This is a genomic window from Streptomyces sp. NPDC051214, assembly GCF_040682375.1.
Taxonomy (GTDB): domain Bacteria; phylum Actinomycetota; class Actinomycetes; order Streptomycetales; family Streptomycetaceae; genus Streptomyces.
Genome location: NZ_JBFBAT010000009.1, coordinates 1 through 55,734, shown reverse-complemented (window position 1 = coordinate 55,734; position 55,734 = coordinate 1). Strand labels below are relative to the sequence as shown.

The following is a 55,734-nucleotide window of genomic DNA, read 5'->3' as shown; positions in this document are numbered from 1 at the left end:
AGGCTCGCCCCTAGGCGGTAACAGCTGAGAACTGCGGGCCCGTACCTCTTCGGAGGTGCGGGCCCGCAGTGCGTTCGCTCGCCGCCGTCGTGCACTCGGCCTGGGACTCGTCCTGTGACTCGTCCTGTGAACTCGGCCGTCCCCCACGGGGGTTCGCCGTGACGCAAGAAGCCGCCGTGAAGAGGCGGCGGAGGGAATGCGCGCGTCGCCGCGGGCGTTCTGGTGTACGAGTCACGACGAAGAGGGCGAGGAGCGGTCACAGTGCTTGATCCGCAGGATTTGTACGCATGGGAGCCGAAGGGCCTTGCCGTCGTCGACATGGCGCTCGCCCAGGAGTCGGCCGGACTGGTCATGCTCTACCACTTCGACGGCTACATCGACGCGGGCGAGACCGGCGACCAGATCGTCGAGCGGCTCACGGACAGCCTGCCGGGACAGGTGGTCGCACGCTTCGACCACGACCGTCTCGTCGACTACCGCGCGCGCCGCCCGCTGCTCACGTTCCGGCGCGACCGCTGGACGGACTACGAGGTGCCCGCGCTCGAGGTGCGGCTGCTCCAGGACGCCACGGGAGCGCCCTTCCTGCTGCTCTCCGGGCCCGAGCCGGACATCGAGTGGGAGCGCTTCGCGGCGGCCGTCGAGCAGATCGTGGAGCGGCTCGGCGTGCGCCTCGCGGTGAACTTCCACGGCATCCCCATGGGCGTGCCGCACACCCGCCCCGTCGGCCTCACGCCGCACGGCAACCGCACCGACCTGGTGCCGGGGCACCGCAGCCCCTTCGACGAGGCGCAGGTGCCCGGCAGCGCCGCCTCGCTCGTCGAGTACCGCCTCCTGGAGGCGGGCCACGACGTGCTCGGTGTCGCCGCGCACGTCCCGCACTACATCGCGCGCTCCGCGTACCCGGACGCCGCCCTCACGGTCCTCGAGGCGATCACCGCCGCGACGGGCCTGGTGCTGCCGAGCGTCGCGCACGGCCTGCGTACGGAGGCGCACCGCACCCAGACCGAGATCGACCGGCAGATCCAGGAGGGCGACGAGGAACTGGTCGCCCTCGTGCAGGGACTCGAGCACCAGTACGACGCGGCGGCGGGCGGCGACGCGCGCGGGAACATGCTCGCGGAGCCCATGGACATTCCGTCGGCCGACGAGATCGGCCAGGAATTCGAGCGCTTCCTCGCCGAGCGGGAGGGCGACGCATAGCCAAGGGGGCCACCCCCTAAGCTGCCGGTCATGCTGAAGGTGGGCCTGACCGGCGGTATCGGCGCCGGCAAGAGTGAAGTATCGCGTCTCCTCGTCGCGTCGGGAGCCGTGCTGATCGACGCCGACAAGATCGCGCGGGAAGTCGTGGAGCCCGGAACTGCGGGCCTGGCCAAGGTCCTTGAGGCCTTCGGCGAAGAGATTCTCGCTCCGGACGGCACCCTCGACCGGCCGAAGCTCGGTTCCATCGTCTTCGCCGACCCCGAGAAGCTCACCGCGCTGAACGCGATCGTGCACCCCCTGGTCGGCGCCCGCTCGGCCGAGCTGGAGGAGGCCGCTCCCGAGGACGCCGTGGTCATCCATGACGTGCCGCTGCTCGCGGAGAACGGCCTGGCACGCCTGTACGACCTGGTGGTCGTCGTCGACGCGCGCCCCGAGACCCAGCTGGACCGCCTCGTGCGGCTGCGCGGCATGAGCGAGGAGGACGCCCGTGCGCGGATGGCCGCCCAGGCCACGCGCGAGAAGCGCCTGGAGATCGCCGACCTCGTGATCGACAACGACGGCCCGCTGGAGGGCCTGGAGCAGCGGGTCGGCGACGTCTGGGCGGATCTCGCGCGCCGGGCGCGGGCCGCCTAGCCGACGCGGGGAGCGGCGGTGAAGCGGGCGGGAGTGGAATAGAGGGCGGTGTGCGGGGCGTTGACACAGTGCAGCGAGGGAAGGAATCACGCGTGCCCGAAATAACCCCGGAGACCCATGTCATCGACTTCCGTGCGGCGGAGCAGCTCCTTGCCGCGCGGGACCCCAGAGGCGCCGTGAAGCTGCTCGACACGGTCATCGCGGCCCACCCAGAGAACACGGCAGCGCGCCTGCTGCGGGCCCGCGCCTTCTTCGCCGCCGCCCAACTGCGCGCCGCCGAGCTGGAGTTCACCATCGTCCTGGAGCGGGAGCCGGACAACGCGTTCGCCCACTTCGCACTCGCCCGCACCTACGAACGCGAGGCGCGGCCCGACCAGGCGCGGCGCCACTTCCGCCTTGCCGCGGCGCTCGACCCGCAGCCGGAGTACGTGGCGGCGGCGCGCTTCGACGACGAGGGCTGACCGGGGCTGACCGGGGCTGACCCAGAGCTGACGAGGGCTAACCGGCCCTCGGAGGCTCGTACGGCGGGATGTCGCGGCCCGGCTGATAGTGCGGGCCCTGGTGGATGTGGCGCAGGATCATCGCCATGTCCGCGGTGACGATCAGCCAGAGCGCCCCGCACACCGCGGCCCACCCGGGGCGGCCGGTCAGGGCGAAGGCGACGGTGCCGAAGGTGGCCCAGATCAGGCCCCAGACGCTGAGCCAGAAGCGCATGCGCAGGGGACTGCGCGCGGTCACCGGTTCACTGCCTGTGCGCATCACGAGAGGTCATCTCCTCCCTGTCCGCCCTGCCCCCGGACGTCTCCACCTCCCAGCATCCACCCGTGGGCGGAGGACCGGAAGGGCCTGCGACTTCAAGATCGCGGATGCGACGATCGAGGGTATGGCTGTGCTGGACGTACTGAGGAATCGGGCCGCGACCGACGAGTGGCTCGCCGGGTGGCTGAAGGATCTTGAAGACGCGGCAGAGCCGCAGAGCGAGGCGGTGCTGCCCCCAGCCGACGAGCTGCCGGACGTGCTGCTCGACCTGGCCGTGCCGCATGAGGACATCAATGACCTGGTACGCCTGCGCGGGCGGCTGATGGGCGACCCGGAGGCGCGCCGGCTGCTGGACCGCAGCGTCGACGCGATGGTGCGGGACATGGGAAAGATCGGTGACGACCCCCAGTACCCGCCCTTGCCGGCGGAGCTGGGCGCGCTCGGGGCCCTCTTCCACGTGTTCGTGTTCGTGGCGACCGTGCCGCACGTACGCGCGTATCACCGCAGCCGCGGCATCCCGGACGACATCTCCCGGCGTACGCTCGCGGACCTCGGGCGGCACATGGCGGTGCACCGCCGGGCGCGCGGTGGTCCCGGGTTGCTGCACCCGGGCTGGAACGCCCTGCACTTTCGGGGCGAGCTCTACCAACTGGGGCGGCTGCAGTTCCAGCGCGCCGTGCTGGGGGAGCGGATGGGCGGGGCGGTGGCCGCGGCGGGGCACTCCGCGGGCCGGGGCGATCCCTGTCTGAACCTCCACATCGCCGACTTCCATGGGCCCCTGTCCCCGGAGTCCTGCGACCGTTCGATGGCGCTGGCGCGGGAGTTCTTCGCGCGGCACTATCCGGAGGAGCGTTATGAGACAGCCGTGTGCCACTCCTGGCTGCTCGATCCGCAACTGAGGCACTATCTGTCGGCCGACTCGAACATCGTCCGCTTCCAGGAGCGTTTCCGCCTCGCGGCCGGTTATGAGCGGGCGGCGGACGACGCGACCCCTGTCGCCTTCGTCTTCGGTGACCGCGACCTGCCCGCGGCCGAACTCCCCAGGCGGACAAGGGTGGAACGGGCCGTGGGCGACCATCTGCGGGCAGGCGGGCACTGGTACGTGGAGCATGGCTGGTTCCCGCTGTAGACCGCGAGGCCTTCGGGTGAGGCGGGAACGGGCCTCCGGGGCGCTTCGTTGAGGTGGCATGACTGTTCAGATGCGTGAGGGATACGAGGGGACGGGACCCGGGGCGATCACGCCGGACGGCTGCGCGGTCGAGCTCTACACGCGCCTGTCCGTCGGGGACGAGCCCGAGGTCATCGCCGCCGCGGTGCCGGCCGGTGCGCACATCCTGGAGCTGGGCTGCGGCGCGGGGCGCGTGACGCGTCCCCTCCTCGAGCGGGGGTTCCGGATCACGGCGGTGGACGAGTCCGCCGAGATGCTGGAGAAGGTCGCCGCGCTCGACGGGCGGGTGCGCACGGTCCGGAGCCCGATCGAGGAACTCGACCTGGGGGAGCGGTTCGAGGTGGTGATGCTCGCCTCGTTCCTCGTGCACGACGGCGACACGGCGGTCCGGCGCGGGATGCTGCGGGCCTGCCGCAGCCATGTGACGGACGACGGCTGCGTGCTGATCCAGCGGGAGGGCGCGGACTATCATACCAACCTGCCGAGGGAGCGGGTCGACCCCGCGGGCTACACCGTACGGATCCTGTCGGCGGAACCGATCGGCGACGGCGTGAACGAGGTGCGCGCGGAGTATGTCTTCCCGGACGCCGTGTGGACCCAGACGTTCCGCGCCCGTCCGCTCACGAAGGAAGAGTTCGAGCAGGCGCTGGAGGAGGCGGGACTGAGGGTCGACACGTACCTGACGGAGGACGGGATCTGGGTCCGGGCGGTGCCGATCCGGTAGTGCGGCGCGGATCGTAGATGGTGTGCCGACGGGCGATGAGTTCTGTGGGGCGGGCCGGTCTATCCAGGTGACAGCAAGCACAACACCCCCTGCTCACCGAGGAGATCACCATGACCACGGCAGCCGCCTCCGCCACTGCCGCCTCCGCCCCGACCGTCGCGGGCCGCCGCTCCGTGCGCATCACGCTGCGCACGGTCCAGGTGGTGCTCGGCCTGTTCTTCGCTCTCGCCAGCGGCGTGCCCAAGCTGATCGCGCACTCCACGGCCGTCGAGACCTTCGAGAGACTCGGGTGGGGCGACCCGGGGATGTACACGATCGGCGCCCTTGAGGTGCTCGGCGGGATCGCGCTGCTGATTCCGGTGCTCGGTTCGGTCAGCGCGACGGCCCTGATCGGGCTGATGATCGGTGCGTTCGTCGCGAGCGTGTCCGCGCTCGGCGGGGAGAACGCCGCCACGCCGCTCATCCTGATCCTGCCGCTCGCGTGGATCGCGTGGGCGCGGCGCGGGCAGACGAGGGAGCTGGTGCGTCTCCTCGCGCGACGCGGGGAGTGAAGGTCGGGGCTCCGGGGCGGAATTCCGTCCCCGCGTCGTCAGCCCTCCAAGCCGCGCAGGCGTTCCAATTCGCGGCGGTCGCGCTTGGTGGGGCGGCCCGTTCCCCGGTCACGGATGCCTGCGGGGGCGACGGCCTCGCGGGGCGGCGGGGGAGGGCTGTTGTCGACGTAGCACTCGACGGCCACCGGGGCGCCGACGCGCTTGCGGATGAGGCGCTTGACGATGACGACGTGTTCGCGGCCGCCCGCGTGGCGCAGGCGCACCTCGTCACCGACGTGGACGCCGTAAGCGGGCTTCACGCGCTCGCCGTTGACCCGCACATGTCCGCCCTTGCAGGCCGCCGCGCCCGCGGAGCGGGTCTTGACCAGGCGTACGGACCAGATCCAGGCGTCGACACGCACCGAGCCCCCGGCCGCACCCGCGCCACCGCCCGGACCGCTGCCCGTGGCCGTGCCCGTCGGAGCTCCACCGGTCCCGTCACCGCTGCCCGCACCGCCTGAATTCTGCGAAGCCATGCCCCGACCTTAATGCCTGCCCGGCGGTTCAGGGCCGGGGTGCGGGCTGTGCGGCAGCAGTGCGGCATCCCCGCCCTTCCGGCGAGCCGCGCGGAAACCCCTCCCCTCGGAGTCCGATAATTCGGCCTATTCGCCGCAAAGCGGGACGTAGACCGAGGGGTGCCGCCCATGAAGCTCGAAGCCACTGTCGATGGCCTGATGGACACGTTGCGGGCCGACCTCGTGCGCCTCGCCGCCATCCCGTCGATCGCCTTCCCCGGCTTCCCGGCCGCACCGGTGCACGAGGCGCACGACCTGCTGGCCGAGCTGCTGCGGGAAGCGGGGGTGCCCCATGTCGAGCGCCTGGACCTGCCGGACACCGCGCCCGTGATCTACGGGGAGATCCCGCCGCCGACCCCCGAGGCGCCCACGGTCCTGCTCTACGGCCACTACGACGTCCAGCCGCCCGGCGACGAGAGCCTGTGGAGGTCGCCGCCCTTCGAGCCGACCGAGATCGAGGGCGGCCTGCGCGCCCGCGGCATCGCGGACGACAAGTCCAACGTCATCGCACACCTGGGAATGCTGCGGGCCTACGGCGGCCGCCCGCCCGTCGGGATCAAGATCGTCATCGAGGGCCAGGAGGAGTACGGCAGCGCCTTCGACGACTATCCGCCCACCGATCCGGAACGCTTCGCCTGTGATGCCATGGTCGTCGCGGACCTCGGCAACCTCCGGCCGGGCACCCCCACCCTCACCACCGCCCTGCGCGGCGCGTCCGAGGTCGTGGTGGAGGTACGCACCCTCGACGAGCCGCGCCACAGCGGGGAGTTCGGCGGCGCGGCGCCCGACGCGCTGCTCGTGCTGCTCAAGGCCTTGGCCACCCTTCACGACGTACACGGCGATGTGGCCGTGGAGGGGCTGCGGCGCGAGGACTGGAGCGGCACGGGCTACACCGACGAGGAGTTCCGCGAGCTCGCCGGGGTGGTGGACGGGGTGCCGCTCGTCGGTAGCGGCAGCCTCGGCGAACGCCTCTGGAGCGGCCCCGCGATCACCGTCGTCGGGCTGGACGCCCCCAGCGTCGAGCACGCGGCGTCGGCCGTCGTGCCGTACGCGCGCGCCAAGTTGAACCTCCGCTTCCACCCCCGTCAGGACGCACGGGACGCCCAGGCGAAGCTGGTCGACCACCTGCGTTCGCTCACCCCCTTCGGCGTCCCCCTCACCGTCACGCCCGGCGACACCGGCCCCGGCTACGAGGCGGCGACCGGCGGACCCGCCTACCGCGCCGCCCGCGCCGCGCTCAGGGAGGCCTGGGGCGAAGAGGCCTCCTTCGTGGCGACCGGCGGCTCCATTCCGCTGGTCAACGGCCTGGCGAAGGCGGCACCCGGCGCCGAGGTCCTGCTCTTCGGCGCCCAGGACAGCATGTGCAATCTGCACGCCCCGAACGAACGCGTCCTCCTCTCCGAGCTGCGCAACACCGTCGTCGCCATGGCGGCCTTCGTGCGTGAGTACGCCGCCGACTTCGCTGGCGTCACCGAAAACGGGAAGAGCGGCGCATGAGCACTACCGTCACCGACCCCGGCACCGAAGAGCCGCGGCACAAGCCGAAGTTCACCTTCCCCAGCGCCCTGACCATCCTCGCGATCGTCACCGTCGCCGTCTGGCTGCTCGCCTTCCTCATCCCGTCCGGCGCCTACGACCGCGACGACAAGGGCGCCCCCGTCCAGGGCAGCTACCACCGCGTCGACTCGGACCAGACCTTCGTCGACCGGCTCAACGACCTCTTCCTCGCCCCGGTCAACGGCCTGTACGGCATCCAGGACGAGAAGTCGGGCGTGGTCGGGCCCGACCTGGCCGGTGAGCTGTACGGCAGCGCGGGCGTCTTCCTGTTCGTGCTCGCCATCGGCGCGTTCATCACCGTCGTCTTCGCCACCGGCGCCCTCGACCGCGGCATCGGCCGCCTCGCCCACCGGCTGCGCGAGCGCGGCGCGATGCTGATCGCGGGGGTGATGCTCGTCTTCTCCGTCCTCGGCACCGTCGAGGGCTTCGCGGAGGAGACACTCGGCTTCTACGGCCTGATCGTGCCGCTGATGCTCGCCCTCGGCTACGACCGCATGGTCGCGGTCGGCGCGATCATCCTGGGCGCCGGGATCGGCGTGCTCTGCTCCACGGTCAACCCGTTCGCGACCGGCGTCGCCTCGTCCGCCGCCGACATCTCGCTCGGCGACGGCATCATCCTGCGGTTCGCGATGTGGATCGTCCTGACCGCGGTCACCATCGCCTACGTCATCCGCTACGCGAAGCGCGTACGGAAGAACCCGGCCCGCTCCCTGTCCGGCTTCCTGCCCGGCGACCGGGAGCAGACCGCCGCCGACGCGGGCGAGGTGCCGGAGCTGACCCGTCTGCACAAGGCCGTGCTCGTCCTGGTCGCGCTCGTCTTCGCGTTCATGATCTTCTCGGTGGTGCCCTGGTCGAGCGCGCTGACGGGCGACGCGGACGCGAAGCCGTACGGCTTCGAACTGGGCTGGTCCTTCCCGCAGTTGGCGGCGCTCTTCCTCGTCGCGGCCGTACTCGTCGGGTGCGTGGCACGGATGGGCGAGCAGAAGCTCAGCTCGACCATCACCCAGGGCGCGGCCGACTTCATCTCGCCCGCGCTGGTCATCGTGCTCGCCCGCGGCGTCACGGTGATCATGAACAACTCGAAGGTCACGGACACCGTCCTGCACTCGATCGAGGGCGTGGTGAAGGGCACGTCCTCCGGCCTCTTCGCGATCATCGTCTTCGTCGTGAACCTGCCGCTCGCCTTCCTCATCCCGTCCACCTCGGGCCACGCGACCCTCGCCATGCCGATCCTCGCCCCGCTCGCCGACTTCGCCGGGGTCTCGCGCTCCGTCGTCGTCACGGCCTGGCAGGCGGCGAGCGGCTGGATGAACCTCTGGGTCCCGACCACGGCCGTGACCATCGGCGGCGTCGCACTCGCGAAGGTCGGTTACGACAAGTACCTGCGCTTCGTGTGGCCGCTGCTCGCCATCCTGTTCGTCCTGATCTGCGCCTTCGTGGCGCTTGGAGCGGCTCTCACATGACAACGAAAGCACCAGCCACCGCCACGCCCGCCGCGGCCCGCCCCTCGGCCGCGGCCTACCGCAACCTCCTCGTGGCCACCGTCGGGTTCACCCTCACCTTCTGGGCGTGGGACCTGATCGCACCGCTCGGCAGCGACTTCGGGGAGCGGCTCGGGCTCTCCTCCTTCGCGCAGTCCCTGCTGGTCGCCGTGCCGGTCATCGTCGGCTCGCTCGGCCGCGTCCCGGTCGGCGCGCTCACCGACCGCTACGGCGCCAAGCTGATGTTCCCGCTGGTCTCGGCGCTCACCATCGTGCCGGTGCTGCTGATCATCCCGGCCAAGGACAACTACGTCGCGATGCTCGCGGTCGGCTTCCTGCTCGGCCTCGGCGGGACGACGTTCGCGATCGGCATCCCGCTGGTCAACTCCTGGTTCCCGCCCGCGCACCGCGGCTTCGCGCTCGGCGTCTTCGGCATGGGCATGGGCGGTGTGGCGCTCTCCGGCTACTTCACGCCCCGTATCTCCAAGCACGGCGAGAACCTCCCGTTCCTGGTCGTGGCCATCGCCCTCGCGGCGTTCGCGGTGATCGCGGCGCTGCTCATCAGCGACCGCCCCGACCGGCCGGTGCCGACGAGCCCCCTCACCACCCGCCTCGGCGAGGCGGGGCGGCTGCGGGTGACGTGGGAGCTTTCCGCGCTGTACGCGATCGGCTTCGGTGGCATCGTCGCCTTCGGGGTCTATCTGCCCACGTACCTGAAGACCTGGTACGACCTCTCGCCGACCGACGCGGGCACCAAGGCGGCCGGGTTCGCGCTGGTCACGGTCATCTTCCGGCCCGTCGGCGGCTGGCTGTCCGACCGCATGCACCCTGCCTCCGTCACCTCGGTCGCGCTGGCCGTCGTCGCCGTCTTCGCCATCGCCCAGGCCTTCGAACCCTCGCTGAACCCGGGCGGCACGATCTGCTTCCTGGTCATGGCGGCTGGGCTCGGCACCGCGAGTGGCAGCGTCTTCGCACTCGTCTCCCAGGTGACACCACAGGCGCAGGTCGGCTCCGTGACCGGGATCGTGGGAGCGATGGGCGGCCTCGGAGGCTTCGTGCCACCGCTGGTCATGGGAGCGATCTACAGCGCCAAGGACTCGTACTCGATCGGGTTCATGCTGCTCTCGGACCTGGCGCTCGCGGGCTGCGTATACGCGTACGGGCGGATGCGGGGGCTGCGGGCCTCGTGACGGGGCGGGCCGGGCCGGGCTGGGAGTCCAGCCCGGCCGGCTGGGGTCCGAGGCGGAGTTCCGCGGAGGACTAGCCCTCTTCCTCTTCGCCGAAGAGATGCCGCACCGTGGAGCGGTAGTTGGTCCGCACGTGGGCCAGCGCCACGCCCCGCGCGCGCTCCGCGTCCCCGGACGCCACCGCCTCGTACAACTCCCGGTGTTCCGCGAGGAGATGCGTCCACTCCTCGTTGCGCCGCGTCATCCACCGGAGGCGCCCGTCCACCGGCTCCATGACCGAGGTCAGCAGGCCGTTGCCCGCCATCGCGAGCAGGCGGTCGTGGAAGCGCGTGTTGATGTCCGTGATCGACTCGGCGTCCGCCGTGCGCGTCGCCTCGGCCGCGCTGTCGAGGAGCGCGGAGAGCTCCGCGAGGCCCTCTTCGGTGGCACGCTCCGCCGCGCGCCCCGTCGCGAACACCTCCAACGCCTCGCGCAGCTCGAAGAGTTCGGCCACGTCGGTGCGGGTCAGCCGGCGGACCACGGTCCTGCGCGGGGTCTCGAAGGTGACGAAGCCCTCCGCGACCAGCGCCCGGATCGCCTCGCGGACCGGAACCCTGGACACCCCCAGGCGCTCCGCGAGCTCGCGTTCCACCAGGCGGTCGCCCGGTCCCAGGCGTCCGGCGATGATGTCCTGCCGCAGCTCGGCGAGCACTCGTTCGCGTACGGCGGCCAGCGGCTGTTCCACGGTCGTCATGGGGTCCATCATTGCCGAACCGCGCGTCGATTTACCGATTCGTAACCGCAGGGACATTGCCGGGCGCCTGCGGGAGCGGGAGCATGTCGGAATCTTTGGTATACCAAAACTTGGTATACCAAAGAGTGCCGCACCTCCGTCCCCCTCGAAGGAGGCCCCGTGTCCCTCACTCCCGTGACACCCACCCAGCGCGCCGACTCCCCGGGCGCCGCGACCGGCTTCGTCCCCGATCCCCGCCTCACCAACGAAGACCTCGCCCCCTCCGCCGAACGCAAGTGGAAGGTCTTCGACCTCTTCGCCCTGTGGATGTCGGACGTCCACAACCTGGGCAACTACACGTTCGCGGCGGGCCTGTTGGTCCTCGGTCTGAACGTCTGGCAGATCTTCACCTCCCTGCTCGTCGGCTTCGTGCTCATCTACGTCGGAATGAACATGATGGGGCGCATCGGTCAGCGCCACGGCGTGCCGTTCCCTGTCGTCAGCCGCATCAGCTTCGGCGTCTGGGGCGCCAACATCCCCGCCCTGATCCGGGCCGTGATCGCCATCATGTGGTACGGAATCCAGACCTATCTGGCGTCCATCGCGGTCAACGTCATGCTGATCGCCGCCTTCCCGGGTCTCGACGCGTGGACCGAACACTCCTTCCTCGGGCTGCACGCCCTCGGCTGGTGTTCGTTCGTCGCCCTCTGGCTCGTGCAGGGGCTGATCATGACCCAAGGCATGGAATCCGTACGGAAGTTCCAGGACTTCTGCGGGCCCGCCATCTGGGTCGTGATGATCGCCCTCGCGGTGTGGATCCTCTGGAAGGCCGGCTGGACCATCTCGCTCACCAACACCCCCCACCCGGTCTCCACCGGTGAGCAGGTGCGGCAGTGGTTCGGCGCCATCGGTCTCATCCTCGCCACCTACGGCACGCTGATGCTCAACTTCTGCGACTTCTCGCGCTTCGCCCCCGACTACCGCACCGTCAAGCGCGGCAACTTCTGGGGCCTTCCCATCAACTCCACGGCCTTCGTGATCCTCTCCGTCATCGTCACCGCGGGCAGCCTGGAGGTCTTCGGCAAGGCCATCACCGACCCCGCCGAACTGGTCGCCGAGATCGGCAACACCTGGGTGCTGATCTTCGGGGCCCTCACCTTCGCCGTCGCCACGATGGGCGTGAACATCGTGGCCAACTTCGTTTCGCCTGCCTACGACCTGGCCAACGTCTGGCCGCAGAAGATCACCTTCAAGATCGGCGGCATCATCTCGACGGTCGCCGCGCTGCTGGTCACCCCGTGGAACCTCTACTCCAACCCGACCGTCGTGAACTACTTCCTCGGCGGGCTCGGCGCCTTCCTCGGACCGCTGTTCGGGATCATCGCGGTCGACTACTTCTGGGTGAAGCGTGGCCGCATCGACGCCGATGCGCTCTTCAAGGCCGAGCCCGGATCGCCCTATTACTACAAGCGGGGCGTCAACCCGAAGGCGCTGGGGGCCTTCGTGCCGACGGCCGGCGTCGCCGCGGTGTGCGCGCTCGTGCCGTTCTTCGACTACGTCGCGCCGTACTCCTGGTTCATCGGGACCGCCACGGCCGCACTGCTGTACGCGGCGCTGTGCCGCGCCGAGCGGGCCGCGGGGGGTGCGGGAGCGGCGGGGGCTGCGGGGATTGCGGGGCCTGCGGGGCCTTCCACCGAATCCGTCGCCGGCGACGAGGAGGCCTAGTGCACATCGTCGTCACCAACTGCAACACCACGCGGGCGATGACCGAGGAGATCGTGCGGGGTGCCGCGGCGGCGGCCGCCCCCGGCACCACGATCACGGGACTCACCCCCGCCTGGGGCCCCGAGTCCGCCGAGGGGTGGCTCGACAGCTACCTCTCGGCGGCCGCCGTCCTGGACACCCTGCGCGGCTACGAAGAACCCTGCGACGCCGTGGTCATGGCCGGGTTCGGCGAGCACGGGCGCGAGGGCGCCCGGGAACTCCTCGACGTGCCCGTCGTCGACATCACCGAGGCCGCCGCGCATCTCGCCTGCCTGCTCGGGCGGCGGTACGGCGTCGTCACCACCCTCGACAGGACGCGCGGCCAGATCGAGGACAGCCTGCACGCGGCGGGCGTCGCGCAGAACTGCGCGGCGGTGATCGGGACCGGGCTCGGCGTCCTGGACCTCGGGGACTCCGAGGTCACCGCCCGAGCCTTCCTGACCGCCGCCGAACGGGCCCGCGACATGGGCGCCGAGGTCCTGGTCCTCGGCTGCGCGGGGATGACCGGCCTCCAGGAGAAGGTCGGCACGGCCCTCGACATGCCGGTGGTCGACGGAGTCGCGGCAGCGGTGAAACTAGCCGAGTCCCTGATCACCCTGAACCTGACCACAAGCCGAACGGGCGGCTACGCCAAACCCCTTCCCAAGGGGCGGACTTGGGGGCGGGGGTGGGGTGGTTCTTTGTAGGGGGCAAGTGCCGGGCTGGGGTTGGGCGGGTGTGGTTCGGTGGTCGTGGCAAGCGTTCGCGGGCAGCCGGTACTTGAGGGCCAGGTTCGGGGTGGGGGTGGAGCGGCCCTTCGTAGGTGGTCGGGCGTCGGGGCGGGGTTGGGCGGGCTCGGGTCGGCGGTCGTGCCAAGCGTGCGCGGGCGGCAGGTACTTGAGGCGCGGGCTTGAGGTGGGAGTGGAGCGGCTCCTCGTGGGTGGGTGGTTGTCGGGTCTGGGCTGGGGGGCGCGGGTCGGTGGTCAGGGCAAGCGTTCGCGGGTGGCGGGTACTTGGGGTGTGGGCCCGGGGTGGGTGCTCGGGCCGCCGTCGGAGTGATTCTTCCGGTGATCTGTCGCCCGTCCGGCGGTGCAGGGGGCATGGCGGCGCTGTGGCCGCCGCAGACTCCGGGGAACGCGCCGGGCCCGTCCGGCGCCGAGCAACTGGAGGTGCCCGGTGTCGCCGTCGCAGCCGCCCTTCCGATCACCCGGCCGAGCCCGCCCCCGCCTCGCCCGACTCCTCGCCGCCACGCTCCTGGTGAGCGCGGTGGTCTCCGGCGCCGCTCAGGCCGGCGCCGCTCAGGCCGACGGCGGCGGCCCGCGTGACGGGGACGGGCCCGCGGCCGTCCCGGCGGCTACCGACTTCTGGGTCGATCCGAACAGCGCCGCCGCCCGCCAGGTCACCGCCTGGCGAAGCCAGGGCCGGGTCGCCGACGCCCAGCTCATCCAGCGCATCGCGGGGCGCCCCCAGGCCGTCTGGCTGTACGGCGCCGACCCCGGGCCCACCGCCCGCGCGGTCACGCTGGCGGCCACCGAGGCGCGACGCACCCCCGTACTCGTCGCGTACTTCATCCCGCACCGCGACTGCGGTGACTACTCCAGCGGCGGGGCGACGACCGCGGCGGAGTACCGGACGTGGGCCGACGAACTCGCCGCGGGCATCGGCGACCGCGCCGCGTACGTCATCGTCGAACCGGACGCCGTCGCGCAGGAGATCGCGGGCTGCGCGAAGGCCGACGCCGACGAGCGGTACGGCCTGCTCGCCCACGTCGTCGACCGGCTCAAGGCCCGGCCGCACACCAAGGTCTACCTGGACGCGGGCAACACCGGCTGGATCCCCGACGAGCGGCGCCTGGTCGCCCCGCTGCGGCAGTCCGGGGTCGACAAAGCCGACGGCTTCGCCGTCAACACGTCCAACTATCATACGAACGCCGAGAGTTCGGAGTACGGGCACCGCATCGCCGCGGCACTCGGCGGCAACAGCCACTTCGTCGTGGACAGCAGCCGCAACGGAAACGGTCCCTACACCGACAGCACCGACGAACCCTGGTGCAACCCCCCGGGCCGCGCCCTCGGCACCCCGCCCACCACCGCCACCGGCGACCCCGCCCTCGACGCCTACCTGTGGATCAAGCGTCCCGGCGAGTCCGACGGGACGTGCCGGGGCGGGCCCAAGGCGGGGCAGTGGTGGCCGGAGTACGCGCTGGGGCTCGCGAGCAGGGCCCGGCAGGTCGGTTAGGGGCGCGGGCCCGGGACCACGGCCGTGGCGGTGATCTCGACCAGCTGGCCGGGGTAGCCGAGGCACGTCGTACCGAGCAGCGTCGAGGTGTGCGGGCCCTTCGCGAGCAGGTCGGAGGCGCGGATCACCTCCCATGCCTCGGTCAGCGGGCCGGGCTCGGAGCTCACGACGTACACCGTGCTGGCCACCACCTGCGTCAGATCGCTGCCGATCGCGCGCAGGGCCTCGTCGAGATTGGCGATGACCTGGCCGGTCTGGCGCGCCACGTCTCCTGGTCCGACGAGGTTTCCCTCGGGGTCCAGCGGCACGGACCCCGCCATGAAGGCAAGCGTGGTGCCGGCTTCGACGAGGGCGGCGTGGGCGTAACCGGGCGGCGGGAAGAGGGTGGGCACGACCGTGCGCTGCGTGGTGGTCATGGGGCCGATCCTGGGGGAGCGGGGTGCGGGGGCGCATCCGAATTCCGCCGGGGCGGGTGGCGTCGGCCGGGCCGCCCGGCGCCTGCTGCGGGGCGGCTGGCCTAGGCTGAGGTGCGGGAATGGCGCATGAGTGACTGAGGGTGAGCGAGGTGGTGCACGTGAGGGCGGGGAACGCCGCGAACACGGACGCCGCCGACGCCGGCCCTCCCGCCGACGCCGAGCGGCTGCTCGCGGAACTCGTGCGGTCGTGCGCCGCGGTGTTCCTACCGGCCGAGGTCCCGAGGGAGGGACGGATCGCGTTCTGGGCTCCGGAGGGTACGTCTGGACGGGCCCTGGCCGGGGTTCGTGGTGCTGTCGGGGGCGGGCTGGCTGGCTCAGCGGGGAGTGGGCCCGGAGCCGGGGAGGTGTTGGGGGCTGGTGCTGCCGGGGGTGAGGAGCTTGGAGCCGGGGAGGCGTTGGGGTCTGGTGCTGCCAGGGGCGGGGGGCCTGAATTCGGCGCGGCGAGGCTGTCTGGTGTTGCCGGGGGTGAGGAGCTTGGAGCCGGTGCGGCGAGGGGGTCTGGTGCTGCCGGGGGTGAGGGGCCTGAAGTCGGCGCGGCGAGGCTGTCTCGTGCTGCCGGGGGCGAGGAGCCTGCGGCCGGCGCGGCGAGGCCGTCTGGTGCTGCCGGGCGCGGTGCGCCTGGTGTTGGCAACGCCCGGTTTTCCGGTTCTGCCGGTGGCGGAGTAGCTGGTGCCGGTGTGACCGGTGTGACCGGTGTGACCGATGTGGCTGATGCGGTCGCTGTGGCCGGAGCCGCGGCTGAGGCCTCTCCCGCTGGTGGCGCCGTCAGGCGGGGCGTGCCGCCCGGCCGGGAGAATCCGCCGGTCCGTGGCGTCGACGAGGAGATCTCCGTCGTACGCCCCCACGGCAAGGGCGTCCGTACGCGCACCGTCCCCGCGTGGACCCTGCCCGTGGCGGAAGCCCTCCCGCTCCTACTGCGCGCCGCGTCCCCGCACCCCGCCGTGGCCTGCTGGGCCGCCGCCGCCCGGCACGCCCTGCACCTGGCCGCGCGGGGCAGGCTGCTGCCCGGACTGACCGGCGATGATCTCGACGCGTGGCGGGCGGGGCCGCTGGACGCCGCCGACGTCACGCAGCTGCGGGCCATCGCCGCGGCGATGCCGGCCGAGGCCCACGCCGTACCGCTGCCCGGCAGCAGGCCCCTCCTGCTTCCCGAGCCCTTCGCCCTGGTCAGGGCCTTCGTCGACGCCGTGGTGGACACCCTGCCGCGTACGCCCGCCGCCGCGCACGCGGTCGGCGCGCCCTTCGCCGCGCGCGAGCCGCAGCGGTTGCCGGGCGCGCGTGAGTGGGCCGCGGAGGTGGCTGCCGGGATGGACGCCGGCGTACGGGTGTCCCTGCGGCTCGACCTGCAGGCGCACGAGGTGTTCGACGGGGCGACGGATGACGGGCCCGGCGGCGTACCTGGGGGCGTACCTGAGGATGTTCCTCACGGCAGGCGGACGGAGGGTGCCGGCGAAAGCATGGCCAGCCCGGCCGCGGCCGTCGTGCAGGTGCACAGCCTCGCCGACCCCACCCTCGTGGCGGACGCGTCCCAACTCTGGTCCGGCGCCGACCACTTCGGCCCGCGGGCCCGCGTGGACACACTCCTCGCGGTGCGGCGCGCGGCCCGCGTATGGCCGCCGCTGAGCCGCCTCCTCGAACGGCCACTGCCCGACGTACTACCCCTGAGTGAAGGGGAGTTGTACGAGCTCCTCGGCACGGCGGCGACCAGGCTCGCTGCCGCCGGCGTGGCCGTGCACTGGCCCCGCGAGCTGACGCGCGGCCTGACGGCGACCGCGGTCGTACGCCCCGCACCCGGCACGGCGGCCGACAACTTCGACTTCTTCAAGACCGAGCAACTGCTGGAATTCAGATGGCAGTTGGCGCTCAGTCCGGAGGACGGCGACGGCGAGGGCGACGGCGCCGGGGGTCCCCTCACCGAGGCGGAGATGGACATCCTCGCGGAGGCGCACCGCCCCGTCGTACGCCTCCGTGACCAATGGGTCCTGGTCGACCCCGAACTCGTACGCAAGGCGCGCAAGCGGGATCTGGGTCTCCTGGACCCGGTGGACGCGCTGTCCGTCGCGCTGACGGGGACGGCGGAGGTGGAGGGCGAGCGCGTCGAGGCGGTGCCCATCGGCGCCCTGGCCCGCCTGCGGGAACGCCTGACCGACGACCTGCGCACCGTCACCCCGCCGCCCGCGCTCGCCGCCACCCTCCGCGACTACCAGCTCCGGGGCCTTGCCTGGCTGGACCGCATGACGTCCCTCGGCCTCGGCGGCTGCCTCGCCGACGACATGGGCCTCGGCAAGACGGTCACGCTGATCGCCCTCCACCTGCACCGGGCCAGGCCGGAGCCGACGCTGGTGGTCTGCCCGGCCTCGCTCCTCGGCAACTGGCAGCGGGAGATCGAGCGATTCGCGCCGGGCGTCCCCGTGCGCCGCTTCCACGGGGCGGGCCGCAGCCTGGACGGCGACCTGGACGGCGGCTTCGTCCTGACGACGTACGGAACGATGCGTACGAGCGCCTCCGAACTGGCCGCCCACACCTGGGGGTTGGTCGTGGCGGACGAGGCCCAGCACGTCAAGAACCCGCACGCGGCGACGGCGAAGGCGCTGCGCACGATCCCCTCGGCGGCACGCGTCGCCCTCACCGGCACCCCGGTCGAGAACAACCTCTCCGAGCTCTGGGCCCTCCTTGACTGGACGACGCCGGGCCTGCTCGGCCCGCTCAAGGCGTTCCGGGCCCGCCACGCCCGCCTGGCGGAGGGCGGCGAGTTCGCCGAGAACGACGAGGCGATGGCCCGCCTCGCCCGCCTGGTGCGGCCCTTCCTCCTGCGCCGCAAGAAGTCCGATCCGGGCATCGCCCCGGAGCTGCCTCCCAAGACGGAGACGGACCACCCGGTGACGCTCACCCGCGAGCAGGCGTCGCTTTACGAGGCGGTCGTACGCGAGACGCTCGCCCGCATCGAGGCGTCCGAGGGCATCGCGCGCAGGGGCCTGGTCATGAAACTGCTGATGGCGCTCAAGCAGATCTGCAACCACCCGGCGCAGTACCTGAAGGACGGCGCGATCGCCACGCGCGCGGGCCGCTCGCGCTCGGGGAAGCTGGAGCTCCTCGACGAACTCCTCGACACCATCCTGGCGGAGGACGGTTCCGTACTGATCTTCACGCAGTACGTGGAGATGGCCCGCCTCCTCGAGTCGCACCTGTCGGGGCGCGGCATCGGCACCCAGCTCCTGCACGGGGGTACGCCGGTCAAGCGGAGGGAGGAGATGGTGGACCGCTTCCAGTCGGGCGAGGTCCCCGTGTTCCTCCTCTCCCTCAAGGCCGCCGGCACCGGCCTCAACCTCACCCGTGCGGGCCACGTCATTCACTACGACCGCTGGTGGAACCCGGCGGTGGAGGAGCAGGCCACGGACCGCGCCTACCGCATCGGCCAGACCCAGCCGGTCCAGGTCCACCGCCTGATCACGGAGGGCACGGTGGAGGACCGCATCGCCGAACTCCTGGCGGCGAAGCAGGTGTTGGCGGACGCGGTACTCGGCGAGGGCGGCGAGTCGGCGCTCACGGAGCTGTCGGACGCGGACCTGGCGGACCTGGTGTCGTTGCGGAGGGTGTTGTGAGGGGCGGGCGTGCGGGCGGGCGCGTCTTTCCTCCGCTGCCCCAACACTCCGATCTGCAGGCGCCGTTCGCCACCTCCTGGTGGGGGAACGCGTGGATCGGCGCACTGGAGGGGACCTCGCTCGACGCGGGACGGCTCACCCGTGGCCGGGCCTACGCCCGCGAGGGGCACGTCGACACGATCACGGTGGCGCCGGGCCGCATCGTGGCGTACGTACACGGAAGCCGCCCGCGTCCTTACCGCGCCGAGATCCGTATGCGCACCCTCGCGCCCGAGGACTGGGACCGCTTCCTGGACGCGGTGGCCACGGAACCCGCGCACATCGCGGCGCTCCTGGACAAGGACATGCCGCACGCGCTGGTGGACGCGGCCGAACGCTCCGGGGTCCAACTCCTGCCGGGTCCGGGCGACTTGGTACCCTCCTGCACCTGCCCGGATCACGGCCGCCCCTGCAAGCACGCGGCTGCCCTCACTTACCAGACGGCCCGACTCCTCGACGCCGACCCCTTCGTGCTCCTGCTCCTGCGCGGCGGGGACGAACAGGAGCTGCTCGACGAGCTGGCCCAGCGCAACGCGCACCAGGCGGCGCGCGAGCAGGCCCCCGGCACGCGGGGTACGACCACCGCAGCGCTCCCCGGCACCCTGGCCCGGGACGTCCTTGCCACGCAGTACCGCCCCCCGCTCCCACCTCCGGCGGCGGCGCCCGCCCACCCGGGCGAACCCCCGCTGCTCCCGTCGGTCCCGGGCGCTCCCAGCCCCACCTCCCTGGAGTTCCTGGCCACGGACACGGCGAACCGGGCCCACGCGCACCTGACCACGGGCGCGGACCCCTTTCCCACCGCCGACCCCTGGCACGACGCGGTCCGCCTCGCGGCCTCCCACCCCGGCCTCACGGGCCGCCGCAGCTTCAGCCGCCAGTTCGCCGAGCTGGCCCAGTCGGTGGACCACACCCCGGCGGACCTCGCCCGCGCGGCGGCGGCCTGGCGCCAGGGCGGCGAGGAGGGCCTGGCGGTCCTGGAGTCCCCGTGGGACCCTCCGGCGGGCCCCTTCGACCGGGCGAGGGGCGCGTTGCTCGCGGCGGACCTCCCCCGCATGACGATCCACCGCAACCAACTCACGGACGCACAGGGCTCCTTGCAGCTCCGCTTCGGCCGTGACGCCCGCTGGTACCCGTACCGGAGCGAGCCGGGCCGTGACGACTGGTGGCCGGAGGGGGAGGCGGACGCGGATCCGGTGGGGGCTCTGACGGCGATGGTGGGACCGTAGGGCACAGTGGTCCGCGACTTGACGTCGTAACTGCTGTTGCTGACGAAACCGGGGGTGGGGGAGCTGTGGACTGGGGGACGCTGGTCGCCGCGGTGGGCGGTGGTTTCATCGCCATCACCGGCACGGTTCTGGCCGACCACTTGCGTCATCGCCACGAGGCGGACCGCGGCCTCAACGAGCGGCGGAGAGCGGTCTACATCGAGTTCATCAGCGCCGCGGAGGGGTGTCACTCGCGGCTGCGGCAGATCGCGCAGGGGCCTGGTGCGGCGGGAGGCGCCGGGGAAGACGCCGGGGAGGGCGGGGACCTCGACGCGGTCACGCGCGCGGCACTGACGGAAGCCAAGATCTACGAGGTGCGGGAAAGACTCTTCATCGACGCGAGCTCCGCGGTGGCCGGCGCGGGACAGGTGATGTTCGAGCGGCTCCGCGCACTGAGGAAGGCGGTCGCCACCGGCGCCACGCAGACATCACCCGCCTTCCACGCCGCCTACCACCCGTACATCGGCAGCGTCTGGGGCTATCGCGTCGCCGTACGCAAGGAACTCGACGGCCAGTCCCTCTCACCCGAGGAGTTCGGCTGGTCCAGCTGGGACGGCAGGGACCGCTGCCCGCTGTGCTCGGGGGAGCCACAGGGCGGCGGATGACGGCAACGCCTTGTCGCCTCGCGCAGGGTGCGCTGATACACGGAAACTCCCGGCCCAGAACTGCTCTGCTGCATGCCTCACCTTCGGCTCGGCAACCCGCGGATTTCATCACCCAGCTCCGGCACGGTGATCTCGTGGCCCCGGCTGAAGCTCTTGACCGTTGCGTGGCTTTCGCGCTTCGGGACGCGTGAGGCGTAGCAGGTCTCCGTCTGCCTGCATTGGGGGCAGAACGTATACGTGACGAAGGGGGAGAGGGGCACCCGGCCTTCCGGGGCGAGCAAGTAGAACGCGTCGCCGGCGACGGGCTCGTTCCACTCGTACGTCTGGCGTTCGAAGACAGGGTGGTCGCCGGTCGCGTTCCGCGCCACGACATGGAAGTTCCGCGTTCTCTGCCGGTAGTCACACGACGCGATGCACAGCCAGGGAATTTCTTCCAGGAACTGGGCTGCCCGCAGGGCGTGTTCCAGGAATTCTTTGCACTCCGCCACGCGCAGCGCGGACTCGGGCTGGCTGAGCGGCTTGTCGCCGTGGGCGGTGCGATTCCGTTCGGCCTTCAGAGCGCTGAGGTCGTCGACCATGTCCGCCACGCCTGAGGAGAATGGCGCGGGCAACAGCTGTGGGTGCTCCGTGGCCTCGTCGCAGACCCGGTGGAGACCGACTGTCCACGTGCCGAACATGGCACCCCGTCCGACATAAGCGTTCCTCAGCTCGGACAGGACACCAGACCCTGCGTCCCTGCCCGGTTGGTGCAACAGCGCGGCCGCCGTGACGCACACGGTGAGGGCGAGGTTCTCGGCGGCGTCGAGCATCGCCTCGTACTGGTCCTTGGGGGTGTCCGCCTGCTGGAGCGCGCGGACGGAGCGGGCGACCGGGTGCGGCAGGGTCTGCCTCGCGCGAGTCAGTACCCGGGACGTGTTCACCGGGTCGGAGTTGTCCCTGCGCGGAGGCGATACGGACGCGGGAGCGGGGTGGGACGGGGCTCGTACGTCCTTGGCCACGGGCTCCGCGGGGGCCTGCGTTCCCTGGACCGGTAGAGGTGCGAACGTGCGGTTCGGATGCGCGTTCGTTAATGCGCCGTGCGTACGCCATCTTCTCCGTCTGATCCAAAGCCGAATCCACGCCGGTAATACGCCGAACAAGGCGGTGAGCGTGATGGTGGCCAGCAAAGTGTCCAGCCATGCGGGCATGCCGCGCGGTTCGTCGCTCGTTCCGATGGCGAAAGCCGTCATCACCACCATGAAGGCGGTCGTCCAGGCCGCCCAGTCCCGGTACAGCGGGGCGTCGTAGAGCCTGAGCACCGTGTTGCGTCGCCTCACCGGCGGCAAGGGGGGAGGTGACGGTGGCATGAGTCCGAAGCCGCTGCTCATGTAGACAATGGTGCCGACGAATATGACGGACAACTAGGCTCTGGTGCCGTTTAGTTGAGATTCCGGGCGCAATTCGCGCGCGCCGCCGGGATGCCGCCGCCGGTGATTCCTCGCCCGTCTTCGTCCCTCTTCCTTCGCCCCTCTTCGCCCGTCGCGCGTTCGTTAACCGTCACATCGACGCAACGCGCCCGTTCCTCTTTCTCCAGAGTCGGCGTTTACGGTTGATCACGAGCCCAGGCCGATGTCGTCCGGCGGCGTCCATCCGTCCATGCACGCCCGATGACGACACAGGAGCACGGTGAGTCCGGTGATCCCGCCCGCAGTTTCCCTTCCGCCGTGGCTTGGACATGCCCTGCGTGCGCAGCGGGGGCCCGTGCCGTGGCATGCCGTGGTGCGGGGGGCGTTGGCGGCGGGGCCGTTGCTGGGTGCGGGGGTGCTCTGCGGGCGGGTTTCCGTGGGGGTCGTGGCCGCGCTCGGGGCCATGCTGGCCGGGATCAACGACCGGCCCGGGAGTCGGCGGGTCGCCGTGCGGCGGCTCGGCGTGCCCGCGGTTGCCGGTGCGGGTGGGCTTGTTTTCGGGGCCTGCGTCGTCGAGGCAGGGGGAGGGCCGTATCTGCTTCCCGTGGTGTTCGCCCTGCTGGGACTCCTCGCCGGTGCTTTCAGCGCTGTGGGGCCCGTTGCCTCCGCCAGTGGTACGCAGCTGCTTGTCGCCGCCGCCGTCGGAGCCGGGATGCCGTTGCCCGAACCCGGGTGGCAGCGGGCGTTGTTCTTCCTGGGCGGAGCCGCGTGGCTGATTGCCCTGCGGCTTCTGTTGCCCTCGCCCGGCAGCCGCAAGGGAATCGCCCGGCCCTACCGCCTCGACGGCGAACGCGCCGCCGTGTCCGCGGTCTACGAAGCCGTCGCCGCGCTTCTCGACTCCGCGGGCACCGCCGACTCCACCGCCCGCCGCGCAGCCCTCACCGCAGCGCTCGACCACGCCCAGGACGCCCTCTCCGGGCCGCGTCTGCGCAGGCGCGCCGCCTCGGCCGCCGAGCGGCGACTGCACGCGCAGTACTTCGCCGCGCTGCCCCTCGGCGAGGCGGCGACCGCGCTCGCCTGGGCCGGTGAACCGCTCCCGCCCCGCACGGGCGAGGGTCCGCGCCGCCTCGCCGCCGCCCTCCGCGACAGCGTCCCCAGCGGTCCGCTGCCCGCGCCCGCCCGCTCCGGCGCCGGGCTCCGCGCCCTCGACGACGCGCTGCTGCACGCCGCCGAAGCCTTCGACAGCGGCACCGCGCGGCCCCCGCACGGCAGGCGGCGCGGCCCCGTCGACGTACTGCGGACGGCGGCCGGGCCCGGTGGGCGCGAGTACGGCGTGCGGGTCGCGCTCTGCTTCGGGGCGAGCGCCGCGGTCGCGCAGGCCCTGCAGCACCCGCACTGGTACTGGCTGCCCGCCACCGCAGTCTTCCTGGTCAAGCCCGACCTCGGGCCGCTGGCGTCCCGCGTCCTGTGCCGCGCCCTCGGCACCGTCATCGGCGCCGTCCTCTTCGCGGCGCTCGCCGCCCTGCTGCCACGCCCGGCCGGACTCGTCGCCGTCGTCGCCGTGTGCGGTGCTCTGATCCCCGTGGCCACCCGGCACTTCGCCGCCCAGACCGCCGTCGTCACGGTCCTCGTCCTCGCCCTGGTCATGGTGGGCGGGGAGCCGCAGGCCGCCCGGGGGCGGATCGGCGAGACGCTGCTCGCCTGCGGCATCGTCCTGCTCGTCGGGCATCTGCGCCTGCCGTGGCCCGTGCGGCGCGGTGGTCGCGTACAGGACCGGCTCGCGGCAGCCCGTGCGTGCGCGACCGCTTACCTGCGCCACGTCCTGAGCGGCGCCCACACCGCCGGCCCGACGGGCGCGGATCACCGCGCACATCCCAACCACCGCACCGACCACCGCGCCACCCGCTGGGCCCTACGGCGCGAGGCCTACCGGACGCTGGCCGAGGCCCGCGCCGCGATCGACCTGGCGGCCGCCGAACTCCCCGCCCTGGCCCGGCACTCCCGGGGTTCGGAACAGGTGGCGGCCACCCTCGAACGCCTCGTCGACACCACGACCGCCTGCGCGGTGCACGTCGACGACACGGGACGCCTGCCGCGGCGGCACGCGGAGCGCATCGACGCGCTGCTCGCGGAACTGGAGCTCACGGCGGTGGCGTGACCCCCGAGCGCCGGGCCACGGACAGCGCGGGTCTCAGAAGTCCACCCGCACCCGGTCGTCGAGCCGCGCCACAGAGTCCTGCGCGTACTTCTTCACGTAGTCCTCGCGGATCTCCTCGATCAGACCGTCACGCTTGTGCGCCTGCGACGTCGGATACAGCAGGATCAGCTCGTACGAGCGCTCACGCTCGATCTTGCCGTTCGAGTCCCGCCACTGGCCGCGGCCGTCCTGCACCGTGAGCCCGTCGGGGAACGACGGCGTCACCTCGTCGTCGATGAACCTCATGAACTGCTTGTCGGTCACATCGGGGCCGCCGTCGGGGCGCTCGGTCCCGAAGAGGAGGCGCGTCTCGGTGTACGCGTCACCCCGGGAGATCTGCGACGTGGTGGTCGTGCCGGGCGAGCGCGTGCCGGTGTCGGTGCCGGTGTCGAACGACGCGTACGCGGCCGGGGCGCCGACCGCGAGGACCGTTGCGGCGGCCGCTGTCACGGCGAGACGGGTGCGGGAGACGCGGGAGAGGGTGCGGGACATGGCGGCTGATCCCTTTCGGCGGGGGCAGATCAGGGTCTACGGGCGGGTGGATCTCTGCGTACGTTGATCCATAACGGGCGCAGACGGTAGCCGACACGCCACGCTCCGCGCTCCCTCCCGTACGGCCGCACGGCTGGATATCTCTCCCCACCCGTAAGTCGCCGTCTTCCCCTGCGCCACTCAACCCCCATACGTTGCGGGGGACTTGACCGGAGCGGCGGAGGGGACGGCGGGAATGAGCGCACGAATCGGGATACCAACCGGGATACCTACCGGGACACGTACGAGGACGGGCCTCGCCATGGCCGTCGCGGCAGCCGGCGTACTGGCGTTCGGAACCGCGGGCTCCGCGAGCGGCACCGCCACCTCGGCCGCCGACGACCCCGCCCCGCAGTCGCCGTACGCGTCCACCACGGGCGTGGGCGTCCACAACGCCTACGAGAAGGCGAAGTACCCGTACTTCGCGGACGCGCTCGACTCCGGCGCGGGCATGCTCGAACTCGACGTGTGGACCAATGTGTTCGGCAGCGGCTGGCGGGTCTCGCACAGCAACCCGGTCGGCAACGACAACAACTGCGAGAACGCCGCGAGTCCGGCCGAATTGCGCACCCAGGCCCGCAACCAGAGCCTCGCCGGGTGCCTCACGGACATGAGGAGCTGGCACGACGCCCACCCCGGTCACCGGCCCATCCTCCTCAAAGTGGAGCTGAAGGACGGCTTCCAGGGGAGGAACGGACGCGGCCCCGCCGCCCTCGACACCCTCCTGAAGAGCAAGCTCGGCGACGCCGTCTACCGCCCCGGCCAGCTCATCGGAGGGCACGCCACCCTCGACGACGCCGTACGGAATGACGGCTGGCCCCGGCGTGGGGCTCTCGCGGGCAAGTTCATCGTCGAGCTGATCCCCGGCACCGTGGAGCAGGGCAACCCGGCGGACACCCTGTGGACCGACCGCGAGTACGCCACCCATCTGCGCGACCTCAAGGCCGCCGGACGCCTGGACGATGCCGCCGCCTTCCCCGCCGTGCTCGGCGCCCAGGCGGGCGACCCGCGCGGGCGGTACACGGACGCGACGATCCGCCCCTGGTTCGTGCTGTTCGACGGCGACGCGTCCACGTACGCGGGCGGCACCATCGACACCAAGTGGTACGCCGACCGGCGCTATCTGGTCGTCATGTCCGACGCCCACAACGTCGCCCCGGCCATCGACGCAGTGCACCCGACCGAAACCCAGGCCCGCGACCGCGTCACCCTCCTCGCGCGCGCCAACGCCAGCATCGTCTCGTCGGACTGGTACCCACTGCCGGGCGTCCTGTCGACGGTGCTCCCGCGCGGCTAGCGAGACCTACGGGGCCCGCAGCACCGTGTGCACCAGCGCGGTCCCCGGCGCCGTCCGGCCACCGGGACCCGGCGTGTGCGTCACCGTCTCCGGGGTCAGCTCCTCGCCGCAGTGTCCGCACGTCACGCGGGGGTCGGCGGGCCGGCCGCAGGTGTCGTGGACGGGGCGCAGGGGCGGCCCGGCGCCGTCGGAGCGGTGGCGGTCGCCCCAGGTCATCAGGGTCAGGACGGTGCCGTAGAGCTCCTGGCCCGCGGCGGTCAGGACGTACTCGTGGCGGACCGGCCGCTCCTGGTACGCCCGGCGTTCGACGATGCCCTCGGTGGCCAGGTGGTCCAGGCGGTCCGCCAGGATGTTCGTCGCGATGCCCAGGTCGGCACGCAGATCCTCGTAGCGGTTCAGGCCGAGGAACAGGTCGCGCAGGATCAGCACCGTCCACTGGTCCGCCGTCACGGCCGCCGCGCGCGCCACCGAGCAGTGCATCCGGGCAAAACGTTCGCCTCTCATGGCGCCAAGAGTACTCACTTGCGATGTGCAAGGGACCGCCCTACGGTGAGCGGTGCTGGTCACTTGCGTATGGCAAGCCACCCGGTCACCGGAGGTGCCCCGATGTATCACGCCATCGTCCGCAGGAAAGTCCGGGCCCTCTGGCGTGCCGCCGGCAGCGGCCGGGGCGACTCCGGCGCCGCCGCCGTCGCCATGGCCGCCCCCGACCTGAGGTTCCGCTTCGTCGGCGACGGAGTCCTCGGCGCCGATCTGCGCGGGCGCGACGCCTTCGCCGACTGGTTCGAGCGGGCGGGGCGGTGCATCCCCGGCATGCGGCTCAGCCTCACCGACGTGGTCGTCGCGGGCTGGCCCTGGAGCACCACCGTCGTCGTCCGGCTGCGCATCGAGGCAACCCTCGCCGACGGCAGCCCGTACGAGAACGAGGGCATCCAGTGGGCCAGGATCCGCTGGGGGCGGATGGTGGAGGACACCGTCCTCGAAGACACCCTGCGGCTCGAACAGGCCTGGCGGCGCCAGCAGTCGGCGACGGCCGCGACGGGCTGAGGCCGACGCCTGATCACCCCCACGGACCCCGTCGGAAGGTCCCCAAGGACCCCTAGCGTTCGATCCGTACCCACACCGGCGCGTGGTCCGAGCCCCTCGCGTCCCGGCGCTGCGCCGGATCCCCGTCCTCCACCGACGGCAGCGCGGTCGCCGCCGGACCCGGCACGCCCGTGCCCGCGCCCTTGACCAGATTCAGGAAGCCGCGGCTCACCAGGACGTGGTCGATCAGCTCGCGGCGGCCCGCGTGGACGCGGGAGTGGCGCTGCTCGGGCGGGATGAGCGGGGCCACGTTCCACAGCCGGTGCGCGTCGCCCTTGTCCGGCTTGTCGAAGCCGGGGGTGCCGATCTCGGAGCCGGGCGGGCCGAGCAGGATCTGTGTCGTCGCCGCCGACACCTCGTCGTTCAGGTCCCCGAGGACGACGACGTCGTGCTGACGCCCGTCGCCCTTCAGGAGGCGGTCGGACAGCGAGCGCACCAGCGTGGCCTCCGCCGCACGCCGGTAGAGCGCGTACGCCCCGAAGCGGGCCCGCTCGCCCTCGTCCCGCGGCTGGAACCGGCCGTTGCCGTACGAGAGCAGCTTCGACTTCAGGTGGCAGACGGCCACGTCGAAGAAGAACGCGCGCGTCGTCACCGTCACCGCGAGGACCCCGCGGCCCGCCCGTGTCACCGGCCTGCCCGCGTCGCCGGACTGCACCGGGCGCAACGGTTCGGGGAAGCGGACCTCGTCGGCCACGACGAACACCGGCAGCGTGCTGAGGAAGCCGACGCGGGTGCCGCGCTCGTCCGCGTGCTCCGAGAGCGTGGTGTGCCAGGTGCCCTCCAGCATCCCGGCCAGATCGGACAGGGCCTCCGGGTCGCCGACCTCCTGCACGCCGAGCACGCTCGGGTTCAGCGCCGTGATCGTCGCCGCGAGGGAGGCCAGCTTCGCCTCGTACGCGGCCTTGTCCGTGGGCCCGAACTTTCCGCCGGGCCGGTAGAGGTTCTCCAGGTTCCAGGTGCCGACGAGCATGGCGGGCTCCAACTGTTCGGCGTGGTCGGCGGGTTGACGTCAGCGTGCCCGCGAATCCGGCGACGCGACAGGGCACGGGATGCGCACTCCCCGTACCTTGAAGAGATGACGCCGCCTCCCGCGCACGGCCCCGCCGATCTCGTCATCACGGGCTGCACGGCCCTCGTCCACGACACGGAAGGCCGGATCGGGTTCCTCGACGACGCCGCCGTCGTCGTACGCGGCGGTCGCATCGACGCCGTCACCACTACCCCCGACGTCACCGGACTCCAGGCCGCGGAACGCATCGACGCCCGTGGTCAGGCGGCCCTGCCGGGTCTGATCAACTGCCACACGCACACGCCGATGGTGGCCCTGCGCGGCCTCGCCGAGGATCTGCCGGCGCACGAGTGGTTCAACGACTGGATCTGGCCCATCGAGTCCAACCTGACCGAGCGCGTCGTCGGGCTCGGCGCGCGCCTTGCCTGCGCGGAGATGATCCGGGGCGGCGTGACGACCTTCGCCGACCACTACTTCGCGATGGACACCGTCGCCGACGTCGTGGCGGAGAGCGGGCTGCGCGCCAACCTCGGCGCTGCGTTTTTCTCCTCGCAGGGGCCCGCGGGACGCGCCGCGTCCCTGGAGTTCGCGCTGCGGCAGCGCGGCGCGGCCGGCGGTCGCATCACCACCTCGCTCGCGCCGCACGCCCCGTACACCGTCGACGACGCGGATCTCGCGGCGACCGCGGAACTCGCCCGCGAGCACGGCCTCATGGTCCACCTGCACGCCGCCGAGAACCACGCCCAGACCGACAACAGCCTGGAGCGCCACGGCCGCACCCCCATCGAGGTCCTGCACCGCACCGGACTGCTCGACGTCGACGTCCTCATCGCCCACGGCACCGGCATCCTCGACCGCGACCTGCCCGTCCTCGAGCAGGGCACGGGGCGCATCGCCGTGGCCTCCGCGCCCCGCGGCTACCTGAAGTTCGGCTGGGACACCACGCCCGTGCGCGCCCTGAGCGACATAGGCATCCCCGTCGGACTCGCCACGGACGGCGCCGCGTCGAACAACACCCTGGACGTCTGGGAGTCCATGACGCTCACCGCCCTCGTCCAGAAGTCCACGCGGCGCGACCCGGCCTGGCTGACCGCGCGCCAGGCGCTCGGCCACGCCACACTGCAGAGCGCGCGAGCCGTCGGCCTGGGCGAGGAGATCGGCAGCCTCGCGCCGGGCCGCCGCGCCGACATCGTCCTCGTCGACCTCGCGGGACCGCACACCCAGCCCGTGCACGACCTCGCGGCCACGCTCGTACACAGCGCCCGCGCGTCGGACGTCACCACGACGATCGTCGACGGGCGCATCCTGATGCGCGACCGGCGGCTCCTGACCGTCGACGTGCCCGGGACCGTACGGGAGTTGGCCGCCGAACTGCCCGCCCTGATCGACCGCAGCCACGGGAAACGGATCCAGGAGTACGAGGGCTGAAGAATTCCCCGAAGTTTCTTCGCCGCGACCGATGAGTTCCGGTGAGCGCGCGGGTCACCCCTCGCAGAGGCACGGATCCGAGGGGCGGATCCGCAGGAGGGACTGACGGATCATGCGACTTCCCGACATCGTCACGCGCGAGGAGTGGCTCGCCGCGCGCCAGGAACTGCTCGTCAAGGAGAAGGCGCAGACACGGGCGCGTGACGCCCTCAACGCCGAGCGTCGGCGGCTCCCGATGGTCGAGATCGGCAAGGAGTACCTCTTCGACGGCTCCGACGGCAAGGCCACGCTGTTCGACCTCTTCGACGGCGACGCCCAACTGATCGTCTATCACTTCATGTTCGCTCCGGAGTGGGACGCGGGCTGCCGCAGCTGCTCGGCCTTCCTCGACCAGATCGGACACCTGGCCCATCTGCGGGCCCGCAGCACGAACTTCATCGCCGTCTCCCGCGCGCCCTTCACCAAGATCCTGCCCTTCAAGGCCCGGATGGGCTGGACGGTGCCGTGGTACTCCTCGCACGGCAGCGACTTCAACCACGACTTCGACGCCACCGTCGACGCGGGCGAGGAGTCCCACGAGCAGCCGGGCCTCAGCTGCTTCCTGCGGGACGGCGACCGCGTCTTCCACACGTACTCGACGTACGCCCGCGGCACCGACTGGATCGCCTCCTACTCCAGCCTGCTCGACCTCACCGCCCTCGGCCGGCAGGAGGAGTGGGAGGAGCCCAAGGGCCGGGCGACGGGGCTCGGGGCGCCCGCGGGCAGCGACCGGCTCAGGTATCACGACGAGTACGAGATGTGAGGAACCGGTACAACCAGGTGTCAGGTCCGTCACGTTGCGAGTCCTTTCCACCCCACAGCGCGTTCTTCTCCGAAAGAGTCCATGAGGACTGCCAACGGGGGAACAGAAGGACGATGATGAACAGCCGAGTCGTACTGGAACGCTTTCCGGCCGGTGGGCCGCGAGGATCGTGGCCCGCGGAGGACTTCGCGCGGGCCCGCCGCATGGAGGGACAGCGGGCGGAGGTCGTGATGGACCTCGCGTCCGACGCCTTCCTGGTGATCGTGCGCGAGCCCGTGACGGGCGAGTCCGCTGTCACCGACCTGCCGGAGATAGCCGCCGCGGCATAGAGCCGCCCGCGCCCCTCAGCGCTCGGCGTGCCCGTTCGGTGAGGGAACCTTCGCCGTGAACTGGTCGGCCTGCAGCGCGTACAGCTCCGCGTAGACACCGCCCGTCCTCAGGAGTTCGTCCGGGGTGCCCGACTCCACCAGGCGCCCGCCGTCCAGGACATGCACCAGGTCGGCGTGGCGCACCGACGCCAGGCGGTGGGTGATGAGGATGACGGTCTGGCCCGTGCCGGCGAGGGCCCGGATCTTCTCGAAGACCTCCAGCTCGGCGCGGGCGTCGAGCGCCGCCGTCGGCTCGTCCACGATGAGGATGCTGCCGCGCCGGTAGGCGGCGCGCGCGATGCCGAGCCGCTGCCACTGACCGCCCGACAGCTGGTGCCCGCCGGTGAACGCGCGGGCGAGGAGCGTGTCGAGCCCGCGCGGCAGATCGGCCACGACGTCATCGGCGCCGGCCTCCTCGACCGCGGCGCCGATCCGGTCGTCCGTCAGCGGCACCGACGACCGGCCGATCGCGATGTTCACGCGCGCCGTGAACGGCCAGCGCTTGAAGTCCTGCGCCACCATCGCGATGCGTTCCGCCAGTTGCTGCCGGTCCGCGCTCGCCGCGTCGACGTCGTCCCACATGATCCGGCCGCCCTTCGGCGCGTACAGACCGGCGAGCAGCTTCACCAGCGTGGTCTTGCCGGAGCCGTTCTCGCCCACGAGGGCGACGATCTTCCCGGTGGGCAGGGTGAGGGAGACATCGCTGAGCGCGTCCTTCTCCGAGGCACCCGGATATCGGAAGGTGACGTTCTCGAACCGTATCTCCCGTGGCTCCGGCGGAAGTTCGGCGCCGCCGACCGGGATCTCGCGCTGCGCCGCCTCCACGAAGAGCCGCTCCAGGTCGCCGACGAACAGGGCGTCCTCGTGCAGGGAGTTGATCTCCACGACGAGTGTGTCGAGATTGGACGCGCCGGTACGGATCGCGATGACGGCGGTGCCCGCGACGGACAGCGCCATCGCCCCGGCGAGCATCAGGCCGCCGAGCGTCGCGTACGTCGCCGCGGTGGCCAGGCCCGTCCAGGCCGCCGCGATCAGACCCGTCCGCGCGGCCAGGCGTGCCAGGCGCGCCTGCTCCTCCTCCGCGGCCTCCGACATGGACCGGAAGTGCCGCAGCAGGAAGGGACCCACGCCGTGCACCCGGATCTCCGGTGCCGCACGCTCCTCCGTGAGCAGACTGCCGATGAGGCGGCCCGCGCGGGCGTGCTGCACCCACGCGTGGAAGGAGACATAGCGGCGCCGGGCGATCGTCAGGGCGCTCCACGCGCTCGGCAGGGTCATCGTCACCAGGAGCGGAAGCAGCGCGGGGTGCAGGACGGTCAGCACGCTCGCCGCGGCGATCAGCGAGATCATCGCGTTCACCACGCGTGTCGCGATGCCGATCATGCGGCGGGCGGACGCGGCCCCGTACTGCGCCGTGTCGAGGAGTTTGTGGAACGCGTCGTCCTCGATGGCCGAGAGCTCCACGGAGGCCGCCCTCTCCAGGTACTGCTCGGTGGCGACGCGTTCGACCTTCGGTTCGAGACGCCCCGTCGCGTACGTCGACGCCGCGCGCAGCAGCGCGGCCACGAACAGCACGGACGCCACCGTCACCAGGGCGGGCGCCGCGCCGCGCAGCCGGTCGGCGATCGGGGCGTCGGTCAGCAGGCGCGCGAGCACGCTGTTGACCGCGAGGAGGCTCACCGCCTGGGCGAGGCCGCGGCCCACCTCGGCGGTGACGACGATGCGCGCCGCCGGGCGGTCGGCCTGCCACGCGAGCCGGAAGCTGGCGGCGAGCAGCGCGGGAAGCCGCTTCAGCATGGACCGGAACCCCAGCTGGAGGAACGCCTCCTCGTACTGGGCCCAGCCGGTGTCGTAGCGCAGAGGCCCGCCGAAGAGCAGCTTCTCCGATTCCGAAGTCCCGGTGCCTTTACGGGAGTTGTTCTGTTTGTGGTTCGTCTTCTTCTCCTTCTCCGTTTGCGCGTGTGGTGTGCGGGATCGCAACCCCGGGCAACGGTTGTCGCTTCACCCGGGCCGCAGTGCCATACCCCATGCAAGCGACTCCGCAACCGCGCAGGCAAAGGAGTTCTCCGTGACCGACACCGCTCCTGGACGCGCTCGGCATCGAGCGGTGACGCTGATCGCGCCCGCCGGATACGACCCGGATGGCGCAGCGGCACTGGATGTGCGTGCGCTGCTTCCGGCGGGCCTGCGGGATGAGCGAGCCGGCGTCCCGAGAAGGCCTAGGCCCGTACCGCCCGCGACCACCCCGGCGTGGTCCCCGTGGCCCTGCACCACGCCAGATACAGCGGAATCGGCGGCGTGTAGGGGACCTCGCCCCCGGACGGGCTGTGGATGAGTGAGGGAGCGCGCCGGGCGCCCGGCACCACGGCCCCCGCGGCGTAATAGGCGGGGGAAGGCCATTCGAGCGCGACATCGGAGTCCGCGGGGACGATCCACCACCACCGCGCGGCGGCGGCGTTCTCGGCGTCCCCCGCCTCCTCGTACACGCACCCCACGCGGGGGAGCCGTGCCATCAGCCGGGGCCCGAACCGAGCGGGCACCGAGACCGCGTCGCACCCCAGGGGCTGGGTCATCCCGGCCGGGACGGCGAGCCGTGTCGGCGCGGGTGGGGAGGCGGCGGCGGACCGCCTCCGTTCGAGGCGAACCAGCGTGTCAAGGTCCAACAGCCGCCGCACCGTCACCGCGCTCACACGCCCCCTGTCCACGTCGTCCTCACGCCCGCACCCTCTGTCACGTCACGCCCGCAGTTCCGCCCATACGGTGAGACTGGCGCCGGGGCCCTCGTCACGCACGCCCCACGCGTTGCTCACCGCCTCGACGAGAAGCAATCCCCTCCCGTGCTCCTCATCGGTGTCGGGCCCTTCCTGGGCGGGCCGCGGGACACCCGATCCGTATCCATCGTCACGCACAGCTATGCGCAGTGACCCGGGTTTGGTGCAGAGCTCGCAGACGATCCGGTGACTCGCCGTGTGCACGATCGCGTTGGTGACCAGCTCGGAGACCACGAGGGCCGCGGCGTCGCGGCAGTCCTCGCCTATGTCCCAGCCCAGAAGCTGGGCGTTCGCCATCCGTCTGGCCTGTGCGGCGGAGCCCGGCCGTGGCACCAGCGAGAAGCTGACGCAGAGCTCGGAGCCGCTTTCGGCCCACGCGTCGGCGGTCATGCCAACAGGGGCTTCGGCGGCAGCTGTGTGTAACGGCGCGGGCGGAGTCACGCCATCCACTATCGCCCCGCCGGGAACACCTTGGCAAGACCCACTCTGAAAAGTGCACAGTGGCGTGTTCCTTCGAGACGGCACATGGCACACTGCTGGCAACGGCTCCAGGTGCGGAGTGAATTGGCATGTCATGGAGTACGTGGAGGTAGGACGTGAGCGAACCGCGGTCCGCGCCGACCGTCGGCCAGGTCGTCCTAGGCCGTCGTTTGCAGGACCTGCGTGAGCGCGCGGGCCTCAAACGAGAGGAGGCCGCGCGGATTCTCCGCGTGGCCCCCGCCACGGTCCGCCGCATGGAGATGGCCGAGGTCGCGCTCAAGATCCCGTATCTCCAGCTCCTCCTGAAGTCCTACGGCGTCGGCGACGACGAGGCGGACGCCTTCGTGACGCTCGCCGAGGAGGCGAACAAGCCGGGCTGGTGGCAGCGGTTCCACGACATCCTGCCGGGCTGGTTCAGCATGTACGTCAGCCTGGAGGGGGCAGCCAGCCTCATCCGGTCCTACGAACCGCACTTCGTGCCCGGTCTGCTGCAGACCGAGGAGTACGCACGTGGTGTGATGCGCTCCGGAGCGATCGGCCAGACCAATCCCGAGGACATCGAGCGGTATGTGGCGCTGCGCATGGAGCGCCAGTCGCTGCTCACCCGCGAGGACGCGCCACGGCTCTGGGTCGTGATGGACGAGACCGCCCTGCTCAGACCCGTGGGCGGTCCCGAGGTGATGCGCGAGCAGATCGACAAGCTCCTCGAAGCCGTCGAACTTCCTCATGTGACCCTGCAGGTCGCGCCGTTCGCGGCGGGTCCGCACCCGGGCACGTACGGACCGTTCGTGCTCTTCCGCTTCGCCATGGCGGAACTGCCGGACATGGTCTACAGCGAGTACCTGACCGGCGCGGTCTATCTGGACGCGCGCACCGAGGTGGCGACCCACCTCGAGGTCATGGACCGCATGGCGGCGCAAGCCGCGACGGCACATCGCACAAAGGAGATCCTCCGGGATCTCCGCAAGGAGCTGTGAATGGATCGACACCGAGCCGGTACACGACCCGGGTCAAAACCCGGAGCCGGGACCCGTCCCGATTCCCGGGACGACTCCCGGATCTACAACGGCATGCCCGCCCGTGACCTCGGCAGCGAGGGCTGGCACAAGCCGTGGAGCGGTGGCAACGGCGGCAACTGCCTGGAGGCCATGAAGCTGGCCGACGGCCGGGTGGCGGTCCGCCAGTCGGCAGATCCGGACGGTCCGGCGCTGATCTACACGCACGGCGAGATCAACGCGTTCATCCAGGGGGCGAAGGCGGGGGAGGCCGACTTCCTGCTGTCGTGAGCCGTCTCCGGTCCTTCGCGGCCGGGCGGCGGTCTCAGGCGGTCATCGGCCGGTCGTACGGGCCGATCGGTGCCGCGAGCTGGGTCGTGCCGGTCAGCCACCGGTCGACCGCGGCGGCCGTCGCGCGGCCCTCGGCTATGGCCCATACGACCAGTGACTGGCCGCGGGCCGCGTCGCCGGTCGCGAAGACCCCCGGCACGTTGGTCGCGAAGTCCGCGCCGCGGGCGAGGGTGCCGCGGTCCCCGACGTCCAGGCCGAGCTGGTCGACCAGGCCGCCCGCGGTCCGCTCGGGCCCGGTGAAACCGAGCGCGAGCAGCACCAGGTCGGCGGGGAGTTCACGGGCGGTGCCGGGGCGAGGGCGGCGGTCCGCGTCGACCTCGGTCAGATGCAGCGCGCTCACCCGGCCCGCCGCGTCGCCGGTGAAGCGCAGGGTGGACGCGGCGAACAGCCGCGCGTCGGCGTCCGCGTCCGCAGCGGGGGCCGTGCGCAGCTCGCCCGCCTCCTCGTGCGCGGGGGAGAGGCGGTAGACCTTCGGGTACGTCGGCCAGGGCTCGGCCAGTTCGTCGCGTGCGTCGCCGGGCCGCCCGTAGATGTCCAACTGCGTGACGGACGCGGCCCCTTCGCGGATCGCGGTGCCCAGACAGTCCGCCCCGGTGTCCCCGCCGCCGACGATCACGACGTGCCTTCCGGCGGCGCTCAGCGGCGAGGCGTCGAGGTCTCCCTCACAGACGCGGTTGGCGAGCGGAAGATACTCCATGGCCTGATGGATGCCGCTCAACTCCCGCCCCGGGACGTCGAGGTCGCGCCAGGCGGTGGCGCCGGTGGCGAGCACCACCGCGTCGTGCCTGGCGCGCAGCTCGGCGGCACCGATGTCCTGCCCGATCGTGACGGACGTACGGAAGACCGTGCCCTCGTCCCGCAGTTGCGCGAGGCGCCGCTCCACGTGGTGCTTCTCCATCTTGAACGCGGGGATGCCGTACCGCAGGAGCCCGCCCGCGCGGTCGTCGCGCTCGTACACGACGACGGTGTGCCCGGCGCGCGTCAGCTGCTGTGCGGCGGCGAGCCCGGCCGGGCCCGATCCGACGACGGCGACCGTCCTGCCTGAGTGCCGGTGCGGGGGGCGGGGCGGATTGAGGCCGTCCTCCCACGAGCGGTCGGCGATGGCCACCTCGACGTTCTTGATGGTCACCGCGGGCTGGTTGATGGCGAGGACGCAGCCCGCCTCGCAGGGGGCGGGGCAGAGGCGGCCGGTGAACTCGGGGAAGTTGTTCGTGGCGTGCAGCCGGTCCGCCGCGGCACGCCAGTCGGCGCGTGAGACGAGGTCGTTCCAGTCGGGGATCAGATTGCCCAGCGGGCAGGCGTCGTGGCAGAAGGGGACGCCGCAGTCCATGCAGCGGTCGGCCTGCGGCTCGACGATGGGCAGCAGCGCGCCGGGGACGTACACCTCGTCCCAGTCCTTGACCCGCTCGCCGACGGGCCGGCGTGGCCATTCCTGACGGGGGGTGGTGAGGAAGCCCTTGGGGTCGGCCATGGCCGTCTCCCTCGCGTGCCTCTCGCGTGCCTTCTTGCGTGCCTTCTCGCGTGGTTCTGCGGGCTTTCGGCCACTGTACGACGGGAGGGCGGGGCGGGCATGTCCGCGGGGGCGGGCCCGGCGTGGGGGCGATCGGCCGGGGGCGATCGGCTCAGGTCAGGGCGAGGATGAACGATGCCGACGCGGCCAGGGAGGCGCCGACCCGGATGTGGTTCCACATGGTCCACTCCCGCACGTACGTACGCCAGCGGTCCGCGCTCTCCGGTGCCTGCGGGTCGAGCTTGGCGAGGGCGTCGTTGCGGGGGACGTTCGCGACGATGGTGACCCCGAACGAGCCGAACAGATACAGCGCGGCCCCCAGCAGCAACTCGACGGTGCCGTCGTCGGGCCAGAGCACGAAGGTGACCACGGCGACGACCGCGCTGAGGCCGGCGGCGCCCATGAACACGGTCATGAACCCGGCGGTGACCGCCTTGACGTTGATCGACTGCATGGCCGCGATGCCGTGCGCCGGGGGCAGGGCGGCGAGGCCCCGCATCACGAAGGTCGAGAACGCGACGAACGCGCCCGCGACGAGGCCGCAGGCGAGCGCGCCCAGCACCACGAGCACGAAATACGGTCCCTCGATCATGGCAACTCCCGCGTTGTGTAAGGCAGCCGACAGGTGAGCGAGCCGCAGTGATCCTCCATGGCGCGGCGCCGCATCACAAGTGAATTGCCTGGACGGGGTCCAGGGCCATACGCGGGGCTCGCGTCTGCATACGGGGGCGTCTGGCGGGGGCTTTCCGGGGGCCTCGGGAGGGGGGCGCCAGCGGGGAGGGGCCCCGTGGTGCTCAGACCGCCAGTTCATCCTGTCCCGGCCGCCAGGCCCGCAGCGTCGCCTCGACCGCAGGGGCGATCCGCCGACGCGCCTCGCCCCGGGGGACCCCGCTCATCAGGAGGCGGTCGTACGGCGTCTCCGTGTGCCGCACGGCGGCCACCACCGCGGCCGTCACCGCGGACGCGGACAAGGCCCGCCCCGCCGCACTCCGGCCCACCCGCCCGCTGCCCCGCACGGAGGCGTGCCCGGCGATCGCGAGGCACCGCTCCTCGGGGCACCCCGGGAAGAGCCGCCGTATCTCCTTCGCGAAGGCGGCGGTGAAGCGGACGTCCTCCAGGGCCCGGCGCGCCGCGTCCCGTGCCCGGCGCCGCGCCCGTGCCTCCGCGTCGGCGAGGCACCGCTCCTCGGCGCGCGCGAGCGCTGCCTCCTCGACGAGGACGCCCTGCCGCTCGTACCGTCCCTGGCGCCGGTTGAGGCGCACGACCACCGCCGAGAGCGCGCTCCCCTCGCGGGCCCGACGCGTCAGGGCGGTGTCGCCGCGGGGCAGGAAGACGAGATGGCCCAGGTCGGCGCAGTCCAGGCAGCGCGGCTCGGATTCCTGGACGACCAGCAGGGAGAGCGGCCCGCCACGGCACTCCGCACAGTGCCGGCGCTTGAGGGGCTGGATGGCGAGAAGTGCTTTCCGGGTGAGGGGAGTTGGTGCCATGCAGAAATGATTCCCCCGAACGGCCGGTGCTATCGCCGTCGAGCGAGGCCCGACGCCGCGGCAGGGCGCGCGGCATCATGGGACGAGTGCGACTCGAAGCGATCACCTGGGACCGGCTTACGGACATCCTCGCCGACCGGCTGCTCGACCTGAAGACGGCCGACGCGGGTTCCTGGCCCCGCATCGCCTTCGACGGGGCCCCGGCGGGCAGGCCGGGCGAGCTGGCCCAAGGCGTGGCCGAGGCGCTGCGGGTGCGCGGGCGGTCCGCGCTCGTCGTCGGCACGGAAGGCTTCCTGCGGCCCGCCTCGCTGCGCCTCGAGTACGGGCGGGAGGACGTGGAGGCGTACTACAGCGGCTGGTTCGACACCGGTGCCCTCTGGCGCGAGGTCTTCGGGCCGCTGGACCCGGGCGGCACGGGGCGCGTGCTGCCCGACCTGTGGGACCCGGAGTCGGACCGGGCGACGCGCAGCCCGTACGTGCAACTGCCGACCGGCGCACTGCTGTTGGTGCACGGCCCGCTCCTGCTCGGCCACTGGTTCCCCTTCGACCTGACGGTCCACACGAGCCTCTCGCCGGGCGCTCTGCGGCGGCGTACGGCACAGAGCGAGCGGTGGACCCTGCCCGCCTTCGAGCGGTACGCGGCGGAGACGGACCCCGAGGCGGTGGCCGACGTCGTCGTACGCGCGGACGATCCACGGCATCCGGCCTGGAGCGGTTGAGGGCGCGCGACGGCCCGCGGGGGATGTTCGGCGAAAACGCTTTTATATGCACGTGCATGTAGTTAGAGTCTGCGCATGGCCACCACAGCGCTCCACTTCAGCGAATCGGTCCGCTCCCTCCTCGACGGCAAGAACTTCGCCGGCGTCGCGACCCTCGGCCCCGGCGGTGCACCCCAGAACTCGGTGGTGTGGATCAAACGGGAGGGCGACACCGTGCTGTTCTCGTCCACCGCGCGGCGTCAGAAGGTCCGCAACCTCGAACGCGACCCACGCATCAGCATCTCGGTCTTCGACCTGGCCAACCCCTACACGTCGACCGAGATCCGTGGCGTCGCCGAGATCCTCCCCGATCCGCAGAAGCGGCTTCCGCGCGAGCTCTCGCACAAGTACCTGGGCATCGACCCGCCCGGCGAGAAGGACGAGGAGGCCCGGGTCATCATCAAGGTGACCCCGGAAAAGATCGTCGGCTTCTCGGCCTGAGATCCCAAGCCCATGCGCGGACCCGTCTCCCGCCTGGGGTGTCCGCCTCCGGAGTGCGGACCTCCGGGGGCCCGGCGAGAATGAGGGGCGCCGGGACTAGCGGTGCCTCCGCGCCGCGCCGGCCGTCCGGCACCGGGAGGTACCACATGACCACCGCCGGAGACATCATGCACCGGGGCGCCCAGTGGATCCCCGCACACGAGACCCTGGACCGCGCCGCACAACTGATGCGGCAGCTCGACGTGGGCGCGTTGCCTATCAGTGACGAGAACGAGCGCCTGTGCGGCATCCTTACCGACCGGGACATCGTGGTCGGCTGCGTGGCGATGGGCCACGACCCGTCCCGGGTGACCGCGGGCGACATGGCCAAGGGCACGCCGCGCTGGATCGACTCGGGCGCGGGCGTCGACGAGGTCCTCCAGGAGATGAAGGGCAGTCAGATCCGCAGGCTCCCGGTCATCGAGAACAAGCGCCTGGTCGGCATGATCAGCGAGGCCGACCTCGCCACGCACCTCGACGACACCCAGCTCGCGAGCTGGGTCGAAAGCGTGTACGCGAGGAGCTGACCACCGCAACTCGCGCTCGCTGCGCACCTATCGGCCGCCTCACCGTCCGGCGGCCACCGAGAACGTCCCCTCGTCCGTGACCTCGTAGAGCACGCCTAGAGCCAGCCGTTGCGGCGGAAGCCGCGGTAGAGCGCTACGCAGGTGGTGACGATGACGCCGATCACCAGGCCGTACCCGTACTTCCAGTGCAGTTCGGGCATGTGGTCGAAGTTCATTCCGTACACACCGCAGACCATTGTCGGCACGGCGATCACGGCGGCCCAGGCGGTGATCTTCCGCATGTCCTCGTTCTGCGCGACCGTCACCTGGGCGAGGTGGGCCTGGAGGATGGAGTTCAGGAGCTCGTCGAAGGCGGCGATCTGCTCCGTGACCCGCTTGAGGTGGTCGTCGACGTCCCGGAAGTAGGCCTGTATCTCCGGGGCGATCACCCGCAACGGCTGGGTGGAGAGGATCTGCAGGGGGCGGCCCAGCGGCACCACGGCCCGCTTCAGTTCGAGGAGTTCGCGCTTGAGCTGGTAGATCCGGCCGGGGTCCGCGCGCTCGCCCTCCTTGGAGAACACGTCCATCTCGACCTGGTCTATGTCCGCCTGCACCGCGTCCGTCACGACCAGATAGTCGTCCACGACGTGGTCGGCCAGCGCGTGCAGGACCGCCGCGGGGCCCTGGGCGAGCTGCTCGGGCGCCGCTTCGAGCTCCTCGCGCAGCGGGCCGAGCGAACCGTGGCGGCCGTGCCGCACGGTGATCACGAACTCCCGGCCCACGAAGACCATGATCTCGCCGGTGTCCACCACCTCGCTGGTCGCGGTGAGTTCGGCGTGCTCCACGTAACAGACGGTCTTGAACACGGCGAACAGCGTCTCGTCGTAACGCTCCACCTTCGGCCGCTGGTGGGCGTGGACCGCGTCCTCCACGGCGAGCGGGTGCAGGTCGAAGAGCTCGGCGATGCCCGCGAACTCGTCCTGGGTCGGTTCGTGCAGCCCGAGCCACACGAACCCGTCACCGCTCTTGCGGACCCGCTCGACCTCCTCGACGAGGTCGCGGCCGCCGTCCTGGCGCACGCCGTTGCGATACGTCACGCACTTCACCACTGCCGAGCCCAAGGGGGAGCGGGCGGGGTGACTCAGGTCGACTCTCTTGTGGCCCCGCACGAGCTGGGCGACCCGCGCGACTTTCCGCAGGCCGCCTACCTTGCGGAGGTTCCCTACCTTTCGCAGGTTGCCTGCCATCGACATGCGTGGCTCCTCGTTCTGGTGACTTGACGTGCCAGTGTGCCAGGGAGCTGCGACGGAGCGCCCGGAGCCTGTGGGAACGGAAGACTCCGCTCCGGGTGCTCGGAGCTGCCTCCCCGGGGCAAGCCGGGCAATCGCGATAATTGCCGCATGACGCTCATCGACGGCTATCTGACCGGTAATCGGAAACGGCACGCCGAGGGGGCGGGTGCGGGGCAGCGCTCCGACGCCTTCTCCGCGCTCTTCGACCCCACGACCTTCCGGCACATCGAGCGGCTCGGCATCGGGCCGGGGTGGCGCTGCTGGGAGGTCGGCGCGGGCGGGACCTCCGTCGTCTCCTGGCTCGCCAAGCGCGTCGGCCCCACCGGGCGGGTCCTCGCCACCGACGCGGACATCTCCTGGCACACGTCGGCCGCCCGGCCGCCGGTCGAGGTGCGCATCCACGACGTGGGGACGGAGGTGGCGCCGCCCGGCGGGGGCTTCGACCTTGTCCACGCGCGGCTCGTCCTCGCCCGGGTGCCGGACCGGGAGCGGGCCCTGCGCTCGATGATCCGGGCCCTGCGGCCGGGCGGGCGTCTGCTGGTCGAGGAGGTGGACCCGGCCCTGCAGCCCCTGTCCTGCCCGGACGAGCACGGGCCGGCGCAGCAGTTGGCGAACCGCATCCGGCACGCGCTGCTCACCCAGCGCGGCACCGACCTCGCGTACGGCCGCGGGTTGCCCCGTCTGCTGCGTACGGCGGGCCTGCGCCAGGTGGAGGCCGACGCGTACTTCCCGCTGACCTCGCCCGCCTGCGCGGCGCTGGAGACGGCCACGATCCAGCAGTCCCGGACGGCCCTGACGGCCGCGGGGCTCGCCACGGACGCGGACATCACCGACCACCTGACGAACATCACCACGGAACCCCTGGACCTGGCCACACCCCCACTGATCTCAGCCTGGGGCCGCAAACCGTAACCCCAACCCCCTCCGAGCCCCTCCGAGCCCCTCCGAGCCCCTCCCTGCGAAGCTCCCCCTCCCGCCCGTCCTCGGCACCCTGCCGCACCCGCCCTGAGGTACCAGCTCGACAGGAGGGGGTGGGGGGCGCCGTGCCACGGCGGAAAGGGCACGGGGTGCCCTGCCGGGAGCACCGCACCTTAAGGCGGTCCGTCCGTCGCCCACGCGCCCGTCAGCCCGCGCTCCCGGGCCGCCGGGAGAGGGACGGGGGGGCGTGCCCTGCCGGGAGCGGAGCACACCCCCAACCCCGCAAGCCGCTCTGCCGCCCGCCCGCCAGCACCGTGTGCCGCCCGCTTCGGAAGGGGGCACGGTGGGGGTCCTGCCATGAGCCGAGCAGAGCACCGCAGAGCAACACGCCCTGCCGCTCGCCCGCCCCGCGTGGCGGCCCTTCGGAAGTGGGCGGAGGAGCGCCCCGCCAAAAGCGCCGCACCCTCAAGCCGGTCTTCCGCCCACCCGTTCCACCGCCCTTGCTCCCGCCCTGCACCCCTCCGCCGTTGCCTCGGCGAGGGCCGCGCCCCTCAGGTGTGTCGTGAGGAACGCTCCCGTGAACGCGTCGCCCGCCCCCGTCGAGTCCACCGGGGTGGTCGGCAGTGCCGGGAGCTTGGCCGCCACCTCGCCACCCCGGGCGACCAGCGCCCCCGCGGCGCCCCGCTTGACCACCACCGTGTGGAAGCGGCGGCTCAGCTTCCTCGCTGCTTCCTCCAGGTCGCCCGCAGGCTCAAGCAGCCGTAGCTCTGACTCGCTCGGCAACAGCACGTCCACCCCGTCCACCGCCGCCAGAAACCGCTCCACCCCCAGCTCGGCGAGGAAGCCCGCCGACGCGGGGTCCACGCTGACCGGTACTCCACGCGCGCGTGCCGCCGCCAAAGCCGTCTCGGCCGCCCCTCTGCTCGGCCCGGCGAAGAACAGATACCCCGACAGGTGCAGCCACCCCACGCCGTCCAGGAGCCCCGGCGACCAGTCGGCGGCCGACAGGCGCAGCGACGCGCCGCTGTCCGTGAGGAACGTCCGTTCCGCCCCGGCACCCCCGTCGACCAGGCAGATCACCGTCCCCGTGGCCGCCTCGGGGTCGACCACGATCCGTGGGCGCACCCCCGCACGCGTGAGCGCCGCCTCGTGCCATGCCGCCGAGTCCGCGCCGGCCCGCCCAAAGAACCGTACGTCGCGGCACCCCCAAGAAGCCGCCCAGCACGCCACGTTGGCGCCCGCGCCACCCGGCACCGTACGGATCGCCGCCGCCGTGTCCGTGCCGGGAAGCGGCGGCGTGCGGTGCCGGGCGACGACATCGGTGATGACATCACCGACGATCAGTAAGGCGCCCTGCTCCGAACTCACCGTTCCGCCCAAGCCGCCGCGACCCGCCCCGCGAGGCGCACATTGCCCCGCACCGCCGCGAGATTGGCGCTCAGCGAGGCCCCCTCCGTACGCCGCACCAGCTGGTCCAGGAGGAAGGGCGTGACCGCCTGCCCGGTGATGCCCCGCTCGGCGCACGCCTCCAACGCTTCGGCGAGCACGCGCGCGTGGAGCGCCGGATCGAGCTGCTCCGCCTCCGGCACGGGGTTCGCCACCAGGAGCGCGGACTCCGGGCCGCCCACCGCGTCCTGGGCCCGCATCACCGCCGCGACCTCCTCCGGAGTCCGCAGGGTCCAGTCCACCGGATGACCGGAGTCGGTGAGATAGAACCCGGGGAAACGATCCGTCCCGTATCCCGCCACCGCCACACCCAGCGTCTCCAGACGCTGCAGCGTCGCCGCGACGTCCAGGATCGACTTCACCCCCGCGCACACCACCGTGATCCGCGTCCGGGCGAGCAGCCCCAGGTCGGCGGACTCGTCCTGGGTCACCGTCCACTCCCGGTGCACCCCGCCGAGCCCACCCGTGGCGAACACCCGTACGCCCGCCCGCGCCGCGAGCAGCGCCGTCGCGGACACCGTCGTCGCCCCGCTCGCACCCGCCGCCACCGCGAGGGCCAGGTCGCGGTGGCCCAGCTTGCGAATGCCGTCCTCGTTCGCGACTCGCTCCAACTGCTGCTTTTCCAGGCCGACATGGAGGCGCCCGTCGAGTACGGCGATCGTCGCGGGGACAGCGCCCTCCTCGCGTACGACCGCTTCGAGCTCACGCGCGACCTGGAGATTGCGCGGGCGCGGCAGCCCGTGCGCGATGATCGTGGACTCCAGGGCGACCACGGGCCGCCGGTCCGCCACAGCCGCCTGTACCTCGTCGGACACCACCAACACGGGCCTGCCTCCTGCCTGTCGGGTCTCCTCTCATCCCTGGCGATCGGCGCGCCGCGCCAAACCCTTGCGGCGCCGGGGACGGGACAGCAGCCTGGCGGCATGACGGACAACACGACACGTCTCGACCACGTCGTCCTGTGGGTGCGCGATCCCGCGGCGGCAGCCGGCTTCTACGAGAAGGTGCTGGGCCTGGAACCCCTGCGCGTCGCCGATTTCACGGCGGGCAAGGCCGCGTTCCCCTCCGTGCGGCTCAACGAGGAGACCATCTTCGACCTCGCCCCGCTCACGCTCGCCGAACGCATGGACGTCGTGCCGGACGCGGCCCAAAGCGCGGGCCACCCCGTCAACCACGTCTGCCTCGCCCTCGCGGAGACCGACTTCGAGGCACTGCGCGCCCGCCTGGAGGAGCACGGGACCCCGGTGTCGGACATCGCGCACAACGCCTTCGGGGCTCGCGGCATGGCCCGCCGCAGCTTCTACTTCCGCGACCCGGACGGGAACATCTTCGAGGCGCGGCATTACGGAGAGGAGTAGGAGTAGACGGGCGTGGGGAGGAGGGGTGACCCCCGCCGGAGCACCGTGACGAGCCCAGCTAAGGTGACCGGCCATGACCACGAATGATCAAGCCGTCGCTTCTTTTGCCGTGCACATTCCGGATGCCGAGCTGGAGGCCGAGCCCCTCGACCCCGAGCAGATCGTGTCCGGCACCCCGGAGGTCACCGGCAAGGTCCTGTGGGAGTCGGCCGACGGCAAGCAGCTGCGCGGCATCTGGCAGATCACGCCCGGCGTGGTCACCGACACCGAGGCGAACGAACTTTTCGTCGTCGTCAGCGGCCGCGCCACCATCGAGGTCGAGGGCGGCGACGTGCTGGAGATCGGCCCCGGCGACGCGGCCGTCCTGCGCGAGGGCGACCGTACGACGTGGACCGTGCACGAGACGCTGCGCAAGGCGTACCACATCACGCTGCCCTGAACTGCGGGCCCGACCGCTCCTGCTTCAGGCCTTCTTGACCGCCCTGCGGAGCGCGAGGGCGGCCATCGGCAGCAGTACGCAGACCCCGATGAGGTTGAGCCAGCCGTAGCTGGCCCGCGCGACGATCAGGCCGGCCGCCGCGCCGCCGATGCCCGCCGCCGTGTTCATGGTCAGGTCCGAGAGGCCCTGCACGGCGGCGCGCGCGGGCTGCGGGACCGAGTCGGTGAGCAGCGCGGAGCCCGACACCAGGCCCGCGGACCAGCCGAGGCCGAGCACGAAGAGACCGGCGGCGGTCTGGCCGTGGCTGGGCCCTGCCGTACCCGCGAGCAGCGCGGCACAGCACAGCAACCCGACCGCGAGTCCGATCACGGAGAGCCGACCGAACCGGTCGGAGAGCCAGCCCATCACAGGCGACAGCGCGTACATGCCCGCGATGTGGCCGCTGATGACCAGGCCGACCAGCTGCAGGCTCGCCCCGTGGTGCCCCAGGTCGACCGGGGTCATGACCATGATCGAGACCATCACCGTGTGCGAGGCGGCCACCGTCACCAGGGCGAGCCGGGCCATCGGCGACGCGGCCACCGCGGCGACACCGGCCCGCAGGGAGCGGCTCTGCGCGGAGTGGTTCTCCTGCGGGGCGAGCGCGCGGGCGGTGAGCAGCGGGTCGGGGCGCAGCAGGACCGCCACCACCAGACCGGCGACGGCGAAGATCCCGGCGGCGAAGAGGAAGGGCCCCGCCGCCTCGGGTATGGAGGTGCCGGCGAAGGCGCGGCTCGTGGGCGCCGCGATGTTCGGGCCGAGGACCGAGCCGATCGTGGTGGCCCAGATGACGAGGGAGATGGCCCGGCCGCGCCGGTCGGGCTCGGCGAGGTCGGCCGCCGCGAAGCGGGCCTGCAGGTTGGCCGACGAACCCGCGCCGAAGCCGGCCATGCCGAGCAGCAGCAGGGGGAAGCTCTCGATGACCGCGGCCAGGACCACGAGCCCCGCTCCCAGCGCGCCGATGAGATACGCGAGGACGAGGCCCGGCCGCCGTCCGCGCGACGTCATCAGGGCGGCGAGCGGCAGCGAGAGCAGTGCCGTGCCGGCCACGGACGCGGTGGGCGCGAGGCCGGACAGCGCCTCCGTCCCGCTCACCTCGGTCGCCAGCATCGGTGCGAGGGCGATGCCGATCGGTACCCCGAGCCCGCCCAGTATCTGACTGGCGACCAGCACCGCGGTGGTCCGGCGGCGCAGCGCGGGCAGCGCTTCCGGCGCGGGTATGTCAGGAGCGTCGAGGGTCGAAGTCACTGACGCAGTGTGCCAGGACGTTCGAACGCGGGAAACAGGGATTTCACGGCACGCCCCGCACGGTGCGGGAGCCTCGGAGCGGTGCGGGAGCCTCAGAACAGCGGCTGTGGCAGGACCCCCTCCAAAGCGAGAAGCCGGCGCTTGGTCTCGACGCCGCCGCCGAAACCGCCGATGCCGCCGTCGCTCTCGACCACCCGGTGGCACGGGACCACGACCGGCAGCGGGTTGGCGCCCATCGCCATGCCGACCGCCTGGGCCGCGCCGGGCTGGCCCACGCGGCGGGCGAGGTCCCCGTACCCCACGACGGCGCCGTACGGAACGGTGGTCAGCTCGCGCAGGACCTGGCGGTTGAAGCCGGAGATCAGCGACCAGTCGAGCGGCAGCTCGAAGTCGTGCCGCTCGCCCGCGAAGTACGCCGAGAGCTGGCGCACCGGCTCGGCGAGGAGCGGGGACCCGGGAGCCTCGACCGGCTCGGCCCCCAGCCGGGAGCCGAGCCGCTCGACCGCCTTGTCGCGTATCTCGTCCGTGGCGTGGAAGACGACGCTGACCAGGCCCTCGTCGGTCGCGGCGAGCAGCAGCGGTCCGATGTCGCTCGCGACGACGGCCCACACCACCTGCCGCGCCCCGTCCCGACCCGGCCGGCCCTGCCCGTGCTGCCCGTTGGCGTTCATGTGGACCACCGTACGACCGGGCACTGACAACGCCGTCCGCGCCGGGGCGGCGTCAGCCGGAGACGGCCTTGCGCACGACGTCGGGCGTGTTCGTGATGATGCCGTCCACCCCGAACCCGGCCACGCGCTTGGCGGCGGCCGCGTCGTTCACGGTCCACGTGAAGATCTCCAGGCGCTTGCGGTGCGGCCCCTTGAGCGCGTGGATCGCGGAGACGTACTCGGCGGAGATGGAGCCGTGCGTCGAGTTGATCTGGTCGGAGAACTTGGCGTACGCGGGCAGATCGGCGACCGCGGGCGTGCCGAGGAAGCCGGTCTTGACGTCGGGCCGCAGCTCGTGGACCTTCTTGACGCTGTCCGCGCTGAAGCTCTGGATGACCAGCTTGCTCCTGACGTGGTGCTTGTCCAGCCAGCCCGTCCTGCGCAGGACGTCGAGGCCCTGCTTCTCGATGCCCGGGTACAGCTCGGGCTTCTTGAACTCGAAGACGAGCTTCTGGTGGTTGCGCGAGACGCGGTTCATGTACTGCTTCAGCGTCGGCACCCGCTGGCCCGCGTACTTCGGGCTGAACCAGCTGCCCGCGTCCAGCCGGGCGATCTCCGCCGCGGTGAAGTCCGCGACCTTCCACGGCGCGCGGTCGGGGAAGAGCTCCTCGACGTTCGTCGTTCGCTTCAGGTTGTCGTCATGCATGATCACGAGCTCGCCGTCCTTGGTGCGCTGGACGTCGTTCTCGACCCACCGGAACCCCATGTCAGCCGCCTTGTCGATGGCTGCGAAAGTGTTCTCGGGCGCGTAGGCGGAAGCGCCCCGGTGCGCGACGACCAGGGGGGTGTCGTGCGAGGCGGACGTCCGCACGGACGTCTGGTCGGCGGCGTGAGCGGAGGCGGAAGGGAGAGCCAGTGCACCGGCTCCAAGAAGAGCGGCAGTGGTGGCAGCGGCAACGCGTGCGTACAACGGTGACTCCTCGCGATGTTCGGGCACGGACCGGATGAGAGTGACAGTCCACGGCCAACGCGAGACAGGTGCAGGATGGCCACAGGTTGAACGGAGACAGCCGGGATTCTTTCCCGGAAAATCGTTCGCAAGTTCCGGAGTGAGCTTTACTCTCTGCGTCAGCCCATGGCCTCTCAGTACGCGGTCGGCTGGGGCCACTTGGGGGCAATCCCGGGCATTCGGATACAACGGGCGGAAGGGCTACCGCGCATGCAGGGCACTGTCGACGGATTCAGCTATGGACTTGTCACGCCGGTGGCGGCGTACCTCATGGCCTGCCTCGGCGGAGCGCTCGGCCTTCGCTGCACCACCAGGTCGCTCCTGGTCGCCCACTCCTGGCGGCCCGGCTGGCTCGCTCTGGGGTCGGCGGCGATCGGGTCCGGCATCTGGACCATGCACTTCATCGCGATGATGGGCTTCACCGTCGACGAGGCCCCGATCCACTACGACAAGGCGCTGACCTTCGCGAGTCTCGCCGTGGCCATCGTCATGGTCGGCATCGGGATCTTCATCGTGGGGTATCGCGGCGCCACCGGAACGGCCCTGTTCACCGGCGGGACGATCACCGGTCTGGGCGTCGCCTCGATGCACTACCTGGGAATGGCCGGTATGCGTCTGCGCGGGACGCTGGAGTACAACACCCTCACGGTCTCCGCATCCGTCGTGATCGCCGTCGTGGCCGCCTCCGCGGCCCTCTGGGCGGCCGCGCAGGTCAGGGGTTTCCTCTGGAGCCTGGGCGCGAGCCTCGTCATGGGTCTCGCCGTCAGCGGCATGCACTACACCGGGATGGCCGCCCTCAAGGTCCATCTGCACGGCTCGTCCGCGGCGCCCACCGGGGGAGACTCGCCCGCCGAACTGCTCGCGCCCATGATGGTCGGCCCGCTCGCCTTCCTCCTTCTTGCGGGGGTGATCGTGATGTTCGACCCGCTGATGGTGATGGGGAAGGCCGAGCTCCAGAACGCCGCACAGGCGCAGCACGCCCCCTACCCCGTCCCCCGCTCGGGCGACCGCCACGCCCCGCGGGCGGGCCGCAGGCCCCCGCAGCGACCCGGCTCGAGGACCCCGCAGAGCTGGTGATCCGGCGCCGTTGTCAGTGGGGGGTCGTACGGTTGGTTCCATGCGGCCCGTATCCAAGATCGAACGCACGGTGGCACCTTTCGAGGTCGTCAGCAACTACCAGCCAAGCGGCGACCAGCCGGCGGCCATCGCCGACCTGGAGCGGCGCATCACCGCAGGTGAGAAGGACGTCGTCCTGCTCGGCGCGACCGGCACCGGCAAGTCGGCCACCACGGCGTGGATGATCGAGAAGCTCCAGCGCCCCACCCTCGTGATGGCGCCGAACAAGACACTGGCCGCCCAGCTGGCCAACGAGTTCCGAGAGCTCCTGCCGAACAACGCGGTCGAGTACTTCGTCTCGTACTACGACTACTACCAGCCCGAGGCGTACGTCCCGCAGTCGGACACGTACATCGAGAAGGACTCCTCGATCAACGAGGAGGTCGAGCGCCTGCGCCACTCCGCGACGAACTCGCTGCTCACCCGGCGTGACGTGATCGTGGTCGCCTCCGTCTCCTGCATCTACGGCCTCGGCACCCCGCAGGAGTACGTCGACCGGATGGTGTCGCTCAAGGTCGGCGACGAGATCGACCGCGACCAGCTCCTGCGCCGTTTCGTGGACATCCAGTACACACGGAACGACCTGGCCTTCGCCCGCGGCACCTTCCGGGTGCGCGGCGACACCATCGAGATCTTCCCGGTCTACGAAGAGCTGGCCGTGCGCATCGAGATGTTCGGCGACGAGATCGAGGCGCTCTCCACGCTGCACCCGCTCACCGGCGAGGTCATCAGCGACGACGACCATCTGTACGTCTTCCCGGCCTCGCACTATGTGGCGGGCCCGGAGCGCCTGGAGAAGGCCGTCACCGGCATCGAGAAGGAGCTCGCCGAGCGCCTCACCGAGCTGGAGAAGCAGGGCAAGATGCTGGAGGCCCAGCGCCTTCGCATGCGCACGACGTACGACCTGGAGATGCTCCGCCAGATCGGCTCCTGCTCCGGCGTCGAGAACTACTCGATGCACTTCGACGACCGCGAGCCCGGCTCCGCCCCGAACACCCTCATCGACTACTTCCCCGAGGACTTCCTCCTCGTCATCGACGAGTCGCACGTCACGGTCCCGCAGATCGGCGCGATGTACGAGGGGGACGCGTCCCGCAAGCGCACCCTGGTGGACCACGGCTTCCGGCTGCCGTCCGCGCTGGACAACCGCCCGCTCAAGTGGGAGGAGTTCCTCGGCCGCATCGGCCAGACGGTCTACCTCTCCGCGACTCCGGGGAAGTACGAGCTCTCGCGCGGCGACGGCTTCGTCGAGCAGATCATCCGCCCCACCGGCCTCATCGACCCGGAGGTCGTGGTCAAGCCCACCGAGGGGCAGATCGACGACCTGGTGCACGAGATCCGCACGCGCACCGAGAAGGACGAGCGCGTCCTGGTCACCACGCTCACCAAGAAGATGGCCGAGGACCTCACCGACTACTTCCTCGAGCTGGGCATCCAGGTCCGCTATCTGCACAGCGACGTCGACACCCTGCGCCGCGTCGAGCTCCTGCGCGAACTGCGCGCCGGTGAGTACGACGTCCTGGTCGGCATCAACCTCCTGCGCGAGGGACTCGACCTGCCCGAGGTCTCCCTGGTCTCGATCCTCGACGCCGACAAGCAGGGCTTCCTGCGCTCCGGCACCTCGCTGATCCAGACCATCGGCCGCGCGGCGCGCAACGTCTCCGGTCAGGTCCACATGTACGCGGACAAGGTCACCCCCGCGATGGAGCAGGCCATCGAGGAGACCAACCGCCGCCGCGAGAAGCAGATCGCGTACAACAAGGAGAAGGGGATCGACCCCCAGCCGCTGCGGAAGAAGATCAACGACATCGTGTCGGCGATCGCGCGCGAGGAGGTCGACACGGAGCAGCTCCTCGGCACCGACTACCGCAAGGCGAAGGGGGGCGACGCGGGCACGGCTACCAAGGCGCCGGTGCCCGCGCTCGGCGGGAAGGCGAACAAGGCGGGCAAGGCGGCCAAGGGCAAGGCCGCCGAGAAGGTGCCCACCGACCGCCCCGCGGCCGAACTGGCGGAGCAGATCGAGGAGATGACCGCCCGGATGCGCGCGGCCGCCGCGGACCTCCAGTTCGAGATCGCGGCACGGCTGCGTGACGAGGTGTCAGAGATGAAGAAGGAGCTCAGGCAGATGAGGGAGGCAGGGCAGGCGTAGGCGTACTGCCTGGTGTGTTGCAAGACCGACACAAAGTGCTGCCCGCGGTGCGGCACTGTCAGTGCCTCTGCATAAGGTGCTGGGCAACCGCACAGACCGGCGGTTGCCCAGGCAGTTCGAGAGGGGACAGCGCGTGACGGTCAACATGACCAAGGGTCAGGCCATCAGCCTGCAGAAGGACGACGGGGGCGCCCTGACCGCGGTGCGCATGGGGCTCGGCTGGCAAGCGGCCCCGAGGCGGGGCCTGTTCGGCACGCGCACGCGTGAGGTCGACCTGGACGCGTCGGCGGTCCTGTTCGCCGACAAGCAGCCGGTGGACGTCGTGTTCTTCCGTCACCTCGTCAGTGACGACGGCTCCGTGCGGCACACCGGCGACAACCTGGTGGGCGGTGTCGGCCAGGGCGGGGACGACGAGGCGATCCTCGTCGACCTGCAGCGCATCCCGGTCCACATCGACCAGATCGTCTTCACGGTGAACTCCTTCACGGGCCAGACGTTCCAGGAGGTGCAGAACGCGTTCTGCCGCCTGGTCGACGAGACCAACGGCCAGGAGCTCGCCCGGTACACACTCGACGGCGGCGGTCAGTACACCGCGCAGATCATGGCGAAGGTCCACCGCGCGGGCACGGGCTGGCAGATGACGGCCATCGGCAACCCCGCCAACGGCCGCACGTTCCAGGACCTGATGCCGTCGATCCTGCCGCACCTGTAAGCACGCGGCACGCCACGTGGCACGCCGCGCGGCACCAACAAGTTCAAAGGGCACGAGGGGGACGAAGGCGATGACGGCCGAGCTGGTCCGGGGGCAGAACCACCCGCTTCCCGAGACCCGTCTGGAGATCCGGGTCTCGATCGGCAAGCCGATCGTGGCGGGGGTCACGCTCAGCGACGAGCAGGGCAAGGTGCGCGGCACGGACTGGGTGGCCCACCCCGGCTCGCCCACGCTGCCCGGGCTCGAAGTGCCCAGGCAGGCGGCCGCCGACCACCGCCTCGCGGTGGACCTCGACGCCGTCCCGGAAGCGGTGCACCGGGTGAACGTCCTCCTCGCGCTGCCCGTCGGCGTCGGGGGCCCGGTCAGCTTCGGTTCCCTCGCCGCCCCCTTCGTCGCCGTCACCGCGCTGGACGGCTCCGAGGTCGCCAGCTACACCATCACCGACCTGGACGCCGAGTCCGCCGTCGTCGCCCTGGAGCTCTACCGCAGGCAGGACGCCTGGAAGGTGCGCGCCGTCGGCCAGGGGTACGCGGGCGGCCTCGCCGACATGCTCACCGACCAGGGCCTCCCGCAGGCCCGCGAACTGGCGGGCTCGATCAACGAAGCGGTGGCGCAGGGCCTGGCCCGTTCCGTGGCCGCGCCGCCGCCACGCTCCGCGGACGAGGCCCGGGTGCGGACGACGGGCCAGACCGCCGCACCCGGCCCGGCGGCGCCGGCCCCCGGCCCGGACAGCGCCGCGTCCCCGCAGCCCGCCCCGGCGCACCAGCCGGGCGACGCGAGCGCCACCACGGGCGGCCCGGTCAACTACACCCACCCCGGCCGCCAGACCAGCGCACCGCCACCGCCCTCACCGGCCGCGGCCCCGGCCGAACCGGGCAAGGCCGCCCAGCCCGTGGCGGGCGACGCGACGGGCTGGTCCATGGAGGAGCGCCTCTACAACCAGGTGTGGGGCATGTTCGAGGACCTGGCCCGCTCCACGGCCGCGTATCGCAGCGCCGTCGACTTCGCCGAGTCGCGCATGGAGCAGGAGCTCGACAAGGTCCTCTCCGACCCCCGCAGCCGCATCGGCAACACCGGGGACGTCGCGCGCGAGGCCGCCCGCGCCAAGCACGGCCTCCTCGTCGACCGGGCACGGGCGGCCCTCGACCGCGACCTGGGTCAGCTCGCCGCCGAGTCCGAGGTCGTCGAGCCCGCCCTGCCCCTGGCGTTCGCCGGCTGGGACAGCCCGGTCTGGCACGCCTACCGCACCCCGATGGAGATCCCCATGGCGCTGCGCCTCGGCGACCTCCATCTGCCCGAGCGCCCGGACCTGCACATTCCGCTGCTCGTCCGGTTGCCCCTGGAGCGCGGCCTGTGGATCGACAGCGGCCGCTCGTCGGGCACGGACTCCCTGGCCGACACGGACCAGTTGCGCCGCCTCGCCATGGACAGCGCGGTCGCGCACGCCGCGCGGCTCCTCGCGGTCTATCCCGCGGGCGAGTTCACGGTGCACGTCATCGACGCGGCGGGCTCCGCGGCCGGAGCGCTCTCCCCGCTGGTGGCGGCGGGCGTGCTCGACGGAGCCCCGGCCGCTGGTGCGGCGGGTGTCTCCGCCGTGCTCGCCAAGCTCACCCAGCGCGTGGACCTGGTGCAGATGGCCGTGCGCGCGGGCGCCGCCGACGCGCTGCCGCCGGACCTGGACACCGCCGAGCAGCTCCTGATCGTCAACGACTTCCCGCACGGCTTCGACGACCGCGCGGTGACCCAGCTCCGCTATCTCGCGGACGAGGGCCCCGCGGTGGGCGTGCACCTGATGCTGGTCGCCGACCGCGAGGACGCCGCGGAGTACGGCCCGCTGCTCGACCCCCTCTGGCGGGCCCTCATGCGCCTGACCCCGGTGGCCGACGACCACCTCGCCGACCCCTGGGTCGGTCACGCGTGGACGTACGAACCACCGATGGCGCCGCCCGGCAGTCGGGTGCTCGAGCAGGTCCTGAACCAGGTCGCGCACGCCCGGCGCACCGGCGGCCGCTGACGGTAAAGCGACTTTCGATCGGCCCTGACCTGCGCTCTTGGCTTCACTTTGGATTGCCCTTTACCAATCCTTGGTGTTTCGCGTACTCTTCTTGCAGCGGAGGGGAGTACTCCCGAACGCGACGTGCCCGTCAATACGGATCGCCATCGATCCCGGGGCGTCGGCCCGCGGGGCGGTGAGCCGCCTCGGGTGGAAGAGACCTCCGGCAGCGACGACGCTGATCAGTAGCCGTACGACGCCGGAGGCGCAGTGGACGTTTCAATGACCCTTTGGGTGCTGACCATTCTTGGTCTGATCGCCCTGATCGCGGTCGACTTCTTCATCGGACGCAAGCCGCACGACGTATCGATCAAGGAAGCCGGAATCTGGACGGTCGTCTGGATCGTGCTGGCCGCGCTCTTCGGAGTGGGCCTGCTGATCTGGGGCGGCGGTCAGCCGGCGGGCGAGTTCTTCGCGGGCTTCATCACCGAGAAGTCACTGAGTGTCGACAACCTCTTCGTCTTCATCCTGATCATGGCGAAGTTCTCGGTGCCCACCCACCTCCAGCAGCGCGTGCTGCTGTTCGGTGTGCTGATCGCCCTGGTCCTGCGAGCGATCTTCATCGCCGCCGGCGCCGCGGTCATCGCCAACTTCTCCTGGGTCTTCTACATCTTCGGCGCGTTCCTGATCTACACCGCCTGGAAGCTCATCCAGGAGGCGCGTGCCGATGACGACGAGGAGGAGTGGGAGGAGAACCGCCTCCTGAAGGCCGCCGAGAAGAGGTTCGGCGTCGCCGACCAGTACCACGGCACCAAGCTCTTCATCAAGAAGAACGGCAAGAAGATCATGACGCCGCTCATGATCGTCATGCTCGCCATCGGCACCACCGACATCCTCTTCGCGATGGACTCGATCCCCGCGATCTTCGGCCTCACCCAGGACCCGTACATCGTCTTCACGGCGAACGCCTTCGCCCTGATGGGTCTGCGTCAGCTGTACTTCCTCATCGGCGGACTGCTCAAGAAGCTGGTCCACCTCAGCTACGGCCTCTCGGTCATCCTGGGCTTCATCGGCGTGAAGCTGGTCCTGCACGCCCTGCATGAGAACGGCGTGCACGTCCCCGAGATCTCCATCCCGGTCTCGCTCGGCGTCATCTGCGGTGTCCTGGTCATCACCACGATCACCAGCCTCATCGCCTCCAAGAAGCAGGCCGAGAAGGACGCCGCCGAGAACAAGGAAGCGGCCGACGAGTCCCCGAAGGACAGCATCGAGGCCTGACGGCTTCGAAGAGCTTCGAAGAGCTTCAAAGAGTCACAAAGGGAGTGGCCCGCGGCGATGGGCGAATTCCAGGGGTCGTAGCAACACAGTGATCAACTGGCTGTCGCCAGGAGCTTAGCGAGGCGCTCGGCTGGGGTTTCCCAGCCGAGCGT

General features: G+C 71.5%; 55 protein-coding genes and 1 pseudogene (1 of these 56 only partly in view). 35 read left to right on the top strand and 21 right to left on the bottom strand.

Annotated elements, in window-relative coordinates; translation table 11 throughout:
* From rpsA to AB0M70_RS23925, 4 genes are all read left to right on the top strand, one after another.
* Window position 1 carries a 1-nt sliver of a 30S ribosomal protein S1 gene (rpsA, locus tag AB0M70_RS23940; protein ID WP_365822523.1) on the top strand. 1,520 nt of this gene lie to the left of the window's left edge, so just 1 of its 1,521 coding nucleotides falls inside the window; its start codon lies beyond the left edge, outside the window; only part of the stop codon is in view: it crosses the left edge, with 1 base visible at window position 1.
* 260 nt (window positions 2–261) lie between these two features.
* Window positions 262–1,200 (top strand): PAC2 family protein, encoded by a 939-nt coding sequence (locus AB0M70_RS23935; RefSeq protein WP_365822521.1) that lies wholly within the window; start codon window positions 262–264, stop codon window positions 1,198–1,200.
* A gap of 30 nt (window positions 1,201–1,230) precedes the next feature.
* The gene (coaE, locus tag AB0M70_RS23930) at window positions 1,231–1,833 is read left to right on the top strand and encodes a dephospho-CoA kinase (RefSeq protein ID WP_365822519.1); all 603 of its coding nucleotides are present in this window, start codon (window positions 1,231–1,233) and stop codon (window positions 1,831–1,833) included.
* Window positions 1,834–1,925: 92 nt separating this feature from the next.
* On the top strand, window positions 1,926–2,294 hold the full coding sequence (locus AB0M70_RS23925) for a tetratricopeptide repeat protein (RefSeq protein WP_365822517.1): 369 nt from the start codon (window positions 1,926–1,928) through the stop codon (window positions 2,292–2,294).
* 37 nt (window positions 2,295–2,331) lie between these two features.
* On the opposite strand, the gene AB0M70_RS23920 is transcribed toward AB0M70_RS23925, so the two are convergent.
* Complete coding sequence (locus AB0M70_RS23920; RefSeq protein ID WP_365822515.1) at window positions 2,332–2,592, bottom strand: DUF6343 family protein; 261 nt, start codon at window positions 2,590–2,592, stop codon at window positions 2,332–2,334.
* A 226-nt stretch (window positions 2,593–2,818) separates the two neighbouring features.
* Between AB0M70_RS23920 and AB0M70_RS23915 the strand changes: the two genes are divergently transcribed.
* From AB0M70_RS23915 to AB0M70_RS23905, 3 genes are all read left to right on the top strand, one after another.
* On the top strand, window positions 2,819–3,721 hold the full coding sequence (locus AB0M70_RS23915; RefSeq protein WP_365823169.1) for an acyltransferase domain-containing protein: 903 nt from the start codon (window positions 2,819–2,821) through the stop codon (window positions 3,719–3,721).
* Between the two features lie 58 nt (window positions 3,722–3,779).
* Complete coding sequence (locus AB0M70_RS23910) at window positions 3,780–4,484, top strand: class I SAM-dependent methyltransferase (protein ID WP_365822513.1); 705 nt, start codon at window positions 3,780–3,782, stop codon at window positions 4,482–4,484.
* 110 nt (window positions 4,485–4,594) lie between these two features.
* Complete coding sequence (locus tag AB0M70_RS23905) at window positions 4,595–5,035, top strand: DoxX family protein (RefSeq protein WP_365822511.1); 441 nt, start codon at window positions 4,595–4,597, stop codon at window positions 5,033–5,035.
* Between the two features lie 38 nt (window positions 5,036–5,073).
* Here AB0M70_RS23905 and AB0M70_RS23900 read toward each other — a convergent pair whose 3' ends face one another.
* Complete coding sequence (locus tag AB0M70_RS23900) at window positions 5,074–5,550, bottom strand: RNA-binding S4 domain-containing protein (RefSeq protein WP_365822509.1); 477 nt, start codon at window positions 5,548–5,550, stop codon at window positions 5,074–5,076.
* A gap of 168 nt (window positions 5,551–5,718) precedes the next feature.
* On the opposite strand from AB0M70_RS23900, the gene AB0M70_RS23895 reads away from it, so the two are divergent.
* From AB0M70_RS23895 to AB0M70_RS23885, 3 genes are read left to right on the top strand one after another with little or no spacing between them, the layout of a single operon-like run.
* Window positions 5,719–7,086, top strand: a complete 1,368-nt coding sequence (locus AB0M70_RS23895) for a M20/M25/M40 family metallo-hydrolase (RefSeq protein WP_365822507.1) — start codon at window positions 5,719–5,721, stop codon at window positions 7,084–7,086.
* On the top strand, window positions 7,083–8,609 hold the full coding sequence (locus AB0M70_RS23890) for a Na+/H+ antiporter NhaC family protein (RefSeq protein WP_365822505.1): 1,527 nt from the start codon (window positions 7,083–7,085) through the stop codon (window positions 8,607–8,609). Before AB0M70_RS23895 ends, AB0M70_RS23890 begins: the two co-directional genes overlap by 4 nt.
* Entirely contained in the window at window positions 8,606–9,817 is a 1,212-nt protein-coding gene (locus tag AB0M70_RS23885; protein ID WP_365822503.1) for an MFS transporter, read from the top strand. Before AB0M70_RS23890 ends, AB0M70_RS23885 begins: the two co-directional genes overlap by 4 nt.
* Window positions 9,818–9,887: 70 nt before the next feature.
* Here AB0M70_RS23885 and AB0M70_RS23880 read toward each other — a convergent pair whose 3' ends face one another.
* Complete coding sequence (locus AB0M70_RS23880) at window positions 9,888–10,547, bottom strand: GntR family transcriptional regulator (protein WP_365822501.1); 660 nt, start codon at window positions 10,545–10,547, stop codon at window positions 9,888–9,890.
* Between the two features lie 159 nt (window positions 10,548–10,706).
* On the opposite strand from AB0M70_RS23880, the gene AB0M70_RS23875 reads away from it, so the two are divergent.
* The 3 genes from AB0M70_RS23875 to AB0M70_RS23865 all read left to right on the top strand — a co-directional run bounded on the left by AB0M70_RS23875 (window position 10,707) and on the right by AB0M70_RS23865 (window position 14,507).
* Entirely contained in the window at window positions 10,707–12,251 is a 1,545-nt protein-coding gene (locus AB0M70_RS23875) for an NCS1 family nucleobase:cation symporter-1 (RefSeq protein WP_365822499.1), read from the top strand.
* Entirely contained in the window at window positions 12,251–12,976 is a 726-nt protein-coding gene (locus AB0M70_RS23870) for an aspartate/glutamate racemase family protein (protein WP_365822497.1), read from the top strand. The genes AB0M70_RS23875 and AB0M70_RS23870 overlap by 1 nt, the downstream gene beginning before the upstream one ends.
* Before the next feature lie 469 nt (window positions 12,977–13,445).
* Complete coding sequence (locus tag AB0M70_RS23865) at window positions 13,446–14,507, top strand: glycoside hydrolase family 6 protein (RefSeq protein ID WP_365822495.1); 1,062 nt, start codon at window positions 13,446–13,448, stop codon at window positions 14,505–14,507.
* Here AB0M70_RS23865 and AB0M70_RS23860 read toward each other — a convergent pair.
* Window positions 14,504–14,923, bottom strand: a complete 420-nt coding sequence (locus AB0M70_RS23860; protein WP_365822493.1) for a RidA family protein — start codon at window positions 14,921–14,923, stop codon at window positions 14,504–14,506. The genes AB0M70_RS23865 and AB0M70_RS23860 overlap by 4 nt on opposite strands.
* Window positions 14,924–15,660: 737 nt before the next feature.
* Between AB0M70_RS23860 and AB0M70_RS23855 the strand changes: the two genes are divergently transcribed.
* The 3 genes from AB0M70_RS23855 to AB0M70_RS23845 all read left to right on the top strand — a co-directional run bounded on the left by AB0M70_RS23855 (window position 15,661) and on the right by AB0M70_RS23845 (window position 20,494).
* A complete protein-coding gene (locus AB0M70_RS23855) occupies window positions 15,661–18,585 on the top strand; it encodes a DEAD/DEAH box helicase (RefSeq protein ID WP_365822491.1) in 2,925 nt (974 codons plus the stop codon).
* A complete protein-coding gene (locus AB0M70_RS23850; protein ID WP_365822489.1) occupies window positions 18,582–19,850 on the top strand; it encodes an SWIM zinc finger family protein in 1,269 nt (422 codons plus the stop codon). Before AB0M70_RS23855 ends, AB0M70_RS23850 begins: the two co-directional genes overlap by 4 nt.
* A gap of 65 nt (window positions 19,851–19,915) precedes the next feature.
* Complete coding sequence (locus AB0M70_RS23845) at window positions 19,916–20,494, top strand: CchlQ (protein WP_365822487.1); 579 nt, start codon at window positions 19,916–19,918, stop codon at window positions 20,492–20,494.
* Window positions 20,495–20,571: 77 nt separating this feature from the next.
* On the opposite strand, the gene AB0M70_RS23840 is transcribed toward AB0M70_RS23845, so the two are convergent.
* Complete coding sequence (locus AB0M70_RS23840) at window positions 20,572–21,810, bottom strand: hypothetical protein (protein ID WP_365822485.1); 1,239 nt, start codon at window positions 21,808–21,810, stop codon at window positions 20,572–20,574.
* Between the two features lie 514 nt (window positions 21,811–22,324).
* Here AB0M70_RS23840 and AB0M70_RS23835 point away from each other — a divergent pair.
* Entirely contained in the window at window positions 22,325–24,037 is a 1,713-nt protein-coding gene (locus tag AB0M70_RS23835) for an FUSC family protein (protein ID WP_365822483.1), read from the top strand.
* 33 nt (window positions 24,038–24,070) lie between these two features.
* Here AB0M70_RS23835 and AB0M70_RS23830 read toward each other — a convergent pair whose 3' ends face one another.
* Window positions 24,071–24,568 carry a DUF3574 domain-containing protein gene (locus tag AB0M70_RS23830; RefSeq protein ID WP_365822481.1) on the bottom strand — a complete coding sequence of 166 codons (498 nt, stop codon included), beginning with the start codon at window positions 24,566–24,568 and terminating at the stop codon, window positions 24,071–24,073.
* A gap of 301 nt (window positions 24,569–24,869) precedes the next feature.
* Between AB0M70_RS23830 and AB0M70_RS23825 the strand changes: the two genes are divergently transcribed.
* Window positions 24,870–25,904: a phosphatidylinositol-specific phospholipase C domain-containing protein gene (locus tag AB0M70_RS23825; RefSeq protein WP_365822479.1), complete on the top strand. Its 1,035-nt coding sequence runs from the start codon at window positions 24,870–24,872 to the stop codon at window positions 25,902–25,904.
* 6 nt (window positions 25,905–25,910) lie between these two features.
* Here AB0M70_RS23825 and AB0M70_RS23820 read toward each other — a convergent pair whose 3' ends face one another.
* Window positions 25,911–26,408, bottom strand: a complete 498-nt coding sequence (locus AB0M70_RS23820; protein ID WP_365822477.1) for a helix-turn-helix domain-containing protein — start codon at window positions 26,406–26,408, stop codon at window positions 25,911–25,913.
* A 102-nt stretch (window positions 26,409–26,510) separates the two neighbouring features.
* Between AB0M70_RS23820 and AB0M70_RS23815 the strand changes: the two genes are divergently transcribed.
* Complete coding sequence (locus tag AB0M70_RS23815; protein ID WP_365822475.1) at window positions 26,511–26,951, top strand: nuclear transport factor 2 family protein; 441 nt, start codon at window positions 26,511–26,513, stop codon at window positions 26,949–26,951.
* Window positions 26,952–27,003: 52 nt separating this feature from the next.
* On the opposite strand, the gene AB0M70_RS23810 is transcribed toward AB0M70_RS23815, so the two are convergent.
* A complete protein-coding gene (locus AB0M70_RS23810; RefSeq protein ID WP_365822473.1) occupies window positions 27,004–27,960 on the bottom strand; it encodes an endonuclease/exonuclease/phosphatase family protein in 957 nt (318 codons plus the stop codon).
* A gap of 105 nt (window positions 27,961–28,065) precedes the next feature.
* Here AB0M70_RS23810 and AB0M70_RS23805 point away from each other — a divergent pair, with 105 nt between their 5' ends.
* From AB0M70_RS23805 to AB0M70_RS23795, 3 genes are all read left to right on the top strand, one after another.
* Window positions 28,066–29,427, top strand: a complete 1,362-nt coding sequence (locus AB0M70_RS23805; protein WP_365822471.1) for an amidohydrolase — start codon at window positions 28,066–28,068, stop codon at window positions 29,425–29,427.
* 112 nt (window positions 29,428–29,539) lie between these two features.
* A complete protein-coding gene (locus tag AB0M70_RS23800) occupies window positions 29,540–30,229 on the top strand; it encodes a DUF899 domain-containing protein (RefSeq protein WP_365822469.1) in 690 nt (229 codons plus the stop codon).
* Window positions 30,230–30,345: 116 nt separating this feature from the next.
* The gene (locus tag AB0M70_RS23795; RefSeq protein ID WP_365823167.1) at window positions 30,346–30,558 is read left to right on the top strand and encodes a hypothetical protein; all 213 of its coding nucleotides are present in this window, start codon (window positions 30,346–30,348) and stop codon (window positions 30,556–30,558) included.
* Window positions 30,559–30,573: 15 nt separating this feature from the next.
* On the opposite strand, the gene AB0M70_RS23790 is transcribed toward AB0M70_RS23795, so the two are convergent.
* The 3 genes from AB0M70_RS23790 to AB0M70_RS23780 form a co-directional block, all read right to left on the bottom strand.
* The gene (locus AB0M70_RS23790) at window positions 30,574–32,475 is read right to left on the bottom strand and encodes an ABC transporter ATP-binding protein (protein WP_365823165.1); all 1,902 of its coding nucleotides are present in this window, start codon (window positions 32,473–32,475) and stop codon (window positions 30,574–30,576) included.
* Window positions 32,476–32,816: 341 nt separating this feature from the next.
* Window positions 32,817–33,287 carry a hypothetical protein gene (locus AB0M70_RS23785; protein ID WP_365823163.1) on the bottom strand — a complete coding sequence of 157 codons (471 nt, stop codon included), beginning with the start codon at window positions 33,285–33,287 and terminating at the stop codon, window positions 32,817–32,819.
* A gap of 45 nt (window positions 33,288–33,332) precedes the next feature.
* A complete protein-coding gene (locus AB0M70_RS23780; RefSeq protein WP_365822467.1) occupies window positions 33,333–33,758 on the bottom strand; it encodes an ATP-binding protein in 426 nt (141 codons plus the stop codon).
* A gap of 206 nt (window positions 33,759–33,964) precedes the next feature.
* On the opposite strand from AB0M70_RS23780, the gene AB0M70_RS23775 reads away from it, so the two are divergent.
* Both AB0M70_RS23775 and AB0M70_RS23770 read left to right on the top strand, forming a co-directional pair.
* Window positions 33,965–34,825: a helix-turn-helix transcriptional regulator gene (locus AB0M70_RS23775; protein ID WP_365822465.1), complete on the top strand. Its 861-nt coding sequence runs from the start codon at window positions 33,965–33,967 to the stop codon at window positions 34,823–34,825.
* Between the two features lie 93 nt (window positions 34,826–34,918).
* Entirely contained in the window at window positions 34,919–35,134 is a 216-nt protein-coding gene (locus tag AB0M70_RS23770; protein ID WP_365822463.1) for a DUF397 domain-containing protein, read from the top strand.
* A 34-nt stretch (window positions 35,135–35,168) separates the two neighbouring features.
* On the opposite strand, the gene AB0M70_RS23765 is transcribed toward AB0M70_RS23770, so the two are convergent.
* The 3 genes from AB0M70_RS23765 to AB0M70_RS23755 form a co-directional block, all read right to left on the bottom strand.
* Window positions 35,169–36,665, bottom strand: a complete 1,497-nt coding sequence (locus AB0M70_RS23765) for a glutamate synthase subunit beta (protein ID WP_365822461.1) — start codon at window positions 36,663–36,665, stop codon at window positions 35,169–35,171.
* A 151-nt stretch (window positions 36,666–36,816) separates the two neighbouring features.
* Complete coding sequence (locus tag AB0M70_RS23760; RefSeq protein ID WP_365822459.1) at window positions 36,817–37,296, bottom strand: anthrone oxygenase family protein; 480 nt, start codon at window positions 37,294–37,296, stop codon at window positions 36,817–36,819.
* A gap of 202 nt (window positions 37,297–37,498) precedes the next feature.
* On the bottom strand, window positions 37,499–38,191 hold the full coding sequence (locus AB0M70_RS23755) for a DUF2293 domain-containing protein (protein ID WP_365822457.1): 693 nt from the start codon (window positions 38,189–38,191) through the stop codon (window positions 37,499–37,501).
* Window positions 38,192–38,277: 86 nt separating this feature from the next.
* Between AB0M70_RS23755 and AB0M70_RS23750 the strand changes: the two genes are divergently transcribed.
* The 3 genes from AB0M70_RS23750 to AB0M70_RS23740 all read left to right on the top strand — a co-directional run bounded on the left by AB0M70_RS23750 (window position 38,278) and on the right by AB0M70_RS23740 (window position 39,956).
* Window positions 38,278–38,910: a uridine kinase gene (locus AB0M70_RS23750; protein ID WP_365822455.1), complete on the top strand. Its 633-nt coding sequence runs from the start codon at window positions 38,278–38,280 to the stop codon at window positions 38,908–38,910.
* 75 nt (window positions 38,911–38,985) lie between these two features.
* A complete protein-coding gene (locus AB0M70_RS23745) occupies window positions 38,986–39,390 on the top strand; it encodes a PPOX class F420-dependent oxidoreductase (protein ID WP_365822453.1) in 405 nt (134 codons plus the stop codon).
* A 146-nt stretch (window positions 39,391–39,536) separates the two neighbouring features.
* A complete protein-coding gene (locus AB0M70_RS23740; RefSeq protein ID WP_365822451.1) occupies window positions 39,537–39,956 on the top strand; it encodes a CBS domain-containing protein in 420 nt (139 codons plus the stop codon).
* A gap of 95 nt (window positions 39,957–40,051) precedes the next feature.
* On the opposite strand, the gene corA is transcribed toward AB0M70_RS23740, so the two are convergent.
* Window positions 40,052–41,188, bottom strand: a complete 1,137-nt coding sequence (gene corA / locus AB0M70_RS23735; protein WP_365822449.1) for a magnesium/cobalt transporter CorA — start codon at window positions 41,186–41,188, stop codon at window positions 40,052–40,054.
* A gap of 147 nt (window positions 41,189–41,335) precedes the next feature.
* Between corA and AB0M70_RS23730 the strand changes: the two genes are divergently transcribed.
* Window positions 41,336–42,139: a methyltransferase domain-containing protein gene (locus AB0M70_RS23730; protein WP_365822447.1), complete on the top strand. Its 804-nt coding sequence runs from the start codon at window positions 41,336–41,338 to the stop codon at window positions 42,137–42,139.
* Window positions 42,140–42,610: 471 nt separating this feature from the next.
* Here AB0M70_RS23730 and AB0M70_RS23725 read toward each other — a convergent pair whose 3' ends face one another.
* Window positions 42,611–43,513, bottom strand: coding sequence for a sugar kinase (locus AB0M70_RS23725; protein ID WP_365822445.1), 903 nt, complete (start codon window positions 43,511–43,513; stop codon window positions 42,611–42,613).
* Complete coding sequence (locus AB0M70_RS23720; RefSeq protein WP_365822443.1) at window positions 43,510–44,415, bottom strand: pseudouridine-5'-phosphate glycosidase; 906 nt, start codon at window positions 44,413–44,415, stop codon at window positions 43,510–43,512. Before AB0M70_RS23720 ends, AB0M70_RS23725 begins: the two co-directional genes overlap by 4 nt.
* Window positions 44,416–44,514: 99 nt before the next feature.
* Between AB0M70_RS23720 and AB0M70_RS23715 the strand changes: the two genes are divergently transcribed.
* Window positions 44,515–44,949: a VOC family protein gene (locus AB0M70_RS23715; protein ID WP_365822441.1), complete on the top strand. Its 435-nt coding sequence runs from the start codon at window positions 44,515–44,517 to the stop codon at window positions 44,947–44,949.
* A 73-nt stretch (window positions 44,950–45,022) separates the two neighbouring features.
* Window positions 45,023–45,388, top strand: a complete 366-nt coding sequence (locus tag AB0M70_RS23710; RefSeq protein ID WP_365822439.1) for a cupin domain-containing protein — start codon at window positions 45,023–45,025, stop codon at window positions 45,386–45,388.
* A 24-nt stretch (window positions 45,389–45,412) separates the two neighbouring features.
* Here the strand turns inward: AB0M70_RS23710 and AB0M70_RS23705 are convergent, their stop codons facing one another.
* From AB0M70_RS23705 to AB0M70_RS23695, 3 genes are all read right to left on the bottom strand, one after another.
* Window positions 45,413–46,675 (bottom strand): MFS transporter, encoded by a 1,263-nt coding sequence (locus AB0M70_RS23705; RefSeq protein WP_365822437.1) that lies wholly within the window; start codon window positions 46,673–46,675, stop codon window positions 45,413–45,415.
* 92 nt (window positions 46,676–46,767) lie between these two features.
* Window positions 46,768–47,346, bottom strand: a complete 579-nt coding sequence (locus AB0M70_RS23700) for a methylated-DNA--[protein]-cysteine S-methyltransferase (RefSeq protein ID WP_365822435.1) — start codon at window positions 47,344–47,346, stop codon at window positions 46,768–46,770.
* Window positions 47,347–47,398: 52 nt separating this feature from the next.
* Entirely contained in the window at window positions 47,399–48,295 is an 897-nt protein-coding gene (locus tag AB0M70_RS23695; RefSeq protein ID WP_365822433.1) for a glycerophosphodiester phosphodiesterase family protein, read from the bottom strand.
* A gap of 249 nt (window positions 48,296–48,544) precedes the next feature.
* On the opposite strand from AB0M70_RS23695, the gene AB0M70_RS23690 reads away from it, so the two are divergent.
* The 5 genes from AB0M70_RS23690 (at window position 48,545) to AB0M70_RS23670 (ending at window position 55,582) form a co-directional block, all read left to right on the top strand.
* A complete protein-coding gene (locus AB0M70_RS23690; protein ID WP_365822431.1) occupies window positions 48,545–49,411 on the top strand; it encodes an MHYT domain-containing protein in 867 nt (288 codons plus the stop codon).
* Between the two features lie 40 nt (window positions 49,412–49,451).
* The gene (uvrB, locus tag AB0M70_RS23685; protein ID WP_365822429.1) at window positions 49,452–51,599 is read left to right on the top strand and encodes an excinuclease ABC subunit UvrB; all 2,148 of its coding nucleotides are present in this window, start codon (window positions 49,452–49,454) and stop codon (window positions 51,597–51,599) included.
* A 133-nt stretch (window positions 51,600–51,732) separates the two neighbouring features.
* The gene (locus AB0M70_RS23680) at window positions 51,733–52,311 is read left to right on the top strand and encodes a TerD family protein (protein ID WP_363208074.1); all 579 of its coding nucleotides are present in this window, start codon (window positions 51,733–51,735) and stop codon (window positions 52,309–52,311) included.
* Between the two features lie 70 nt (window positions 52,312–52,381).
* Window positions 52,382–54,325: a TerD family protein gene (locus tag AB0M70_RS23675; protein ID WP_365822426.1), complete on the top strand. Its 1,944-nt coding sequence runs from the start codon at window positions 52,382–52,384 to the stop codon at window positions 54,323–54,325.
* Window positions 54,326–54,586: 261 nt separating this feature from the next.
* The gene (locus AB0M70_RS23670) at window positions 54,587–55,582 is read left to right on the top strand and encodes a TerC family protein (RefSeq protein ID WP_365822424.1); all 996 of its coding nucleotides are present in this window, start codon (window positions 54,587–54,589) and stop codon (window positions 55,580–55,582) included.
* A 52-nt stretch (window positions 55,583–55,634) separates the two neighbouring features.
* On the opposite strand, the pseudogene AB0M70_RS23665 reads toward AB0M70_RS23670, so the two are convergent.
* A pseudogene (locus AB0M70_RS23665) lies at window positions 55,635–55,734 on the bottom strand (IS5/IS1182 family transposase); the annotation flags it as partial.

Coding starts and splice junctions, on each gene's coding strand:
- AB0M70_RS23820 (WP_365822477.1), bottom strand. CDS start 26,408: ATGAGAGGCGAACGTTTTGCCCGGATGCACTGCTCGGTGGCGCGCGCG.
- AB0M70_RS23885 (WP_365822503.1), top strand. CDS start 8,606: ATGACAACGAAAGCACCAGCCACCGCCACGCCCGCCGCGGCCCGCCCC.
- AB0M70_RS23800 (WP_365822469.1), top strand. CDS start 29,540: ATGCGACTTCCCGACATCGTCACGCGCGAGGAGTGGCTCGCCGCGCGC.
- AB0M70_RS23740 (WP_365822451.1), top strand. CDS start 39,537: ATGACCACCGCCGGAGACATCATGCACCGGGGCGCCCAGTGGATCCCC.
- AB0M70_RS23795 (WP_365823167.1), top strand. CDS start 30,346: ATGAACAGCCGAGTCGTACTGGAACGCTTTCCGGCCGGTGGGCCGCGA.
- AB0M70_RS23860 (WP_365822493.1), bottom strand. CDS start 14,923: ATGACCACCACGCAGCGCACGGTCGTGCCCACCCTCTTCCCGCCGCCC.
- AB0M70_RS23730 (WP_365822447.1), top strand. CDS start 41,336: ATGACGCTCATCGACGGCTATCTGACCGGTAATCGGAAACGGCACGCC.
- AB0M70_RS23920 (WP_365822515.1), bottom strand. CDS start 2,592: ATGCGCACAGGCAGTGAACCGGTGACCGCGCGCAGTCCCCTGCGCATG.
- AB0M70_RS23815 (WP_365822475.1), top strand. CDS start 26,511: ATGTATCACGCCATCGTCCGCAGGAAAGTCCGGGCCCTCTGGCGTGCC.
- AB0M70_RS23755 (WP_365822457.1), bottom strand. CDS start 38,191: ATGGCACCAACTCCCCTCACCCGGAAAGCACTTCTCGCCATCCAGCCC.
- AB0M70_RS23765 (WP_365822461.1), bottom strand. CDS start 36,665: ATGGCCGACCCCAAGGGCTTCCTCACCACCCCCCGTCAGGAATGGCCA.
- AB0M70_RS23895 (WP_365822507.1), top strand. CDS start 5,719: ATGAAGCTCGAAGCCACTGTCGATGGCCTGATGGACACGTTGCGGGCC.
- AB0M70_RS23690 (WP_365822431.1), top strand. CDS start 48,545: ATGCAGGGCACTGTCGACGGATTCAGCTATGGACTTGTCACGCCGGTG.
- AB0M70_RS23805 (WP_365822471.1), top strand. CDS start 28,066: ATGACGCCGCCTCCCGCGCACGGCCCCGCCGATCTCGTCATCACGGGC.
- uvrB (WP_365822429.1), top strand. CDS start 49,452: ATGCGGCCCGTATCCAAGATCGAACGCACGGTGGCACCTTTCGAGGTC.
- AB0M70_RS23890 (WP_365822505.1), top strand. CDS start 7,083: ATGAGCACTACCGTCACCGACCCCGGCACCGAAGAGCCGCGGCACAAG.
- AB0M70_RS23745 (WP_365822453.1), top strand. CDS start 38,986: ATGGCCACCACAGCGCTCCACTTCAGCGAATCGGTCCGCTCCCTCCTC.
- AB0M70_RS23770 (WP_365822463.1), top strand. CDS start 34,919: ATGCCCGCCCGTGACCTCGGCAGCGAGGGCTGGCACAAGCCGTGGAGC.
- AB0M70_RS23910 (WP_365822513.1), top strand. CDS start 3,780: ATGACTGTTCAGATGCGTGAGGGATACGAGGGGACGGGACCCGGGGCG.
- AB0M70_RS23905 (WP_365822511.1), top strand. CDS start 4,595: ATGACCACGGCAGCCGCCTCCGCCACTGCCGCCTCCGCCCCGACCGTC.
- AB0M70_RS23670 (WP_365822424.1), top strand. CDS start 54,587: ATGACCCTTTGGGTGCTGACCATTCTTGGTCTGATCGCCCTGATCGCG.
- AB0M70_RS23900 (WP_365822509.1), bottom strand. CDS start 5,550: ATGGCTTCGCAGAATTCAGGCGGTGCGGGCAGCGGTGACGGGACCGGT.
- coaE (WP_365822519.1), top strand. CDS start 1,231: ATGCTGAAGGTGGGCCTGACCGGCGGTATCGGCGCCGGCAAGAGTGAA.
- AB0M70_RS23880 (WP_365822501.1), bottom strand. CDS start 10,547: ATGACGACCGTGGAACAGCCGCTGGCCGCCGTACGCGAACGAGTGCTC.
- AB0M70_RS23825 (WP_365822479.1), top strand. CDS start 24,870: ATGGCCGTCGCGGCAGCCGGCGTACTGGCGTTCGGAACCGCGGGCTCC.
- AB0M70_RS23810 (WP_365822473.1), bottom strand. CDS start 27,960: ATGCTCGTCGGCACCTGGAACCTGGAGAACCTCTACCGGCCCGGCGGA.
- AB0M70_RS23710 (WP_365822439.1), top strand. CDS start 45,023: ATGACCACGAATGATCAAGCCGTCGCTTCTTTTGCCGTGCACATTCCG.
- AB0M70_RS23700 (WP_365822435.1), bottom strand. CDS start 47,346: ATGAACGCCAACGGGCAGCACGGGCAGGGCCGGCCGGGTCGGGACGGG.
- AB0M70_RS23830 (WP_365822481.1), bottom strand. CDS start 24,568: ATGTCCCGCACCCTCTCCCGCGTCTCCCGCACCCGTCTCGCCGTGACA.
- AB0M70_RS23780 (WP_365822467.1), bottom strand. CDS start 33,758: ATGACCGCCGACGCGTGGGCCGAAAGCGGCTCCGAGCTCTGCGTCAGC.
- AB0M70_RS23715 (WP_365822441.1), top strand. CDS start 44,515: ATGACGGACAACACGACACGTCTCGACCACGTCGTCCTGTGGGTGCGC.
- AB0M70_RS23675 (WP_365822426.1), top strand. CDS start 52,382: ATGACGGCCGAGCTGGTCCGGGGGCAGAACCACCCGCTTCCCGAGACC.
- corA (WP_365822449.1), bottom strand. CDS start 41,188: ATGTCGATGGCAGGCAACCTGCGAAAGGTAGGGAACCTCCGCAAGGTA.
- AB0M70_RS23760 (WP_365822459.1), bottom strand. CDS start 37,296: ATGATCGAGGGACCGTATTTCGTGCTCGTGGTGCTGGGCGCGCTCGCC.